This is a genomic window from Cellulomonas pasadenensis (assembly GCF_047229365.1).
Classification (GTDB): domain Bacteria; phylum Actinomycetota; class Actinomycetes; order Actinomycetales; family Cellulomonadaceae; genus Cellulomonas.
Map to the genome: position 1 here is coordinate 1 of NZ_JBFTEP010000012.1, position 46156 is coordinate 46156.

The following is a 46156-nucleotide window of genomic DNA, read 5'->3' on the forward strand; positions in this document are numbered from 1 at the left end:
GGTGGCGGTCGCGGCGGCGGTGGCGGCGGCTACGGCGGTCGTCCCGGCGGTGCGCCCGGTGGCGGCGGCGGCTTCGCCGGCCGTCCCGGTGGCGGCGGTCGTCCCGGCGGCGCCGGTCGCGGCAGCACGCAGGGTGCGTTCGGTCGCGCCGGCGGTCGTCCGGTCCGCGGGCGGAAGTCGAAGCGGGCGAAGCGCCAGGAGTTCGAGGCCATGCAGGCCCCGTCGCTCGGAGGCGTCAGCGTCCCGCGCGGCAACGGCTCCACGGTCATCCGGCTGCGGCACGGCTCGTCGCTGAACGACTTCGCCGACAAGATCGACGCCAACCCGGCGGCGCTCGTCACGGTGCTGTTCCACCTCGGTGAGATGGCCACGGCGACGCAGTCGCTCGACGAGGACACCTTCGGCACGCTCGCCACCGAGCTCGGCTACGTCATCGAGATGGTGTCGGCCGAGGAGGAGGACCGCGAGCTGCTCGGGTCCTTCGACATCGACCTCGACGCCGAGCTCGAGGCCGAGGGCGACGAGGACCTGGCGGCGCGCCCGCCGGTCGTCACCGTCATGGGTCACGTCGACCACGGCAAGACGAAGCTCCTCGACGCCATCCGGTCCACGGACGTCGTCGCGGGCGAGGCCGGCGGCATCACGCAGCACATCGGTGCGTACCAGGTGCGCACGGAGCACGAGGGCCAGGAGCGGGCCATCACGTTCATCGACACCCCGGGTCACGAGGCGTTCACCGCCATGCGTGCCCGTGGTGCGCAGGTGACGGACATCGCGATCCTCGTGGTCGCGGCGGACGACGGCGTGATGCCCCAGACCATCGAGGCGCTCAACCACGCGCAGGCGGCCGGTGTGCCGATCGTCGTGGCGGTCAACAAGGTGGACAAGGAGGGGTCCAACCCCGACAAGATCCGCCAGCAGCTGACCGAGTACAACCTCGTGGCCGAGGAGTACGGCGGCGACACGATGTTCGTCAACGTGTCGGCCAAGCAGCGCATGGGCATCGAGGACCTCCTCGAGGCCGTCCTGCTGACCGCCGACGCGGCGCTCGACCTGCGGGCGAACCCCGACAAGGACGCGCGCGGCGTCGCCATCGAGGCGAACCTCGACAAGGGCCGTGGTGCGGTCGCGACCGTCCTGGTCCAGTCGGGCACGCTGCACGTCGGTGACGCGATCGTCGCCGGCACGGCCCACGGCCGTGTCCGCGCGATGTTCGACGAGCACGGCGAGAACGTCACCGAGGCGGGCCCGGCGCGTCCGGTGCAGGTCCTCGGCCTGGCGTCCGTGCCGAGCGCGGGCGACACGTTCCTCGTGGCGCCCGACGAGCGCACCGCCCGGCAGATCGCCGAGAAGCGCGAGGCCGCCGAGCGTGCCGCCCTCCTGGCCAAGCGCCGCAAGCGCATCAGCCTCGAGGACTTCACGCAGGCGCTCCAGCAGGGCAAGGTCGAGACCCTCAACCTGGTCCTCAAGGGCGACGTGTCGGGTGCCGTCGAGGCGCTCGAGGACGCGCTGCTCAAGATCGACGTCGGCGACGAGGTCGACCTGCGCGTCATCCACCGCGGTGTGGGTGCCATCACGCAGAACGACGTCAACCTCGCCACGGTCGACAACGCGATCATCATCGGCTTCAACGTGAAGTACGCGGAGCGCGTCGAGGACCTGGCCGACCGCGAGGGCGTCGACGTGCGCTTCTACTCGGTCATCTACCAGGCGATCGACGACGTCGAGGCGGCCCTCAAGGGCATGCTCAAGCCGGAGTACGAGGAGGTCCAGCTGGGCTCCGCGGAGATCCGCGAGGTCTTCCGCTCCTCCAAGTTCGGCAACATCGCCGGGTCGATCGTCCGCTCCGGCGAGATCCGACGGAACACGAAGGCGCGCGTCCTGCGCCGCGGCAAGGTCGTGGGCGACAACCTCACGATCGAGTCGCTCAAGCGGTTCAAGGACGACGCCACCGAGGTCCGCGAGGGCTTCGAGTGCGGTATCGGCCTCGGGTCGTTCAACGACCTGCAGGTCGAGGACGTCATCGAGACGTGGGAGATGCGCGAGAAGCCGCGCAGCTGATGCTCCTGGTGCGGGGGCGGGCCGTCCGGCTCGCCCCCGCGCTGCGCCTCCGGGAGGGGGCGGCGGGCCTACCGCGGGCCTGGCGGCCCGTGCCAGGCCCACCACGGCCCGCCGCCCCCTCCCTCCGGCGCACCGCTCATGCTGTGAGGACCCACCCGGCTTCTCGTCGGGAGGGCTAGGGAAAGGAAGTGCCATGGCGGACACGGCTCGGGCGCGGAAGATCGCGGAGCGGATCCAGCAGGTCGTCGCGCGCATGATCGACACCCGGGTCAAGGACCCGCGGCTCGGCTTCGTCACCATCACCGACGTGCGTGTCACCGGTGACCTCCAGCACGCCGACGTGTACTACACCGTCCTCGGCGACGAGGAGGCCCGGACCGGCAGCGCCGCGGCGCTCGAGAGCGCCAAGGGGCTCATCCGGTCCGAGGTGGGCAAGCAGACGGGCATCCGGCTCACGCCGACCCTCGCGTTCCACCTGGACGCGGTGCCCGAGACGGCCGCGCACCTCGAGGCCGCGCTGTCCGAGGCCGCGCGCCGCGACGCCGAGGTGGCGCGTCTCGCCGCCACGGCGCGCCCCGCCGGCGACGCGGACCCGTACCGCCGTCCCGACGAGGACGACGACACCGACGCATGACCGACGCGACCTCGGCGCCGCCGCCGGCGGGTGCAGGACGGGGCGGCGGTCCGCAGCGGCGTGGCCCGCGCGACGACGGGCGCCCACGACGGCCCACCGCCGACGACGGCGTGCTGGTCGTCGACAAGCCCGCCGGCTGGACGAGCCACGACGTCGTCGCGCGCGTCCGGCGGCTCGCGTCGACGCGCAAGGTCGGGCACGCCGGGACCCTCGACCCCATGGCCACGGGCGTCCTCGTGCTCGGCATCGGGCGCGCGACGCGCCTGCTGACGTACGTCACCGGCGCCGACAAGGACTACACGGCGACCGTGCGGCTGGGCGTGCGGACCTCGACCGAGGACGCCGAGGGGGAGACCCTCACGGTGACCGACGCCGCCGCGGTGACGCGCGACGCGGTCGTCGCGGCTGCGGCCGCGCTCACCGGTGACCTGCTGCAGGTGCCCAGCGCCGTGTCCGCCATCAAGGTCGACGGCCGGCGCGCGTACGCGCGCGTCCGGGCCGGCGAGCAGGTCGAGCTCGCGGCGCGGCCCGTGACCGTCGCCCGGTTCGACGTCCTCGACGTCCGCCCGGCGACGGTCCCGGGGGCGGACGGCACCGACGTGCCGGTGCTCGACGTCGACGTGGCCGTCACCTGCTCCTCGGGCACCTACGTCCGGGCCCTGGCGCGCGACCTCGGAGACGCGCTCGGCGTCGGCGGGCACCTCACCGCGCTGCGGCGCACCCGGGTCGGCGGGTACGGCCTCGACGTCGCGCGGAGCCTGGACGTGCTCGCGGCGACCCCGGACGACGTCGCCGTCGACGTCCTGCCGCTGGCGGACGCGGCGCGCGCGGCGTTCCCCGTCCGCGAGCTCACCGAGCCGGAGGCACGCGCGCTGTCGTACGGCCAGGGCGTGCCGGTGGGCGACGCCCCCGACGGCCCCGTGGCGGCCATCGGCCCGGACGGCGTCCTCGTGGCCGTCGTCCGACGCCGCGACGACCGGCTCCGGCCCGACGTCGTGCTCGCACCCGCCGGCTGACGCCGGCGGCGCGCGTCACCCGAAGGCGGCACCGAATCGTTTCGGTCGCCGTGACCGGCCGCTGCGCGCGTCGCACACCTACCGGTTCGCCCGAATCCCGGTCTATCCTCCGTCGACGGCTGACGCCCCCACAGAGGAGTGGGAGCGCTCCTATGGCTAGGGGGAACGACGTGGTTTCTCGCAGCACGACTCGCGCGGCGCGGACGGGCGCGGCGCTGACGGCCGGGACGGCCGCGGTGGCGCTCGCGGTGGTGGGCGCGCTGCCCGCCGCCGGCTCGCTGCTCGGCGACGGGTCCTTCGAGGAGGGTCCGGGCGCCTGGGTGGCGTACGGGCACGAGGGGGAGATCGACACCAGCAGCAGCGCCCTCTGCGTCGACGTGCCCGCCGGCTCCGCGCAGTACGGGGTCGGCGTGGTGCTCAACGGCGTGGCGATCGAGCAGGGGTCGACCTACACGTTCGGGTACACGGCGACCGCGTCCACCGACGTGACGATCCGCGCGCTGATCGGCCAGAACGGTGCCCCGTACGGGACCGTGCTCGACACCAGCCCCGCGCTCACGAGCACGCCGACGCCCGTCGAGGAGGTGTTCACCGCCACCACGAGCTACCCGGCCGCGCCGACGGCCGACGAGCCCGAGGGGCAGATCGCGTTCCAGCTGGGCGGGGTCACCGAGGAGGCGTGGACGTTCTGCCTCGACGACGTGTCGCTGAGCGGTGACGCCGAGCTGCTGCCGCACACGTCGTTCGCCGAGGGGCTGGGCCCCTGGGGCTTCCACGGCACCGGCGAGCCGCGCTTCGCGGACGGCGAGGTCTGCGTCGACCTGCCCGGCGGCCAGTCGAACCCGTGGGACGCCGGCCTGACCTACACGGGTGTGCCGATCGACGAGGACGAGAACTACGTCCTGTCCTTCACGGCGCGCACGACGCCCGCCACGCCGGTCCGCGTCATCGTGGGCGAGGGCGGCGGGGCGTACCGCACGGTGCTGGAGCAGGCGTCCGCGCCGCTCGGCACCGAGGCGACGACGCTCGAGTACCCGTTCACGGCCAACCTGTCGTTCCCCGCCGACGGCGAGGCGCCCGGCCAGGTGGCCTTCCACCTCGGCAAGCAGGGCGCGTACGAGTTCTGCATCTCGGAGGTGTCGTTGACCACGTCCGCCACGCCGCCGCCCCCGTACGAGCCGGACACCGGCCCCCGGGTGCGCGTCAACCAGGTCGGCTACCTCCCGCACGGGCCCAAGCGCGCGACGCTCGTGACCGACGCGGAGGAGGCGCTCCCGTGGCAGCTGCTGGACGCCGCCGGCGCCACGGTCGCCGAGGGGACGACGACGCCGGCGGGCCACGACGCCTCCGCCGACGCCGACGTGCACGTCGTCGACTTCTCCGACGTCGAGGCGACCGGTGAGGGCTTCACCCTCGTCGCCGACGGAGAGACGAGCCGTCCGTTCGCGATCGCGTCCGACCTCTACGCGCAGCTGCGGTACGACGCGCTGAACTACTTCTACCTGGCGCGCTCCGGCACGCCGATCGAGGCCGACATCGTCGGCGAGGAGTACGCGCGCGAGGCCGGGCACGTGGGCGTGCCGCCGAACCAGGGCGACACCGACGTGCCGTGCATCGGCCCGCGCGACTACTACGACGGCTGGACGTGCGACTACACGCTCGACGTGACCGGCGGCTGGTACGACGCCGGCGACCACGGCAAGTACGTCGTCAACGGCGGGATCTCCGTCGCGCAGGTGCTCTCGACCTACGAGCGGACGCTGCACGCGCCCACCGCCCGGGAGGGTGCGCTCGGCGACGCCACGCTGCGCCTCCCCGAGCGGGGCAACGACGTCCCCGACGTCCTCGACGAGGCCCGCTGGGAGCTCGAGTGGATGCTGAAGATGGTCGCGCCGGCCGGCGAGTACGCCGGGATGGTGCACCACAAGATCCACGACGAGGGCTGGACCGGCCTGCCGCTCATGCCGGCCGACGACCCGCAGGTGCGCTCGCTGCACCGGCCGTCGACCGCGGCCACGCTCAACCTCGCGGCCGTGGCGGCGCAGGGCGCCCGCCTGTTCCGCGAGCACGACGCCGCGTTCTCGGACACGCTGCTCACCGCGGCGCGCGACGCCTACGCGGCCGCGCAGGCGCACCCCGACGTGTACGCGCCGGCCGCGGCCGGCTCCGACGGCGGCGGGCCGTACGACGACCGCGACGTGAGCGACGAGTTCTACTGGGCCGCGGCGGAGCTGTTCACCACCACCGGCGAGGACGCGTTCGCGGCGGACGTCGCCGCGAGCCCGCACCACACCGGCGACGTGTTCGGTCCCGGCGGCTTCAGCTGGGGCAGCACCGCGGCGCTCGGCCGGCTCACCCTCGCGACCGTCCCGAACGGTCTCGCGGACCGCGACGCGGTGCGCGCGTCCGTCGTCGCCGGGGCCGACGCCTACCTCGCCGCGCAGGAGGGGCACGCGTTCGGCTCGGTGTACTCGCCGGCCGGCGGCGCCTACGACTGGGGCTCGAACTCGTCGGTGACGAACATCCTCGTCGTCATCGCGACCGCGTACGACCTCACGGGCGACCGGCGCTACCTCGACGGCGTGCTCGAGGGGCTCGACTACCTGTTCGGCCGCAACGCGCTCAACCAGTCCTACGTGACCGGCTGGGGCACGGTGTACTCGCAGAACCAGCACTCGCGCTGGTTCGCGGCGCAGCTCGACCCCGCGCTGCCGCACCCGCCGCCCGGGTCGCTCGCGGGCGGGCCGAACTCGATGACCGCGACGTGGGACCCGACGATGCAGGCGGCGTTCACCGAGGGCTGCGCGCCGGCGCGGTGCTACCTCGACGACATCACGTCGTGGGCGTCCAACGAGATCACGATCAACTGGAACTCGTCGCTGTCGTGGGTCGCCTCCTTCGTCGCGGACCAGGGCCAGGCGGCGCCCGAGGAGGTCGCGCCGACGGTGACGACGCAGCCGACGGGTGCCACCGTCGCGCTCGGCGGCACCGCGACGCTCACCGCCGCGGCGTCCGGCGTCCCGACGCCGACCGTGCAGTGGCAGGTCCGCCGCGGGTCGGCGGCGTGGGCCGACGTGCCCGGTGCGACGTCCGGCACGCTCGAGGTGACGGTCACGGCGGCGCAGGACGGCGCGCGGTACCGCGCGGTGTTCACGAACGCCGCGGGGTCCGCGACGACGCAGGAGGCGAAGATCACGGTCGAGCGCTCGGCGCCCGTCGTGACCCGCCACCCGCAGGCGACGTCCGCACGCCTCGGTGCGTGGGCGACGTTCGACGCGGCCGCCACCGGCTACCCGGCACCGACGGTGCGCTGGCAGTTCCGGTGGTTCTCCGGGCCGTGGCTGCCGGTGCCCCTGGCGCACACGACGACGCTGCGGGTCCCCGTCACGCCGCTGGCGTACGGCACGCAGTACCGCGCCGTGTTCTCCAACGGCGAGGGCAGCGTGGCGACGCGTGCGGCCGCGCTGACGGTGCGCGCGCGGAGCTGACGCGCCGTCGACGGGCCGTCCGCCCGTCCCGCCGGTGCCGCACGGCGCCGGCGGGGCGGGCGGCGGCGCGCCGCCGCCCGCACAGGTGGCAGTCTTGTCCGTCGGGCCCGCCGACCGGCGGGCCGGGACGTCGACCCGGGAGCGTGGGTGCAGGTCTGGACGGAGCTGTCGCAGGTGCCGGCCGGCTGGGGCCGGTCGGTCGTCACGATCGGCAACTTCGACGGCGTGCACCGCGGCCACGTGGCGGTGCTGACGCGGATGGTCGCCGACGCGCGCGTCGCGGACGCGCACGCCGTCGCCGTGACGTTCACGCCGCACCCGCTCGCCGTGCACCGGCCCGACGACGCGCCGCCGCGCCTGCTCGGGGACGCCGACCGGCTGGAGCTGCTCGGCGGCACGGGCCTCGACGCCGTGCTCCTCATCACGTACACCCTCGACTTCGCCCGCCAGTCCCCGGAGGAGTTCGTCCGCCGGTACCTGGTGGACGCGCTGCACGCGTCGACCGTCGTGGTCGGGCGCGACGTGCGGTTCGGCTGGCAGAACGCCGGGGACCTCACGACGATGCGGGCGCTGGGGGAGCGGTACGGCTTCACCGTCGAGGTCATCGACGACGTGACGCCGTCGGTCGCCGCCGACCCCGGCAGCCCCGAGGACCGCGCGGCGGACGCGCTGCGCCGGCGCTGGTCGTCGACGTGGGTGCGCGAGCTGCTCGCCGCGGGCGACGTGGTGCAGGCGGCACGCGTCCTCGGGCGTCCGCACCGGCTGCGGGGGACCGTCGTGCACGGTGACGCCCGCGGGCGCGAGCTCGGCTACCCGACGGCGAACCTCTCGCCCGGCACGGCGGGGATGGTGCCGGCCGACGGCGTCTACGCCGGCTGGCTGCGCCGCACGCGCCGCGCGGACGGCTCGGCGGTGGGCACCGACGACCCGGACCGCGTGCTGCCGGCCGCCGTGTCGATCGGCACGAACCCCACGTTCGACGGCGTGGAGCGGCGGGTCGAGGCGTACGTGCTCGACCGCACCGACCTCGACCTGTACGACGAGGAGGTCGTCCTCGACCTCGTCGAGCGGCTGCGCCCGACGGTGCGGTTCGACGGCGTCGACGCCCTGCTGGTGCAGATGGCGGCGGACGTCGAGGACGTCCGGCGCGTGCTGCACGGCTGACCGGATCCCTGGACCGGTCACCGCGCGGCCCTGACCTGCGGTCGCGGGCGGGCGTGCTGCTAGACTGGTCGACGCCGTACGAACGGCCGCGGAACGAGAGAGCCCGGGTGGACATGCCCCGGCGCACCGCGCAACGAGAATCCTGAGGAGCACCGTGTCGCTCGACGCTGCCACGAAGCAGTCCATCATGGCCGAGTACGCCACCCACGAGGGCGACACCGGCTCGCCCGAGGTCCAGATCGCCGTCCTCACGCAGCGCATCAAGGACCTCACGGAGCACCTGAAGGAGCACAAGCACGACCACCACAGCCGCCGCGGCCTCCTGCTGCTGGTCGGCCGTCGTCGTCGCCTGCTGGGCTACCTGCAGAAGATCGACATCAACCGCTACCGCAGCCTGATCGAGCGGCTCGGCCTGCGTCGCTGACCTGCCTGCACCAGCCCGGACCGCACGGTCCGGGCTGGTCCTGCATCGGGGGTCGCCCACGGGCGGCCCCCGACGCGCAGGACCCGCACCACCGGTAGACGTACCACCCGCACGACGCGGCGCCCCCGGGCGTCGCCGCACCACCAGCACGGAACCACCGCGCCGACCCGCTTCGTCCGGTCCTCGGTAGTGGCCCCCGGGACGCACCACGCGTGCGGGGGCCTCGATCGAAGACCGCCGCGGTCTGGCCGGCGCCTTCGATGACAAAAGGAGGGCACCCGTGGAGGGTCCCGAGATCCAGTTCGCCGAGGCCACGATCGACAACGGTCGCTTCGGCACCCGCACCGTCCGCTTCGAGACCGGCCGCCTCGCCAAGCAGGCCGCCGGCTCCGCCGTCGCCTACCTCGACGACGACACGATGCTCCTGTCGGCCACGACGGCCGGCAAGCACCCGCGCGAGGGCTTCGACTTCTTCCCCCTGACGGTCGACGTCGAGGAGCGGCAGTACGCCGCCGGCAAGATCCCCGGCTCGTTCTTCCGCCGCGAGGGCCGCCCCTCGACCGACGCGATCCTCGCCTGCCGCCTGATCGACCGCCCGCTGCGCCCGCTGTTCGTCAAGGGCCTGCGCAACGAGGTCCAGGTCGTCGTGACGGTGATGTCGATCAACCCGGACGACGCGTACGACGTCCTCGCGATCAACGCCGCCTCCATCAGCACCCAGATCTCCGGCCTGCCGTTCTCCGGCCCGGTCGGTGCCGTGCGCATCGCGCTGATCGACGGCCAGTGGGTCGCGTTCCCGCGCTACACCGAGCGCGAGCGCGCCACGTTCGAGATCGTCGTGGCCGGCCGCGTCGTCGAGGGCGGCGACGTCGCGATCGCGATGATCGAGGCCGAGGCGCCGGAGAAGTCCTGGAACCTCATCAAGCACGAGGGCGGCGTCGCCCCCACCGAGGCCGTCGTGGCCGAGGGCCTGGAGGCGTCCAAGCCGTTCATCAAGGCCCTGGTCACCGCGCAGCAGGAGCTCGCGGCCCAGTCGGCCAAGGAGACCCGCGAGTTCCCGACGTTCCCGGACTACCAGGACGACGTGTTCGCCGCCGTCGAGCAGGCCGCCGCCGAGCGCCTGGCCGCAGCGCTGCAGATCGCGGGCAAGCAGGAGCGCGAGAACCGCCTCGACGAGATCAAGGGCGAGGTCCAGTCGGAGCTCGCCGCCCGGTTCGAGGGGCGCGAGAAGGAGGTGGGCGCCGCCTACCGCTCGCTGCAGAAGGCGCTCATCCGCCAGCGCATCCTCACCGACGGCTTCCGCATCGACGGCCGCGGCCTGCGGGACATCCGCACGCTCTCGGCCGAGGTCGAGGTGCTGCCCCGTGCGCACGGGTCCGCGCTGTTCGAGCGCGGCGAGACGCAGATCCTCGGCGTCACGACGCTGAACATGCTGCGCATGGAGCAGCAGATCGACTCGCTGTCGCCCGAGACGCGCAAGCGGTACATGCACCACTACAACTTCCCGCCGTTCTCCACGGGCGAGACGGGCCGCGTCGGCTCGCCGAAGCGCCGCGAGATCGGCCACGGCGCGCTCGCCGAGCGCGCGATCGTCCCGGTGCTGCCGGCGCGCGAGGAGTTCCCCTACGCGATCCGCCAGGTCTCCGAGGCGCTGGGCTCCAACGGCTCGACGTCCATGGGCTCGGTCTGCGCCGCGACGCTGTCGCTGCTCAACGCCGGCGTCCCGCTCCGCGCACCCGTCGCGGGCATCGCGATGGGTCTCGTCTCCGACACCGTCGAGGGGGAGACGCGCTACGCCGCGCTCACCGACATCCTCGGCGCCGAGGACGCGTTCGGCGACATGGACTTCAAGGTCGCGGGCACGCGCGAGTTCGTCACGGCGATCCAGCTGGACACGAAGCTCGACGGCATCCCGGCGTCCGTCCTGGCCGGCGCGCTGACGCAGGCCAAGGAGGCGCGTCTCGCGATCCTCGACGTCATCGCGGAGGCCATCGACGTCCCGGACGAGATGAGCCCGTTCGCGCCGCGCGTCATCACGGTGAAGGTGCCGGTCGACAAGATCGGCGAGGTCATCGGCCCGAAGGGCAAGATGATCAACCAGATCCAGGAGGAGACCGGCGCCGACATCTCCATCGAGGACGACGGCACGGTCTACATCGGCGCGACGGACGGCCCGTCCGCCGAGGCCGCGCGGGCCGCGATCAACGCGATCGCGAACCCGCACATGCCCGAGGTCGGCGAGCGCTTCGTCGGCACCGTGGTCAAGACGACGACGTTCGGCGCGTTCATCTCGCTCTCGCCCGGCAAGGACGGTCTGCTGCACATCTCGCAGATCCGCAAGCTGGTCGGCGGCAAGCGCGTCGAGAACGTCGAGGACGTCGTCAAGATCGGCCAGAAGGTCCAGGTCGAGATCGGCGAGATCGACCCGCGCGGCAAGCTGTCGCTGCACGCGGTCGTCGACGAGGCCGAGGCCGGCGCCGAGGGCGAGAACGCGGCGGACGAGACCGCCGCCGCCGACGCCTGACGTGCCGCAGGACCTCCCGCTCGTCGCCCCGGCCACGCCGGGGTCCGAGCTCGTCGTCGGGCAGGACGGTGGGGCGCGCGTGCGCCGCACCGTCCTGCCCGGCGGGGTCCGCGTGCTCACCGAGCACATGCCCGGCCTGCGCTCCGCGACGGTCGGGGCGTGGGTCGGCGTCGGTTCGCGGGACGAGACGTCGGGCCACTTCGGCTCGACGCACTTCCTCGAGCACCTGCTGTTCAAGGGCACCGCGCGCCGTACCGCGATGGACATCGCCGAGGCGTTCGACGCCGTCGGCGGCGAGGCCAACGCGGCCACCGGCAAGGAGCACACGTGCTACTACGCGCGGGTGCTCGACGCCGACGTCCCCATGGCGGTCGACGTCATCGCCGACATGGTGACGTCCGCGCGCCTCGACGCCGACGAGCTCGAGACCGAGCGCGGCGTCATCCTCGAAGAGCTCGCGATGAACGACGACGACCCGAGCGACGTCGCGCACGAGCAGTTCGCGACCGCCGTGTTCGGCGACACGCCGCTCGGCCGGCCGATCGGCGGCACGCCGCACACGATCCGGTCGGTCCCGCGCGACGCGGTGTGGGAGCACTACCGCGAGCACTACCGGCCCGAGACGCTCGTGGTCACGGCGGCCGGCGGGGTCGACCACGACGCGCTGTGCGCGCAGGTGCTCGACGCGCTGACGGCGGGCGGCTGGACGCTCGACGACACCGCGGCGCCGACGTCGCGGCGTGCCGCGAGCGACGCGCAGGTGACGGCCGTCCCCACGGAGCTGACGATCCGGCGGCAGACCGAGCAGGCGAACGTCATCGTCGGCGGCCTCTGCCTCACCGCCACGGACCCGCGCCGCTTCGCGCTGTCGGTGCTCAACGCCGCCCTCGGCGGGGGCATGTCGTCGCGCCTCTTCCAGGAGGTGCGCGAGAAGCGCGGGCTGGCGTACTCGACGTACTCGTTCGCGTCCGGGCACGCCGACACGGGCCTGTTCGGGCTGTACGCCGGCTGCACGCCGGCCAAGGTCGACCAGGTCACCGAGCTCATGGTCGCCGAGCTCGAGCGCATGGCCGACGCGCCCATGGGTGCCGCCGAGCTCGCGCGCTCGATCGGGCAGCTGTCCGGCGGGCTCGTCCTCGGCATGGAGGACACCGGGTCCCGCATGAGCCGGCTCGGCAAGGCCGAGCTGGTGCACGGCGAGCTGCTGAGCCTCGACGAGTCGCTCGACCGCGTCCGCGCCGTCACGGCGGCCGAGGTGCAGGAGCTCGCGGCGGAGCTGGCGGCCGCGCCCCGCTCCGTGGTGCGCGTCGGCCCGTTCGGCGACTGAGGCCCACCGCGCACGCCCGGCGGCGGACCCCGTTCCGGGGTGCCGCCGCCGGGCGGCTAGGGTGGCGAGCCGTGAGCGAACCGATCCGCGTGGCCGTGCTGGGTGCGGCCGGCCGCATGGGGTCCACCGTCGTGCGGACCGTCCAGGAGACCGAGGGCCTCGAGCTCGTCGCCCAGCTGGAGGCCGGCGGAAACCTCGCGTCCGTCGTCGCGGCGGGCGCCCAGGTGGCCGTCGACTTCACCGTGCCGGCGGTGACCGAGCAGAACGTGCACACCCTCGTCGCCGCGGGCGTGCACTGCGTCGTCGGCACGACGGGATGGACCGACGAGTCGCTCGGCCGCGTGCGGGAGCGTCTGGCGGGTGCGCCGGGCGTGGGTGTCGCCGTCGTGCCGAACTTCGCCCTGGGGGCGGTCCTTGCGATGGCCTTCGCGCGGCAGGCGGCGCGCTGGTTCGAGTCCGCCGAGGTCGTCGAGCTGCACCACCCCGACAAGGTCGACGCGCCGTCGGGCACCGCGCGGCACACGGCGGAGGGGATCGCCCGGGCGCGCGCCGCCGCGGGGCTGGGCACCGCGCCCGACGCGACCACGCAGGCGCTGGACGGCGCGCGCGGCGCCGACGTCGACGGCGTGCGCGTCCACGCGGTCCGGCTGCGCGGGCTCGTCGCGCACGAGGAGATCCTCTTCGGCAACGTCGGGGAGCAGCTCACCATCCGCCACGACTCGTTCGACCGCGCGAGCTTCATGCCGGGCGTCGTGCTGGCCGTGCGCCGGGTCGTCGACCGCCCCGGACTCACGGTCGGGCTCGAGCCCTTCCTCGACCTCGGCGCATGAGCGACGCCCCGCGGTCGCGGCGCCGGTCCGGCCTCCTCGCGGCGCTCGCCCTGACGGCCCTGCTCGCCGTCTACGTGGGCGTCGTCGCCCTGCGCGCGCTGCAGCTCGTCGGCACGGGCCGCGCCGTCGGCGTGGTCCTCGGCATCGCGCTGCTCGTGGTCCCGCTGCTCGTGGTCGTCCTGATCGGGCGCGAGCTGCTGCTCGCCGTGCGGGTGCAGCGGATGGCCGACGCGCTCGCCGCGGCGGGGCGCCTGCCCGTCGACGACCTGCCGCGCTCGCCGTCCGGCCGCGTCGACCGCGCGGCCGCCCGCGCGGCGTTCGACCCGTACCGCGCGCGCGTCGAGGCCGACCCGGACGACTGGGAGGGCTGGTACCACCTGGGGTTCGCGTACGACGCCGCGGGGGACCGGCGCCGTGCCCGGGCCGCGCTGCGCACGGCCGCCCGGCTGCACCGCGGGCGGCCCGCGGCGACCGACCTGCCCTGACGGGCGCGGCCCTGCCGGGCGCGGCCCTGCCGGGAAGGGCGCGGGCCCGCCCGGACGGGCGCGGTCCCCGCGCCGGCGTGGCCGGTCAGATCGCCGCGTACCAGCGGTGCTCGGCGACCACGTGCGCCTCCTCGTCCGGCCCGGGGCCGGTCGCGAGCCGTCGCGTGAGGCCGTCGGGGCCGAGCCCCGCGCCGGCGAGGAAGCGCACGCGGGCGTCGTCGCCGTCCATGACCCACGTCTGCACCTGGTCGGCGCCGTCGGCGCGCAGCAGGTCGACGACGGCCGCGAGCAGGCGCGAGCCGTGCCCGGCGCGCTGCGCGGACGGGTCGACCTCGAGCGCCAGCACGACACCCGCCGGTGCCTCGCCCGGGTCGGCCGCCGGCACGGGCGCCACCGACGCGAAGCCGACGACCGCCGGGCCGGCGCACGCGACGAGCACGCGGTAGCCGGGACCCGGGGGAGCGGTGATCGCGCGCTCCCACTGGGCGGCGAACGCCGACGGGTCGAGCGCGTCGAGGACGCCGTCGCCGAGGACGTCGGCGTGCGCGGTGCGCCACGCACGCAGCTGGATGCCGGCGACGACGTGCTCGTCCCCGGGGACGGCGGGGCGGACGGAGACGTCGGCGGCGGGGGTCAGCAGCGACACCCCGCGAGACTAACCCGCGGCGGGCCGGCGCCGGCCGCCGCGGGCCGACCGGGGCGTCACGGCATGCCGAGCAGCCGCAGGCCCGCGGCGGTCGCGGCGGCGAGCAGCACCACGACGACGAACGGTGCGCGCAGCGCGAGCGCCACCGCCGCGACGGCAAGGGCGGGGACCCGGGCGTCGAGGACGAGGCGGCCGCCGGCGGTGGCCGTCTGCACCGCGACGAGGGCGGCGAGCAGCGCGACGGTGACCAGCGCGGCGGTCCGGGCGACGCGCGGCTCGGCGAGCCAGTGGCGCGGCAGCAGGTGCCCGGCGAGCTTGAGGGCGAGGCAGGCGGCGCTGGACAGGAGCACGGCGAGCCAGAGCGCGGTCACGGTGCGGGCCTCCCCGGGTCCGGTGCACCGGCAGGGCCGCCGGCGGGCGCGTCGTCGGCGGCGTCGTCGTCAGGTGCGTCCGCGTCGTCGCCCGGCAGCGGCACGGCGGGCAGCGCGGGGCTGAGCACGCCGACGAGGATCGCGACGGCGGCAGCGAGCAGCACCGGGACTCCGGCGGGCACGACCGGCGTCGTCGCGAGCGCGACGAGCACGGCGGCGGCCGCGACGAGCCGCGCGGTGCGTCCCTGCGGGCCGCCGAGCCGCGGCCACACGAGCGCGAGGAAGGCGGCCGCCGCCGCGGCGTCGAGGCCGTAGACCCGCGGGTCGCCGAGGCGGTCGCCGGCGAGGGCGCCGACGAGCGTGAACAGGTTCCACAGCACGAACACGCCGCCGCCGGTCCACCAGAACCCGACGCGCGCGGCGGTGCGGTCGGGCTGCGCCGTCGCGACGGCGGTGGACTCGTCGATGGTCAGCTGCGCGGCGGGCAGCAGGGCGGATGCCGGCAGCGCGAGGAGCGGCGCGAGCTGGGCGCCGTACAGGGCGTTGCGCGCGCCGAGCAGCGCGGCCGACGCGACGGCGGCCCCCACGGCGCCGCCGGCCCCGAGGACGCCGATGAGCGCGAACTGCGACCCGCCGGAGAACAGCAGCAGGCTCAGCGCCATCGTCTGCGCGACGTCGAGGCCCGACGCGACGGACAGCGCCCCGAACGAGACGCCGTACAGCCCGGTGGCCACGGACACCGACACCGCCTGGCGGCGCGCGGCACGCAGGACGTCGGGCGGGCTCACGCCGTCACTCTAGGCAGTCGTCCCGGGCGCCCGCGCCGGCCGTCCCGACGCCGACCGTCCCGATGCCGGCCGTCGCGACGCCGGCCGTCGCGAACGCCGAGCGGCGCCGGGCCGCTACAGCGCGACGTACACGGTCTCGAGGTACTCCTCCATGCCGGCGGCGCCGCCCTCGCGGCCGAGGCCGGACTGCTTCACACCGCCGAAGGGGGCGCTCGCGTCCGACACCATGCCGCGGTTGATGCCGACCATCCCGGCGTCGAGGCCCTCCGCCATGCGCATCGCCCGGCCGACGTCGCGCGTGTAGGCGTAGGCGACGAGGCCGAACGGCGTGTCGTTCGCGAGCCGCACCGCCTCGTCCTCGTCGTCGAACGTGACGACCGGCGCGACGGGGCCGAACGTCTCCTCGGTCACGACCCGCAGCGTGGGGTCGACCGACGTCAGCACCGTGGGGGCGTAGAAGAACCCCGGCCGCCGCACCGGCTCGCCGCCCGTGCGCAGGACGGCGCCGCCGTCGACGGCCTCGGTCACGACCTCGTCCACGCGCCGCACGGCCGACTCCTCGATGAGCGGGCCGACCGTGGTGTCCGGGTCCGCGCCGTGCCCGACGACGAGGCGCTCGAACGCGTCGGTGAGCCGGTCCGCGAACTCGCGCGCGACCGACCCGTGCACGAGGAAGCGGTTCGCGGCGACGCACGTCTGGCCGGAGTTGCGCATCTTCGCCTGCACGGCACCCTCGACGGCGGCGTCCAGGTCGGCGTCCTGGAACACGAGGAACGGCGCGTTGCCGCCGAGCTCCATCGACGTGCGCAGCACGTGCGGGGCGGCGGCGGCGAGCAGCGTGCGCCCGACCTCCGTCGAGCCCGTGAACGACAGCTTGCGCAGCCGCGGGTCACCGAGCAGCGGCTCGGACACCCTCCGCGCCGAGGACGTCGGCACCACGTTGACCGCACCGGTCGGCAGGTCGCGGCCGTCCAGCTCGGTGCGGACGAGCTCGAGCACGTAGGCGGTCGTCAGCGGCGTGAGCCGGGCGGGCTTGACGACGACGGTGCAGCCGGCCGCCAGGGCCGGGGCGACCTTCCGGGCGATCATCGCGATCGGGAAGTTCCACGGGGCGATGAGCAGCGCCGGGCCGACGGGGCGCCGCAGGACGAGCTGGTGGTGCGTGCCGGCAGGCGCGCGGCGCGCGAGGCCCTCGGCCCGCACCGCCTCCTCGGCGTACCAGCGCACGTAGTCGGCGGCGTACGCGACCTCGGCCCTCGACTCGGCGAGCGGCTTGCCGCCCTCGGCGGTGACGAGCGCGGCGATGTCCTCGCTGTGCGCCGTCAGCACCTCGAACACGGCGCGCAGCAGCTCGGAGCGGACGCGCGGCGCCGTCGCGCTCCAGGCGGGGAACGCGTCGTGCGCGGCCGCGAGCGCGTCGAGCGCGTCCTGCTCGTCGCCGTCGGCGACGTCGAACAGCGTCTCGCCCGTCGCCGGGTCGACGACCGGGAACGTGGCGCCCCCGCGCGCGGGGCGCCACTCGCCCCCGACGAGCATCCCGGTGGGCACGTGCGCGGCGACGGACGGCGGCAGCGGCGTGGTCATGGCGCCCAGTCTGGACGCGCGGCGTCGACCCGGCGCGGCGAGCGCACGGGTGCCCGCCGGGGTCGACGGGCGGGCGACGCCCGCGCCGGCCGTGCCCGGGCGGTACCGTGTGCCCATGCCCACCGTCACGTCCGCGACGCACCCGTTCGGGTCCGTGCTGTCGGCCATGGTCACCCCCATGACCGCCGACGGCGCGGTCGACCTCGAGGCGACCGTCGCGCTGGCGAAGCACCTGGTGGACCACGGGCACGACGGCCTGGTGCTCAACGGCACGACCGGTGAGGCGTCGACGACGCACGCGCCCGAGAAGGCGGAGGTCGTCGCCGCGGTCGTCGAGGCCGTCGGGGACCGCGCGTACGTCGTCGCCGGCGCCGGGTCCAACGACACCGCGCACGCCGTCCGGATGGCCGAGCAGGCGGCCGAGGCCGGTGCGCACGGGCTGCTGGTCGTCACGCCGTACTACTCGCGCCCCTCGCAGGAGGGCGTGTTCCGGCACGTGTCCGCCGTCGCCGACGCCACCGACCTGCCCGTCATGCTCTACGACGTCCCCGGTCGCTCCGTCGTGCGGCTCGCCCCGGCGACGGTCGACCGCCTCGCGGCGCACGACCGCGTCGTCGCCATGAAGGACGCGACCGGCGACGTCGTCGCCGCGGCCACGGCGACCCGCCGCACGGGCCTCGCCTGGTACAGCGGCGACGACGGCCTCGTCCTCGGCTTCCTCGCGCACGGCGCCGTCGGCCTCGTCGGTGTCGCGACGCACGTGCTCGGCGACCAGATGGCCGCGCTGTTCGACGCGTGGCGCAGCGGCGACACCGCGCGCGCGCTCGAGATCTTCCTCGCGGTCGAACCCGCGATCACCGCCATCAACGGTGACGGTTTCCAGGCGGTCGCCGCGAAGGCCGCCCTCGTGGAGACGGGCGTGCTGCGCAGCCGCGCGACCCGCCTCCCGCTCGTCCCCTACACCGACGACGAGGCAGCGCGTGTGCGCGCCGGTCTGCAGGCCGCCGGCCTGCTGGACGTCGTCACGGCCTGACCGCGCCGCACGACCGCGGCGCGGGGCCGGCCACGACCCACAGGAGCTCCATGAGTCACCCGCACCCCGACCTGACCCTGCCGCCGCCGCTGCCCGAGGGCGGTCTGCGGATCGTGCCGCTCGGCGGCCTGGGGGAGGTCGGGCGCAACATGGCCGTGCTCGAGCACGCCGGCCGGCTGCTCGTCATCGACTGCGGTGTCCTCTTCCCCGAGGACCACCAGCCCGGCGTCGACCTGATCCTCCCGGACTTCGACTACATCCGGGACCGCCTCGACGACATCGAGGCGATCGTGCTGACGCACGGCCACGAGGACCACATCGGCGCCGTCCCGTACCTGCTGCGGCTGCGCCGGGACATCCCGCTCGTGGGTTCGCAGCTCACGCTCGCGTTCGTGGAGGCGAAGCTCAAGGAGCACCGCATCCAGCCGCTGACGCTCGCGGTGCGCGAGGGCCAGGTCGAGCAGCTCGGCGTCTTCGGGTGCGAGTTCGTCGCGGTCAACCACTCGATCCCGGACGCGCTCGCCGTCGCGGTGCGCACCGCGGCGGGCACGGTGCTGCACACCGGCGACTTCAAGATGGACCAGCTGCCGCTCGACGGCCGCATCACCGACCTGCGCGCGTTCGCGCGGCTCGGCGACGAGGGCGTCGACCTGTTCATGGTCGACTCCACGAACGCCGAGGTGCCGGGCTTCGTCACGCCCGAGCGCGAGATCGGCCCGGTGCTGGACCAGGTGTTCGCCGAGTCCACCGGCCGCGTCGTCGTCGCGTCGTTCGCGTCGCACGTGCACCGCGTGCAGCAGGTGATCGACGCCGCCGTCGCGAACGAGCGGAAGGTGGCGCTCGTCGGTCGCTCCATGGTCCGGAACATGGGCATCGCCGCCGAGCTGGGCTACCTCAAGGTGCCCGACGGCGTGCTCGTCGACCAGAAGCAGATCGAGAAGCTGGCCGACGACCGCGTCGTCCTCATGTGCACCGGGTCGCAGGGCGAGCCGATGGCCGCCCTGTCGCGGATCGCGAACAACGACCACAAGGTCTCGGTCGGCCCCGGCGACACCGTCGTGCTGGCGTCCAGCCTCATCCCCGGCAACGAGAACGCCGTCTTCCGCGTCATCAACGGCCTCATGCGCCTGGGGGCGCGCGTCGTGCACTCCGGCAACGCGAAGGTGCACGTCTCCGGCCACGCGAGCGCCGGCGAGCTCCTGTACTGCTACAACATCCTGCGCCCGCGCAACGTCATGCCCGTCCACGGCGAGGTGCGCCACCTCATCGCGAACGCCGCGCTCGCCGTGAAGACGGGCGTGCCGGCCGACCGCGTCGTGCTCGCGGAGGACGGCGTCGTCGTCGACCTGGTCGACGGCCGGGCCAGCGTCGTGGGCGCGGTGCCGTGCGGGTACGTCTACGTCGACGGCTCGAGCGTCGGCGAGCTCACCGACGCCGAGCTCAAGGACCGCCGGATCCTCGGCGACGAGGGCTTCGTGTCGATCTTCGCGGTCGTGTCCTCGCAGGACGGCAAGGTGCTGGCGGGCCCTCAGGTCCACGCGCGGGGCGTCGCGGAGCAGGACGACGTGTTCGACGAGATCCTCCCGCAGGTCACCGCGGCGCTCGAGGACGCCGTCCGCTCGGGTGCGACGGACACCCACCAGCTGCAGCAGGTCATCCGGCGCGTCGTCGGCCGCTGGGTCTCCGGCAAGCTGCGCCGGCGCCCGATGATCATCCCGGTCGTCGTCGAGGCGTAGCGGCCGACCGGCACGAGCGGCACGCCGCCGGCGAGCGGCGCGGCGGAGGGCGCGGGTCCGTTGACCCGCGCCCTCCGCCGCGTCGCGCGCCGCGGTCGCGGAGGCGCTCGCGGACGGCGGCCTCGACAGGCGCGTGCGGTGGGGTGCCGACGGCGACGAGGCGCCGAGCCTGCGGCGACTGCTCGTCGACGTGCTCGAGGAGTACGCGCGGCACGTGGGCCACGCCGACCTGCTGCGCGAGGCGGTCGACGGCGCGGTCGGCGAGGACCCGCCGGGCGTCGTCGACCCGTACCCGCCGCCGGCCTGACGCCGGCTCAGGCGGGCGCGAGGCCGCGGAACGCCGCGAGCCGCGCGTGCTCGTCGTCGACGGCGCGCCGCGTCGCCGCGTCCCAGGTCCGCCACGGCTCCACCTCCAGCGCGAGGCGGCGTCCGCGTGCGCGGGGACGCCACGTGCCGACGACCTCGCCGTCGCGCAGGACGGCGCCCGGGCGCCCGAGGGTCGGCCACAGCGCGGCGCGGCGCGTGGCGTCCGGGACGAGGAGGTCGCGGTCGCGGGCCTGGAGGAACAGGTCGAACGGGCCGAGCAGGCGGACGACCGGGCCCGCGAGCGGCTCCTCCGCGGCGTCGAGCGCGTCGGCGTCCGCGGCGAGGACGCTGCGCGCGTCGCCGTCGACGTCGACGTCCACCACGTCGTCCGGCCAGCGGGCGCGGACGTCGGCGACAGGGGCGTCCAGGGACGCGGCGACGAGGCGCGGCGTCGCGGGGCCGAGCAGGTGCAGCGTGGTCCGCACCAGGTCGTGCCGACCGCCGGGCGGCGGCGCGTCGGTCCGGGCGACCGCGTCCTCGGGCCACCCGGGGACGCGCCGCAGGACCGGCGGAGACGTGCCGGGCTCGAGCTCCAGGCCGGCGTGCAGCGCGGCCAGCCGGAACGTCTGCTCGTACATGTGGGTCGTCCCGCACGGCCGGCACCAGCGCAGGAAGCAGTCCGGCAGGCGTCCGGTCATCGCGGTGGAGACCTCGCCCTTGGTCAGCGGCTGCGTGACGACGTCGCGCATGCTGCGCGCCGCGGTGGCGAGCGCGTCCCGCGGGTCGAGGCCGGCCGCCCGCAGCGGGCCTGCGGCGTCGAAGACGCGCGCCGCGGCGTCGGCGGAGGACCACGGCCGCAGGGCGCGCTCGACGGCGGGCAGGTCCTCGCGGCGGTAGGCGTGCGGCGCGCCGCGCACGGTCCACGCCAGCGCGAGGGCGTCCGGCCACGCGCCGCGGCGGACGTCGAGCCCACGCAGCGCGAGGGCCCACAGGGCGCCGTCCGGCCCGGTGTCCTGCACACCGGCGTCGAGCACCGCCACGTCGCCGGGGCCGGCCGCCGCGCCCGGCGCCCGGTCGAGCTGCTGCACGCGCACGCGGTGGCGCAGCACGGCGGAGCGGGAGGCACGGCGGGCTCGGGCGGCCATGGGGCGATCGTGCCACCACCCCCCGACGACGCGTCCGTGGCGCCCGGCGAGGTGGTGCCCGCGGGTCGCGCCCGTCCTCAGGCGGGCGGCGGGCCGAGCAGCCCGGGACCCGCTGCCCGCAGCGCGGCGACGTAGCGCGCGTCGCGCTCGTCCGCCGGCCACGGCAGGAGCCCGTCGAGCTCCAGGGTCACCCAGCCGTGCGCGAGGGCCCAGACGTGCGTGGCGCCGCGCACCGCGTCGTCGGGGCCGGCCGCCGCGGGGTAGCCGCCGGCGGCCGCGCCCGACCGGAGCGCGTCCCGGACGGCGTCGTGCAGGACGCGGAAGGTGGGCGCCGCAGTGACCGGTGCGCTGCCGGGGTGGCTCACGCCGACGCCGGCCCGGGCGAACATCACGCGGTACGTGTGCGGCTCGGCGAGGGCGAAGCCGCGGTAGGCGACGCCGAGCGCGAGCAGGTCGCGGTCGGGGTCGCCCGTGCGGCCGGCGACGCGCAGGTGCTCCGCGAACCGGTCCGCCGCGCGGTCGCCGACGGCCCGCAGCAGGGCCTCGCGGCCGCCGAACAGGGCGTACACCGCGCTCGACGAGGTGCCCGCGCGAGTCGCGACGTCGCGCACGGTGAGCGCCGCCGGTCCCGCCTCCGCGACGACGCGCGTGGACTCGGCGAGCAGTCGGTCGCGCAGGGCGTCGTCGTGGACGCGGGGACGGGGCACGGACAGAGCGTACGTCTTGACGCGGAGTTCTGTGACGATGTTCCATAACACCGTTACCAAACTGGAGGCCGCCATGCTCGAGCTCACCGAGGCCGCGCGCACCACCGCCGGTGCCGTCGCCCTCACCGTCGTCGCCGTCGAGTCGGGGGGCTGGTTCCTCGTCCGCGTCGTCACCGGTCGCGTGCCCGCGACCGACTTCCAGCGCGCGTTCTTCCGCGCGGGGCACGCGCACGCGGGCGTCCTCGTGACGCTCGGGCTGGTGTGCCTCCTGCTGGGCGAGGCGACGTCGCTCTCCGGCGGGTGGCGCTGGCTCGCGCAGACGGGCGTGCTCGTGGCCGCCGTCCTGCTGCCCGCCGGCTTCTTCCTCTCCGCCGCCGGGGCCGGCCGGACACGGCCCAACCGGCTCGTCGTGCTCCTGCCGCTCGGCGCGCTCGCGCTCGCGGGCGGGGTCGTCACCCTCGGCGTCGGGCTGCTGCGCGGGTGACACGACGGCCGTCGGCGCGGCCGACGGTGCGGCGGGCCACGAGCCCGGCGGGCGACACGGTGCCCGGCAGCCGGGGGAGCGCGGCCCGGGCGGCTACCGTGAGGACCATGGCGACCCGTACGACCCCGACCCCCGCGCGCTCGACGCGCGCCGGCGGCTCGACGTCGTCGCGGGGCACCACGCGCGGCGGCGCGACGCGACCCGCCGGTCGTGCACCGGCCCCGCCGCGACAGCCCGCCCTCCCGCTGCGCATCGTGCGCGGCATCTGGATGGGCGGTGCGCACCTCGTGGGCGGCACCGCCCGGCGCATCGGCCGCGGCGCGCGCGACCTCGACCCCGCCCACCGCCGCGACGGCGTCGCGTTCACGCTGCTCGCGCTCGCCGTCGTCGTGGCGGCGCGCGAGTGGTGGGACCTGTCCGGCACGGCCGGCGACGTCGTGCACAACGTCGTGGCCGGCACGTTCGGCGTCGTCGGCGTGGTCGTGCCCGTCGTGCTGCTCGGCGTCGCCGTGCGGCTCATGCGTCACCCCGAGCGGGCGCAGGCCAACTCGCGCATCGGCATCGGTCTCACCGCGATCACGGTCGCCGTCTGCTCGATCGTGCACATCGCGCACGGGCGCCCCGGCACCGACGACATGGCGGCGCTCCGCGACGCCGGGGGTGTCGTCGGCTTCGGCGTCGGCACGCCGCTCGCGACGCTGCTCACGCCGGTCGTCGCGGGCCTGCTGCTCGGCATCCTCGCGTTCTTCGGCGTCCTCGTGGTCACGGCGACGCCCGTGCACCAGATCGGTCCGCGGCTGGCCGCGCTGTACCGACGGCTCACCGGCCAGCCCGACGGGCCCGTCGCGCCCGACGAGGACGACGACGCGCCGCTCGTCATCGAGGCGCTGCACAGCGCGCGGCCCGAGCCGGTCGAGAAGCCGCGGCGCAAGCCCCGCCTGCTCACGCGCAAGCCCCGCGCGCAGGAGCCCCCGGACCCCGACGACGACCGCCTCGACGAGTACGTCGGCGACGAGGCGTTCGAGCGCGCGGCCGTCGTCGACCGCACCGTGGGCGCGGCCGCGCCGGACGACCTCGACGACGCCCCCACGGCGCGCATGGACCCGGCGCCCCCGACGGCGCCCACCGCGGCCGTCGCCGCGGTCGGCACGTCCGTCGGCACCGACGTCGGGACCGAGCTCGCGGCCCCGCGCCCCACGGGCGTGCCGCGCGGCGAGCAGCCGATGCTCGAGGGCGACGTCGTCTACGTCCTGCCCACCGAGGACGCGCTCGCCAAGGGCGCGCCGCACAAAGTGCGCTCGGCCGCGAACGACCGGGTCGTCGACTCGCTCACGAACGTGCTCGAGCAGTTCCAGATCGACGCGCAGGTCACCGGCTTCACGCGCGGCCCGACGGTCACGCGGTACGAGGTCGAGCTCGGGCAGGGCGTCAAGGTGGAGCGCGTGACGGCGCTGAGCAAGAACATCGCCTACGCGGTCGCGAGCGCGGACGTGCGCATCCTGTCGCCGATCCCCGGCAAGTCGGCGATCGGCATCGAGATCCCCAACACCGACCGCGAGACGGTCGCGCTCGGCGACGTGCTGCGCTCGAGCGCCGCGAAGCGCACCGAGCACCCGATGGTCATCGGCGTCGGCAAGGACGTCGAGGGCGGGTACGTCGTCGCGAACCTGGCGAAGATGCCGCACCTGCTCGTCGCGGGCGCCACCGGCGCGGGCAAGTCGTCGTTCGTCAACTCGATGATCGTGTCGATCCTCATGCGCTCCACGCCCGACGAGGTCCGGATGATCCTCGTCGACCCGAAGCGCGTCGAGCTGACCCTGTACGAGGGCATCCCGCACCTCATCACGCCCATCATCACGAACCCCAAGAAGGCCGCCGAGGCCCTCGAGTGGGTGGTGAAGGAGATGGAGGCGCGGTACGACGACCTCGCGATGTTCGGGTACAAGCACATCGACGACTTCAACGCCGCGGTCCGCATCGGCAAGGTCAAGCCGCTGCCGGGCTCCGAGCGCAAGATCGCGACGTACCCGTACCTGCTCGTGATCGTCGACGAGCTCGCCGACCTCATGATGGTCGCGCCGCGCGACGTCGAGGCGTCGATCCAGCGCATCACGCAGCTCGCGCGCGCCGCCGGCATCCACCTCGTGCTCGCGACGCAGCGCCCGTCGGTCGACGTCGTCACCGGTCTCATCAAGGCCAACGTGCCATCGCGGCTCGCGTTCGCGACGAGCTCGCTCACCGACTCCCGCGTCGTGCTCGACCAGCCGGGCGCCGAGAAGCTCATCGGCCAGGGTGACGCGCTCTTCCTCCCCATGGGCGCGGCCAAGCCGATGCGTACGCAGGGTGCGTGGGTGTCCGAGTCGGAGATCCACGCGGTCGTCGAGCACGTCAAGGGTCAGCTGAAGCCGGTGTACCGCGAGGACGTCACCGTGCAGGCCGCGAAGAAGCAGGTCGACGACGACATCGGCGACGACCTCGACCTGCTGCTGCAGGCGGCGGAGCTCGTCGTGACGACGCAGTTCGGGTCGACGTCGATGCTGCAGCGCAAGCTGCGCGTCGGGTTCGCCAAGGCCGGCCGGCTCATGGACCTGCTCGAGTCCCGCGAGATCGTCGGGCCCTCCGAGGGCTCGAAGGCGCGCGAGGTGCTCGTGCAGCCGGACGACCTGCCGGGCACGCTCGCGCTGCTGCGCGGCGACCCGGGCGGCGCTGACGACGCGGACCTGCCGGACGACCTCGAGGAGGACGACGCCGGGCACGGTCCCGGCGCCGACTGACCGGGCGTGGGCACCGGGTCCGTGGCGCCCCTCGGCGTCGTGAGCACGGTCATCGCGGCCGTCGCGGTGGCCGCGCTCATCGCCGTCCTCGTCCTGCTGCACCGGGAGCGGACGCAGCGCCGGCGCGCGACCGGGCTGCTGGGCACCGCGCAGGAGCTGCGCCGACGGTACGACGCGCTGCAGACGGTGACGCGCGAGGGCGTGCTCGTGCAGTCGGCCGACGGTCGGGTGCTGGACCTGTCGGACCGCGCGGCCGCCATCCTCGGGGTGGGGCGCGCCGACGCGGTGGGGCGGCGCGTCGCCGAGCTGCCGCTCGCGCTCGTCGACGAGCGCGGACTGGCCGTCAGCCCCGTGTCCGTCCTGGGCCTGCGCGGCGAGGACGCCGAGCCGCTCGTCGTCGGCGTCGTGCGGCCCGGGCACGACGAGCGCCCACGCCTCGTGCGGGTGGCGGCGCAGCTCGTCGCCGAGGGCGGGGGTGCGCCGCCGACGGTCCTCACCACGCTCGTCGACGTCACGGTGCGTCGCGAGGTCGAGGTGGCCCTGTCGCGCAGCGAGACGCAGTTCCGCGTCGCGATGGAGAACGCGCCGATCGGCATGGCGCTCGTCGACCTCGACTGGCGCGTCACCGAGGCCAACGTGGCGCTCGCCGAGCTGCTCGGCACGCACGCGGCCGCCCTGCGCGGGTACCGCGTCGACGAGCTCACGGCGCCGGAGGACCGCGCCGCGCAGCGTCAGCAGCTCGACCGGCTCCTCGGCGGCGAGCAGCACCGGTTCTCGCTCGAGATGCGCTGCCGGCGCGCGGACGGGCAACTGGTGTGGGTGGTGCTCGACGCGGCGCTGGTGCGCGAGCCCGACGGCCGGCCCGACCACGTCGTGGTGCAGGTGCGCGACGCCACGGAGTCGCGCCTGCAGGCCGAGATGCTCACCCACCGGGCCATGCACGACCCGCTCACCGGGCTCGCCAACCGCACGCTGCTGCAGGAGGTGCTGCAGGCGGCGCTCGAGCAGCCCGGCGCCGTCGACCGGACGGCCGTGCTGGCGTGCGACCTCGACGGGTTCAAGGAGATCAACGACCGGTACGGGCACGCGACGGGCGACGAGCTGCTCGTGCACGTCGCGGGCGTGCTGCGGGCCGCGACCGGGACGAGCGGCACGGTGGCCCGGCTCGGCGGCGACGAGTTCGTCGTGGTCGTGCAGGAGCAGGACGCCGCGAAGGCGGTCTTCGAGGTCGCGAACCAGATCCACGCCGGCCTGCGCGAGCCGCTGCGGGTCGGGCGGCGGCGCACGCCGGTCGCCGCGAGCGTGGGCGTCGCGCTCGCCGACGCCGCGCTGGTCGAGGCGGGCGCGCCGACGCTGCTGGCCGCCGCGGACACCGCGCTGTACCGCGCCAAGGCGGCCGGGCGCGGCCGCACCGAGGTGTACGACCCGTCGATGGGCCTGTCGACCGCCACGACCCTGCACCGCGAGCTGGTCCGGGCGGTCGAGGAGGACCAGCTCGTCGTCCACTACCAGCCGATCGTCGACCTGTCCGACGGGCACGTCGTCGGGTACGAGGCGCTCGTGCGCTGGCAGCACCCGTACCGCGGGCTCCTCCTGCCCGGGGCGTTCCTGCCGCACGCGCAGGAGGCCGGGGTGTCGGTGCTGCTGGGGCAGCTCGTCGCGACGCGCGTCGTCGAGCACCTCGCGCGGACCACGGACGACGGCCGGTGGGTGTCCGTCAACGTCTCGGCCGACCAGCTCGGCGACGGCGAGCTCGCCACGCGGCTGCTCGCGGAGCTGTCGCGCCACCGCGTCGCGCCCGGCCGTCTCGTCCTCGAGCTCACCGAGTCGAGCCTCGTCGCGTCGGGCACGCGGATCCGGCACGAGCTCACGCAGCTGTCGGCCGCCGGCGTGCCGATCCTGCTCGACGACTTCGGCACGGGCGTGTCGCCCCTGTCGTACCTGCGCGACCTGCCCGTGGCCGGCGTCAAGCTCGACATGTCCTTCACGTCCGGCATCCCGCACGACCCGACCGCCGGCAAGGTCGTGCGCGCCCTCGGTGCGCTCGCCCGCGAGCTCGCGATGGTGACGATCGCCGAGGGCATCGAGCACGAGGAGCAGGCGACGCACCTGCGCCGCAGCGGCTGGCGGTACGGGCAGGGGTGGCTGTACGGCGCGGCGCAGCCGCCCGTGTGACGCGCCCGCCGTGTCGCCCGGACGCGACCGCGGGAAGCGGCCCCGGGCGGGAGCACCGCGCACGCGGCCCTAGGCTGTGACCCGTGGTCGACGTCGCTGCCTCCGTGTGGACGCCGGCGAACGTCGTCACGATGCTCCGCATCGCCGTCGTGCCGGTGTTCGCCGTGGTCCTCCTGCTCGACGGCGGTCACACCGTCGGCGGGCGTCTCCTCGCCGCCGCGCTGTTCGCCGTCGCCGCGCTGACCGACCGCCTCGACGGCTGGCTCGCACGCCGCTCCGGGCAGGTCACCGACCTCGGCAAGCTGCTCGACCCCATCGCGGACAAGCTGCTCGTCGGGACGGCGCTCGTGCTGCTGTCCTGGCTCGGCGAGCTGTGGTGGGCCGTCACGGCCGTGATCCTCGTGCGGGAGCTCGGCATCACGGTGATGCGCTTCCTCCTGCTGCGCTACGTCGTCCTGCCCGCGTCCCGCGGCGGCAAGCTGAAGACGGTCCTGCAGTCGGTCGCGATCGGCATCTACCTGCTCCCGCTCGACGCGCTCCCGGCCGCCGTCGGCTGGCTCGCCGCCGTCGTGATGGCCGCCGCGGTCGCCGTCACGCTCGTCACCGGGCTCGACTACGTGCGCACCGCCGTGCGCATCCGCCGGGCAGCCGGCGTCCCGCCCGCGGCCGGCCTGTGAGCGACGGACCGGAGCCGTCCCACGCCGCGCGGGAGCTGCTCGCGCTGCTGGCGGCCCGCGGCTGGTCGCTGGCCGTCGCCGAGTCGCTCACCGGTGGGCAGGTCACCGCGACGCTCGTCGACGTGCCTGGTGCGTCGGCGGTCCTGCGCGGCGGGGTCGTCGCGTACGCGACGGACCTGAAGGCGTCGGTGCTCGGCGTCGACGGCGACCTGCTCGCCGCGCGCGGACCCGTCGACGGCGACGTCGCGTGCGCGATGGCGGACGGGGTGCGGGTGCGGCTCGGCGCGGACGTCGGGCTGGCGACGACCGGTGTCGCGGGCCCGGGCCCGCAGGACGGGCACCCGGCGGGGACCGTGCACGTCGCCGTGGCTCGCGCCGCCGGCACGGTCAGCCGCGCGCTGCGCCTGGACGGCGACCGCGCCGCGGTGCGCGCCGGCGCCACGGCCGCCGTGCTCGCCCTGGCGGTCGAGGTGCTCGCCGACGGTGCCGGATCCTGAGGCGCGTGTCCTGAGGCGCGTGTCCTGCGGTGCGGTCCTGCCGCGCGGGTCCTGCGGCGCGACGTCCTGAGAGCCTCCTGAGATCCGCGTCCCGGGCGCCGCGCCGGGAACAACCGTCACCGCCTCGCGCGTTGGGGAGGACGTGATGAGCACTCGACCGCCTGTGCGCGGAGCCGACGCGCTCGTCGGCGGTGCGCGGTACGGTGGTCGTCTTCCGGCCGCGCGCCGACCGGGAGCGGCAGCAAGGGCGGTGGCTGCGACCACCGCCGGCAAGGGGACGGGGACGCCCACGGCGTTCCCGCCCGGTGACCGAGGACGTGACGTGAAGGGGGGAGCCCAGATGGTCGTCCTGCGACGAGAGATCGGCGACGTCCTGCGGGACGCGCGCCAGCGCCAGGGCCGCACCCTGCGTGAGGTCTCCTCGGCCGCCCGTGTCTCGCTCGGGTACCTGAGCGAGGTCGAGCGCGGGCAGAAGGAGGCGTCGTCGGAGCTGCTGAGCAGCATCTGCGACGCGCTCGACGTCCCGCTGTCCCTCGTGCTGCGCGAGGTCAGCGACCGTGTGGCCGTCGCCGAGGGCCTCCTGGTCCCGGACACGGTGCCGGCCGACCTGGCCGCCGCGGTCGACGGGCCGTCGGACGCCGGCTGGGCGCTGTCCCGGTCGGAGCTGGCCCCCGTCGGCTGACGTGGGCGTTCAGGTCTCGGGTCGCCCCGGGGTCCGCACCGCGCGCCCGCGCGCCTGACACCGCGGGCACCAGAACACGGGTCGCTGCATCGGCGGCACCCCCACCTCGTCGCGGCGGACCGGTGTGCCGCAGCGGACGCAGGGTCGCCGGTCGCGGCCGTGGACGGCCTCGACCGGGCGACCCGTCACCACCGAGCGGCGCATGAGCTCGCGGGCCGTGCGCAGGATCCGTGCCGGGTCGTCGACGACGTCGGCCGGCGTGAACGGCCACCACCGCTCGACGAAGAGCGACTCGGCCATGAAGATCGTCCCGATGCCGGCCACGACGCGCTGGTCGAGCAGCAGCTCGCCCACGGGCCGGTCGCCCTGCGCCGCCCAGCGGCGGAGCGCCTCCTCGATGCCGGGCGTCGGCAGGTCGTGCACCGGCAGGCCGGCGACCGGCACGCCCGGCGTGCCGTCGAAGTCCTCGTCGAGGACGTCGGGGCCGAGGTGGCCGACGAGAGTGCGCTCGTCGCGGGTGCGCAGGACGTCGAGCATGCCGATGTGGTGGCCGAGCGCGGTCCACCGCGCGTCCGCGAGCACGGCCCGCACGTACGGCGAGCGACCGGCGGCGCGGGGCTCGCCCGACGGCGCGACCCGCCAGTACCCGTCCATCCGCAGGTGGGTGTGCAGCGTCGTGCCGTCGTCGAACCGGGTGAGCAGGTGCTTGCCGTACGGCCGCGTGCCGAGGACGGTCCGGCCGCGCAGGTCGACCGTCGCCGCGGTCGGCCACCGCAGGTCGGAACGCACGAGCCGCTGCCCGGCGAGCGCCTGGTCGAGGCGCGCGGCGGTCCGGCGCAGGACGTCACCCTCGGGCACGGCGCACCTCCGGGCGGACGGGACCGCGCCTCACGACGCCTGCAGACGCAGGCCGCGCGGGGTGGTGACGAACCCGGCACCGGTGAGCGCCGTGGCCGCCGCGGAGGACAGCACGTCGCCCGAGAGCACCTCCGCGCCGTCGATCCGGCCGACGGTCAGGCGGCCGGCGTGCCGGCGGCGGGCGGCCTCCACGAGCGCGTCCGCGGCCCCGCCGAGCACCGCCGCGTCGTCCGAGAAGGTGAGCAGCGTGCGGCCGCCGCGCTCGAGGTAGAGCACGAGCGCGCCGTCCACGAGGACGACGAGCGCGCCGGCCTTGCGCCCGGGCCGGTGCCGGACGGTGACCTGCTCGGGCGGGTCCGGCCAGGCCAGCGCCGCACCGTACGGGTTCGCCGGGTCGGTCGCCGCGAGGACGACGACCCACGGGCCGGGCCCCTCCGGGCCGGGTGCGGCGTCCTGCGCCGCCGGGTCCCACACGTCGGGACCGGCGGGCGCCGACCACGCGGGGGCGGGCACCTCCTGCCAGGGCAGGAGCGCGCCGAGCTCGCTCGTGGTCTGCTCGCGCCGCAGCGTCGCGCGCTCGCGCGCCCGGTCGACAACCTCGGCGTCGACGCGCAGCCGGTCCACGGCACCGGGCAGCGCGAACTGCGAGCCGCCGAGGCGCTCCACGAAGTAGCCGCGGCGCACCTGCCCCGACTGCTCGAGCGCGGACAGGACGCGGTAGACGTCGGCGAACCGGCCGGAGACCTGCTCCGCCGGCGCGACCGCGCGCGTCAGCACGCCGTGCCGGTCGAGGAGCTGGGCGGCGAGCGCGTGCGCGCGCACCGTGGGGTCGGGCTCCCGCGCGGGCAGCAACGACCAGCGACCGGCACCCGAGCCCTGCACCGCCGTCGCGCCGAGCGCCCGGACGCCCCCGGTGCCCGCCCCGGCGGTCGGCCCCGTCATGCCGAGCCGTGCGCCGGCGCGCAGCCCGAGCCGCGGGCGCAGGGGGCGTCCGCGCGCCGGCGTCGAGCGCGTCCGGTGGGCGGTGCTGCCGGTGCCGAGCCACGCCCGCAGCGGGCCCAGGCCGTCGTTGGTGACGCGGCCCGCCCAGACGAGGTCCCACAGGGCGTCCAGCACGCCGGACGCCGCGGGCGGGCCGTCGTCGTCGTCGGCCGGGAGCCACAGGGCGGTGACGCGCTCGACGAGCGGGCCGAGGAACCACGCACCGCCGCCCTCGAGCGCCGCGAGCACGGCGCGGTGGACCGGGCCGGACGCGGGCGCGTCGGGGTCGTCGAGGTCGGTGACCGGCGCGAGCGTGAGGTCGGCGACCGAGGTCGGGTGCAGCGACACGAGCCCGTCGTGGCCGGCCAGCGCCGCGTGGCCGGCCCAGAGCACCTCACCGGCGGCGGTGAGCTCGTCGAGCATCGCCGGGGCGTAGTCCGGGACGCGCGCGGGCAGGACGTGCGTCTCGAGCGCCGACGCCGGCACGGCGAACCCGGCGAGCTGCTCGACGGCGCGCGCCACCGCGTCGACGCCGCGCAGCCCCGACCCGCCGGCCGCGCGCCGGCCGCTGGGCTGCACGCCCTGCCAGCGCGGCAGGAAGACGCCGACGGCCTGCGGGTCCACCGGCTCGACCTGCGCCCGCAGCGCGGCGAGCGAGCGCCGCCGCAGGGTCCGCAGCACGTCCGCGTCGCAGAACTCGTCGCCCGTGCCGCCGAGCACGTCGGGCCGCAGCCGGCCCTGGACGAGCACGCCCTGCACCTCCAGCCGGCGCAGCGTCTCGGTCACCACCGCGACGCCCAGCCCGAACCGGGCTGCGACGGCCGACGCGGGGAACGGCCCGTGCGTGCGTGCGTGCCGGCGCAGCAGGTCGCCCAGCGGGTCGGGGAGCACCTCGGTGAAGACCTCCGGGACACCGACGGGTAGCGCGACACCGAGCGCGTCCCGCAGCCGGCCCGCGTCCTCGACGGCGGCCCACTGGTCGGCACGGTCGGGCGGCAGGCCGCCCACGCGGACCCGGATCGCGCGCCGGGCCGCTGCGAGCTCGTCGAGCCACCCCGGCACCTCGGCGCGGGCCTCCGCCCGGGTGCGCGCCGCGACCTCGCCGGCGGTGAGCGGGCCGTGCCGGCGCAGCACGTCGGCGACCTGCTCGAGCGTCCCGGCCTGACGGTCGGGGGCCGTGCCGGACAGCTCCGCCTCCGTCCGCTCGACGGCCTCGGGGTCGAGCAGGTCGGCGAGCTGCGACTCGCCGCCCTGACCGAGCAGCTCCGCGAGCAGCGTGGGGTCGAGGGTGAGGGCCGCGGCGCGCCGCTCGGCGAGCGGGGCGTCGCCCTCGTAGAGGAACTGCGCGGTGTAGCCGAACAGCAGGGACTGGGCGAACGGGCTGGGGTGCGGTGTCGTCACCTCGACCACCCGCACGCGACCGGAGCCGACGTCGCGCATGAGCGTCGCGAGCGCGTCGGTGTCGAAGTCGTCCTGGAGGCACTCGCGCACGGCCTCGAGCAGGATCGGGAAGTCGGGGTAGCGCGACGCGACGCCCAGCAGCTGCGCCGAGCGCTGCCGCTGCTGCCACAGCGGCTGCCGGCGGTCGGGGCGGCGCCGCGGCAGCAGCAGCGCGCGGCCGGCGGCCTCGCGGAAGCGCGCCGCGAACATCGCGGACGCGCCGAGCTCGTCCCGCACCGACGCGACGACCTCGTCCGGGTCGAGCAGCAGGTCGTCCAGGCGGACGGCCGGCCCGTCGGGCGCCGCCGGGGCGTCGCCCCACGGGTCGCCGGCGCCGTCCAGCAGGTCGGGCAGGCGCAGCACGATCCCGTCGTCCGCGTGCATGACGGCCGCGTCGACGCCGTAGCGCTCGCGCAGCCGGGCACCGAGCACCAGGGCCCACGGGGCGTGCACGCGCGCGCCGTACGGCGAGTGCAGCACGATGCGCCAGTCGCCGAGCTCGTCGCGGAACCGCTCGACGACCAGCACGGTGTCGCTCGGCACCTGGCCGGTCGCCTCCTGCTGCTCGCGCACGTACGCCAGCAGGTTGTCCGCCGCCCAGGGGTCCAGGCCGGCGCCCTCGACGCGTGCCCGCGCGCCCGCCGGGGGCAGCGCCAGCACCTCGCGCACCCAGGCGCCGACGGCGCGGCCGAGCTCGGCGGGACGGCCCGGCGCGTCGCCCTTCCAGAACGGCAGGCGCCCCGGCACGCCGGGCGCCGGTGTGACGAGCACGCGGTCGGGCGTGATGTCCTCGATGCGCCACGTGCTCGACCCGAGCGTGAACGTGTCGCCGACGCGGGACTCGTAGACCATCTCCTCGTCGAGCTCGCCGACGCGCTTGCCGCCGCGCAGGCGGCCGCCCGTGCGCTCGGCGTCCGCGGGCACGTCGGACGCGCCGCCGTCGCCCGCGAGGAAGACGCCGAAGAGGCCGCGGTCCGGGATCGTGCCGCCGCTCGTGACCGCGAGGCGCAGCGCGCCGGGGCGGCCGCTGAGCACGTCCCGGACCCGGTCCCAGACGACGCGCGGGCGCAGCTCGGCGAACTCCTCCGACGGGTACCGGCCGGCCAGCATGTCGAGGACGGCCCGCAGCGTCGCCTCGCCGAGGGTGGCGAAGGGCGCCGCGCGGCGCACGACCCGGGCGAGGTCGTCGACCGTCCAGTCCTCCACCGCGACCATCGCGACCACCTGCTGGGCGAGCACGTCGAGCGGGTTCGTCGGCACGTGCAGCGCCTCGAGCTCGCCCGCCCGCATGCGCAGCGCGGTCACCGCCGCGGGCACGAGCTCGCCCCGGTACGTGGGGAACACGACCCCGTGGGACACCGCGCCGACCTGGTGGCCGGCGCGCCCGACGCGCTGGAGCCCGCTCGCCACGGACGGCGGCGCGCCGACCTGCACGACCAGGTCGAGGGCGCCCATGTCGATGCCGAGCTCGAGGGAGCTCGTCGCGACGACCGCCGGCAGCCGCCCGGCCTTCAGCTCCGACTCCGTGCGCGTGCGCTCCGCCCGGCTCATCGACCCGTGGTGCGCGCGCGCGACGATCGCGGCGGCGTCGCGCGTGTCGACGCCCACCGCGGTGCCGCTCTGCGCCGGTGCGGCCGCCGGCTGCAGCGCCCCGGGGTCGGGCAGCTCCACGCCCTGCCGCTCGGTCCACACCTCGTTGATGCGCGCGGTGAGCCGTTCGGCGCCGCGGCGGGAGTTGGTGAACACGAGCGTCGAGCGGTGCGCCGCGACCAGGTCGACGACCCGCTCCTCGACGTGCGGCCAGATCGACGCGCGCGGCGTGCCGTCGGCCCGCCCGCTGAGGTCCCCGTCGCCGAACCCGCCGTCGTCCGCCGGGGCCGACGCGCCGGGCGCCGGGCCGCTGCCCCGCGCGGCCGACGCGAGGTCGCCGAGGTCGGGCACCGGCACGACGACGTCGACCTCGATGACCTTCTGGGACGGCGGCTGCACGACCGTCACGCGGCGGCCCCCGTCGGCGGGGGTCCGGGCGCCGCCCAGGAACGACGCGACCGCGTCGACGGGGCGCACGGTGGCGGACAGCCCGACCCGTTGCGCCGGCCCGGGCCCGCCCTCGCGCTCGAGCAGCGCGTCGAGCCGCTCCAGGGACAGGGCGAGGTGCGCGCCGCGCTTGGTGCCCACGACGGCGTGGATCTCGTCGAGCACGACCGTCCGCACGCCCGCCAGGCCGGCCCGCGCGGCCGACGTCAGCACGAGGTACAGCGACTCGGGCGTCGTGATGAGGATGTCGGGCGGCGTCGTGGCGAAGGCGCGGCGCTCGGCCGGTGGCGTGTCGCCCGTGCGGATGCCCACGGTGACGTCGGGGAGGTCGCGGCCGCGCCGCGTCGCCGCCTGCCGGATGCCGACGAGCGGCGAGCGCAGGTTGCGCTCGACGTCGGTGGCGAGGGCCTTGAGCGGCGAGACGTAGAGCACGCGGCAGCGCTGCACCGGGTCCTCCGGCGGGTCGCCCGTGAGCAGGCCGTCGAGCGCCCAGAGGAAGGCCGCGAGCGTCTTGCCGGAGCCGGTGGGCGCGACGACGAGCGCGTGGTCGCCGCCGGCGACGGCCTCCCACGCGCCCGCCTGCGCGGCGGTCGGCGCCGCGAACGCGCCGGTGAACCAGTCGCGCGTGGGGGCGGAGAAGCGGTCGAGCACCACCGGGCCATTGTGGTGGCAGGGTCCGACAACCGCGCGGGGCGCGTCCGGCGCCGCCGACCGCCGTGCCGCCCGGTGCCGCGCCGTGCCGCCCGGTGCCGCCGACGGCCGCGGGCGGTGGCAGGCTGGTGGGGTGAGGTACCGCGAGCTGACCGACCTGGTCGACGACGTCCTGGGGCCCGTGCAGGGGCGCCTGATGATGGACGAGCTCGTCCTCGACGCGCTCGGCAACCGCACGGGTGCGCGGGCGCTCGCCGAGGGCGTCGAGCCCCGGGCGGTGTGGCACGCGCTGTGCGACGCGCTCGACGTGCCCGAGTCCCGGCGGTGGGGGAGCGACCCGCACCGGCAGGCACCGCCGCGCCGGCGCTGACGGCCCGCGGCGAGGGCCCGGCGCGCACGAGGTCGGCGCCGACCGGGCCGGTGCGGCGGCGCGCCGCGTGTCGCGACGCCTGGTCGAACACCTGTTCGGCTATGGTGGTCGCAGGTGACGACGACCGAGCCGTCCCCAGCCCCGCGCGGCACCACCGCCGTCCACGGGTCACGGGGCGTCCGGCCGGGATGTCGGTGGTCGGGCATACCGTCGCCTGCGACACAAGGACCAGTCCCCGCAGGTGCAGCGCGACGCTGCTCGAACACGACGAGGTAGACATGCCCGCTCCGGACCGCGCCAAGGCCCTCGAGGCCGCTCTCGGCCAGATCGACCGCCAGTTCGGCAAGGGATCGGTGATGCGCCTCGGTGACGACGGCCGCGCACCGGTCGAGGTCATCCCCACCGGCTCCGTCGCCCTCGACGTGGCCCTGGGCATCGGCGGCCTCCCGCGGGGCCGCATCATCGAGGTGTACGGGCCGGAGTCCTCCGGCAAGACGACGGTCGCGCTGCACGCGGTCGCCAACGCGCAGAAGGCGGGCGGCATCGCGGCGTTCATCGACGCCGAGCACGCGCTCGACCCGGAGTACGCCAAGAAGCTCGGCGTCGACACCGACGCGCTCCTCGTCGCCCAGCCGGACAACGGCGAGCAGGCGCTCGAGATCATGGACACGCTGATCCGCTCCGGCGCGATCGACATCATCGTCATCGACTCGGTCGCGGCGCTCGTGCCGAAGGCCGAGATCGAGGGCGAGATGGGTGACTCGCACGTCGGTCTGCAGGCCCGTCTGATGTCGCAGGCGCTGCGCAAGATCACCGGTGCCCTCAACGCGTCGGGCACCACGGCGATCTTCATCAACCAGCTGCGCGAGAAGATCGGCGTGTTCTTCGGCAGCCCGGAGACCACCACCGGTGGCAAGGCCCTGAAGTTCTACGCCTCGGTGCGCATGGACATCCGCCGCATCGAGACCCTCAAGGAGGGGACCGACGCGGTCGGCAACCGCACGCGCGTCAAGGTCGTGAAGAACAAGATGGCGCCGCCGTTCAAGCAGGCGGAGTTCGACATCCTCTACGGCGTGGGGATCTCCCGCGAGGGGTCGCTGATCGACCTCGGCGTCGAGCACGGGTTCATCCGCAAGTCGGGTGCGTGGTTCACGTACGAGGGCGACCAGCTCGGCCAGGGCAAGGAGAACGCGCGTCGGTTCCTGCGCGACAACCCCGACCTGGCGGAGGAGATCGACAAGAAGATCAAGGAGAAGCTCGGTATCGGGGCGCGCGTCGACGCACCGGCCGAGGTCGACTTCTGAGCCCGCGGACGGGCGACGGGGTTGGCCGGTCCGCGGCGGCACGACGCCGCGGCCGGCCCGCCCCCGAGCCGCCCGAGGACGGTGCCGCGGCCGCCGACGCCGAGCCCGACCCCGAGTCGGTGGCGCGCGCGATCGTCCTGCGGCAGCTGAGCGCGGCGCCGCGCAGCCGCGCCCAGCTCGAGGACGCGCTCGCGCGACGCGACGTGCCGGAGGAGGTCGCGGTCCGCGTCCTCGACCGCTTCACCGAGGTGGGGCTGATCGACGACGAGGAGTACGCGCGGATGCTCGTCCGCTCGCGGCACCGCGAGCGAGGCCTCTCCCGCCGCGCGCTCGGCACGGAGCTGCGCCGCAAGGGCATCGACGACGAGACGGCCGCCGCCGCGCTCGAGGAGGTCGACGGCGACGACGAGGAGCAGGCCGCGCGCGAGCTCGTCGCCAAGAAGCTGCGCGCCACGGCGTCCCTCGCGACGGAGGTGCGCGTGCGCCGCACGTACGCGGCGCTCGCGCGCAAGGGATACCCGCCCGGGCTCGTCGCCGGGCTGGTGCGCGAGGCGCTCGCCGTGGAGGGCGCCGCCGACGACGCCCCCCGCTGGTCCGACGCGGAGGGCTGACCGAGGCGACGCCGCAGGTCGCGTGCGGGCATCCCGCCGACGTGCGCGAGGGTGGACGAGCCGCGCCCACGGCACGGCGCGTCGGCGCACGGGCCGGTCTGCGCGACAATGGGGGCCCCGTCGGCGCTCGGCCGGCCGGTCCGGGAGGACACGTGGAGCAGGCAGCGATCGTCATCGTCGTGGGGCTGCTCGGTGCCTGCCTCGTCGCCCTCGTGCTCGTCATGCTGGCCCGCCGGGAGGCCGACGCCCAGCGCCGGCAGGCCGGCGAGGACGTGGCCCGCATCAAGGACGAGGCGCGCGCGCTGCTCGCCGATGCCGAGCGCCGCCAGCAGCGCATCGCCGACCGGGAGCGCGAGCTGGCGGGGGAGCGGTCCGAGCTCGTCGACCTCGAGCGCCGCACCCGCGCGCAGGCCGACGCCCTCGCCGAGGCGCAGCGCGCCGGCGCCCGCGCCGTCGACAAGGCCGAGCGCACGGCCGCACGCACCCTCGCGGACGCGGAGCGCGCGGCGAACGCGCGGCTCGTCGCCGCGCGCGAGGAGGCCCGGCAGGAGCTCGAGGCCACCAGCGGGCTCACCCAGGAGGAGGCGCGCGCCGAGCTGACGCGCCGCATCGCCGAGCAGGCCGCCAACGACGCCGCCGCCCAGGTCCGTCGCGTCGAGGCCACCGCACGCCGCACCGCCGACGCCCGCGCCCGCCGCATCGTGACCGCGGCCGTGCACCGCCTCGCCGTGCCGACCAGCGCGCAGCACGTCGTGACGATCCTGCCGCTGCCGTCCGACGAGATGAAGGGCCGGATCATCGGCAAGGAGGGGCGCAACATCCGCCACTTCGAGGCCCTCACCGGCGTGAACGTGCTCGTCGACGAGACACCCGACTCCGTGGTGCTGTCCTCGTTCGACGCCGAGCGGCGCGAGGTCGCGCAGGTCGCCCTCGAGACGCTCATGGCCGACGGCCGCATCCACCCGCAGCGGATCGAGGCGGCGTACGCCGAGGCGCTCGCCGGCGCCGACGAGCGCCACGACGCGGCCGGCCACGACGCCGCGGAGCGCGCCGGCGTGGACGGCCTGCACCCCGACGTCGTGCGGACCATGGGGCGGCTGCGGCTGCGCACGTCCTACGGGCAGAACGTCCTCGAGCACCTCGTGGAGAGCGCGCAGGTGGCGGCCGCGATGGCGGCGGAGATCGGCGCCGACGTCGACGTCGCCCGCCGTGGCGCCTTCCTGCACGACCTGGGCAAGGCGCTCACCGCCGAGGTCCCCGGCACGCACGCCGCCGTCGGTGCCGACCTCGCGCGGCGCTGTGGCGAGTCGGACGCGGTCGTCAACGCCATCGCCGCGCACCACGACGAGGTGCCGCCCGCGACCGTCGAGGCGGTGCTCGTGCAGGCCGCCGACGCGATCTCCGCGTCCCGCCCGGCGGCCCGCCGCCAGGACGTCGACCAGTACGTCGAGCGCATGGGCAGCCTCGAGGCGCTCGTCGCCGAGCACGACGGCGTCCGCCGCGCGCTGGCGATGGCCGCCGGCCGGGAGGTACGCGTCGTCGTGGAGCCGGACGAGGTGACGGACCGCGACCTGCCGCAGCTCGCGACGGCGATCGCCCGGCACATCGAGTCCGACCTCACCTACCCGGGCGAGATCAAGGTGACCGTCGTCCGCGAGCTCCGCGCGAGCGCGACGGCCGGCTGACGCCGCCGCGCACGCGCGGGCACCGCGTCAGGGGGTGATGCGTCCGGTCGTCGCCCCGGTGGCGCCGTCACCGACGGTCGCGGCGATCTCCGGCGGCGCCGCCGTGCGCCGCGACCGCCCCTGCAGGCGCATCGCGAGGCGCGACAGCGTGATGTTCACCAGCAGGTAGACGCCGGCGCCCACCGTGAACAGGGCGACGAGCGAGGCGTTGCCGAAGAAGTAGGTGTTGTTCTGGATCGTCTTCAGCAGCTCCTCGTAGCCGACGATGAAGCCGAGCGACGAGTCCTTGAGCAGCACCACGAGCTGGGCGACGAGGCTCGGCAGCATGGTGCGCAGCGCCTGCGGCAGCAGCACGAGGCGCAGCGTCTGCGCGCGGCTGAGGCCGACGGCGAGGCCGGCCTCGGTCTGCCCCTTCGGCAGGGCCGCGAGCCCCGCGCGGACGATCTCCGCGATGATCGCCATGTTGTAGACGACCAGCCCGAACACCACGGCGCTGAACGCGTCCCAACCGAACGCGAGCAGGGCGAACAGCATGACGAGCAGCACGGGCAGGCCTCGGAACAGCTCGATCACCGCGGTGGCGACCCAGCGCAGCCACGCGACGCGGGTGGTGCGCCACACCGCGAGCAGCAGCCCGAGGAGCAGCGCGAGCGGCGCCGCGAGCGCGGCGGCGCGCAGCGTCGCGCCGAGGCCGGTGACGAGGAGGCTGCGCCACACGTCGGCGGCGGACTGGCCCATGGGCGGGTCGTGCAGCACGGCCCACCGCTCGGGGGCGAAGACGCCGCGGCCGGCGGCGTACCAGGCGCCGAGGCCCAGGACCACGAGGACCAGGAGGCCGGCGACGACCGACCCGATGCGTTCGCGCCGCCGGGCGGCCGGGCCGGGGACGTCGTACAGGACGGAGCTCATCGGGCGAACGCCACCCTCCGCTCGAGGGCGCCGGCCAGCTGGCCGGCGGGGATGGTGATGACCAGGTAGAACAGCGCGACGCCGACCAGCACCATGATCGAGTCCGCGGGGTTGCCTTGCGCCAGGCGGCGGCCGGTCGCCATGAGCTCCACCACCGCGAAGCCCGCCGCGACCGACGTGTTCTTCGCGAGCGCGATGATCACGTTGATGAGCGGCGGGATCACCGACCGCACGGCCTGGGGGAGCACCACCGACGTGAGCGTCTGCCCGAAGGTGAGCCCGATCGCGCGCGCCGCCTCGGCCTGGCCGACGCCGACGGAGTTGATGCCGGAGCGGACGGCCTCGGCCACGAACGCCGACGTGTACAGCGTCAGCGCGAGCACCGCGGCGGCGTAGCCGAACAGCCGGAACGGCGTGAACTGCGGCAGCACGTACACGGTGAAGAAGAAGACGAGCGTCAGCGGCGTGTTCCGCAGGAGCTCGGTGTAGACGGCGCCGAACGCGCGCAGCGAGCCGAGCGGCGAGACGCGCAGCATCGCGACGAGGGCGCCGACGACGAGGGCACCGGCGCCCGCCACGAGCGTCAGCTGCAGGCTGAGGCGGAAACCGGCGAGGTACGCCGGCATGTTGTCGGCGATGACCGAGGGGTCCACGCACGTCCTCCGGGAGCAGGGTCGGTGGGGCACGTCACGGCCGGGGCGCCACGACGGGCGCCCCGGCCGCGGGTGTCAGTAGCGGTCGACGGCCGGGGGCTCCGGCGTCGGCAGGACCGTGCCGGCCGTCTCCGTCCAGGCCTGCTCCCAGCTGCCGTCCTCGAAGCTCTCCTCGAGGACGTCGTTGATCCACATGCGGAAGTCGGTGTCGTCGAGCGCCAGGCCGATGCCGTAGGGCTCCTCGGTGAAGGGCTCGCCGCGGACCTCGAGGTCCGGGTTCTGCGCCGCGAAGCCGGCGAGGATCACGTTGTCGGTGCTGATCGCGTCGACCTGGCCGTTGCGCAGCGGCTCGATGCAGTCGGAGTACGCCTGCAGGGCCTGCACCTCGGCCTCGGGGTAGTTCTCGATGAGGTTCGCCTCGGGCGTGGAGCCCGAGACCGTGCAGACGCGCTTGCCGGCGAGGTCGTCGGGGCCCTGGATGTCCTCGTTCTCGGTGAGCGTGAGGATCGACTGCCCGGCCTCGTAGTACGGGCCCGCGAACGACACGACCTCCTTGCGGGTGTCGTTGATCGTGTAGGTCGCGATGACGATGTCCACCTGGCCCGACTGGATGAACGGCTCGCGGTTGGCCGACACCGTCTCGACCCACTCGATGTCGTCCTCGGCGATGCCCAGCTTGCCGGCGATGATCTTGCCGATCTCGACGTCGAAGCCGGTCGGCGTGCCGTCCGGCCCGCGCAGCCCGAACAGCGGCTGGTCGAACTTCGTGCCGATGGTGATGGAGCCCTCCTCGGCGAGCGCCGCCATCGTGGAGCCCTCCGGGAAGTCGGCCGGCGCCTCGCTGGCGGTGCCGCCGCCGGTGGTCTCCTCCGCCTCGACGGCGTCGTCCCCGCCGCCGGAGCAGGCGGCGAGGGCGAGCGTGGACACGGACAGCAGGGCGATGAGCCCGGTGCGAGCGGATCGCATGTGCATCTCCTTCGGTCGCGGCGGCGCGGGTGGCGCCGCCGGAGGGACGGTCCGGCGTGTCGTGCCGTGGTGCGGGCGGCGCGGCCGGTCGGCCACGCCGGCCCGGCGTCAGTGGGTGAGGATCTTCGACAGGAAGTCGCGCGCCCGCTCGCTGCGGGGCGCGGTGAAGAACGTCTCCGGGTCCGCCTCCTCGACGACCTGGCCGGCGTCCATGAAGACGACGCGCTGCGCCGCGCGCCGTGCGAAGCCCATCTCGTGGGTGACGACGACCATCGTCATGCCGTCGCGCGCGAGGCCGACCATGACGTCGAGGACCTCGTTGATCATCTCCGGGTCGAGCGCGGAGGTCGGCTCGTCGAACAGGAGCGCCTTCGGGCGCATCGCGAGCGCGCGGGCGATGGCGACGCGCTGCTGCTGGCCGCCGGACAGCTGCGCCGGGTACTTGTCGGCCTGGTTGGCGACGCCGACGCGCTCGAGCAGCTCCATCGCCGTCGTGCGCGCCTCGGCGGGCTTCACCTTCTTCGCCTTGACCTGGCCCAGCGTGACGTTCTCCAGCACCGTCTTGTGCGCGAAGAGGTTGAACGACTGGAAGACCATCCCCACGTCGGCCCGCAGCCGCGCGAGCGCGCGCCCCTCGGCCGGGATCGGCTCGCCGTCGATGGTGATGGTGCCCGCGTCGATCGTCTCGAGGCGGTTGATGGTCCGGCAGAGCGTCGACTTGCCGCTCCCGGACGGGCCGATGACGACGACGACCTCGCCGCGGTGCACGGTCAGGTCGATGTCGCGCAGCACGTGGAGGCTGCCGAAGTGCTTGTTCACGCCGGACAGGACGATGAGCGGGTCACCGGTCGGGCGGGTCGTCGGGGCGGTGGGCTCGGCGGTCGTGCTGTCGGCCATCCCCCGAACCTACGGGTGCTGTGTTGCGTCCGCCACGGTCGCACGTCACGAACCGGTAACGCCCTGGTCATGTGTCCGACCGTGCCGCGACGCCCCGGGGCGGGGCGGCACCGGGCCGGCGACGCGCCGACGTACCCTGGTGGGCGATGTCCACGACCCTGCCCGCCCCCGTCGTCGCCCCGGCCCCCGCCGCTGCCGACCTCGCGGCCGCGACCCCGCCGCAGCCGGCGCGCACCTACCTGGTGAAGACGCTCGGCTGCCAGATGAACGTCCACGACTCGGAGCACATGGCCGGCATGCTCGAGGAGGCCGGCTACGTGCCGGCGCCCGCGGCCGACGCCGCGGCGGAGGACGTCGACGTCATCGTCATCAACACGTGCGCGGTGCGCGAGAACGCCGCCGACAAGCTGTACGGCAACCTCGGCCGGCTCGCGGGCCAGAAGCGGTCGCGGCCCGGCATGCAGATCGCCGTGGGCGGCTGCCTCGCGCAGAAGGACCGCGCCGGCATCGTCGAGCGCGCGCCGTGGGTCGACGTCGTGTTCGGGACGCACAACCTCGACGTGCTGCCGACCCTGCTGGAGCGCGCGCGGCACAACGCGCGCGCCGAGGTCGAGATCGCCGAGTCGCTGCAGGTCTTCCCCTCGACGCTGCCCACGCGCCGCGAGTCGGTCTACGCCGGGTGGGTGTCCATCAGCGTGGGCTGCAACAACACGTGCACCTTCTGCATCGTCCCGCACCTGCGCGGCAAGGAGCGCGACCGCCGGCCCGGCGAGGTGCTCGCCGAGGTGGAGGCGCTCGTCGGCCAGGGCGCGATCGAGGTGACGCTGCTCGGGCAGAACGTGAACTCCTACGGCGTGGAGTTCGGCGACCGGCAGGCGTTCGCGAAGCTGCTGCGCGCGGCCGGCGCCGTCCCCGGGCTGGAGCGGCTGCGGTTCACGTCCCCGCACCCCGCCGCGTTCACGGACGACGTCGTCCACGCGATGGCGGAGACGCCGACGGTCATGCCGCAGCTGCACATGCCCCTGCAGTCCGGCTCCGACCGCGTCCTGCGCGCGATGCGCCGCTCGTACCGGTCCGAGCGGTTCCTCGGCATCCTCGACCGCGTGCGCGCCCTGATCCCGGACGCCGCGATCACGACCGACATCATCGTGGGGTTCCCCGGCGAGACCGAGGAGGACTTCGCCGAGACGCTGCGCGTGGTGGAGGCGTCCCGGTTCTCGTCCGCGTTCACGTTCCAGTACTCGCCGCGCCCGGGCACGCCCGCGGCCGACCTGCCCGACCAGCTGCCGAAGGCTGTCGTCCAGGAGCGGTACGAGCGCCTGGTCGCGCTGCAGGAGCGCATCTCCTGGGAGGAGAACCAGGCGCAGGTCGGGCGGACCGTCGACGTGCTCGTCGCCGAGGGGGAGGGCCGCAAGGACGGCGCCACCGCGCGCCTGTCGGGACGCGCTGCCGACAACCGGCTCGTCCACCTGTCGCTGCCCGCCGACCTGCCCGCCGACGCCGCGCCGCGCCCCGGCGACCTCGTCACCGTGGACGTCACGCACGCCGCGCCGCACCACCTCGTCGCGGACTCCGCGCTGACCGGCGGCTCGTTCGCCGTGCGGCGCACCCGTGCCGGCGACGCGTGGGAGCGCCGGGCGTCGGGCGCGGAGGAGCACACGCACGGCGGTGCGGGCGGCGGCTGCGGCACGGGTGCCGCGCCGACCGGGCCGGTCGTCCTCGGGCTGCCGTCGGTCGGGCTGCCCGTCCGCTGACGGCCCGCGCTCGGCGCAGGTACGCGGCACGGGCACGCCGCGCCCACCGGGCGGTCGGTGCCGCCGCGCCCCGCGGTCAGTTGTCGGGGATGTCCGGCGGCGTGCCGCCCTCGCCGGGCACGACCGGCTCGAGCGCCGCGAACAGCTGCACGCCGGTGCCGAGCCCGCACGCCAGCAGCTGCGCGAGCTGCACGTCCGTGACCCCCGGCTCGAGGTCCGCGGAGACCTCGGCGTAGACGGCGAGCACGCCGTCCTCCTCGCGCACGTACGCCTTCGGCCAGATCCGCTCGCGGTTCCAGTCGTTGATGGCGAGCGCGAGGGCACGCCGCTGCTCGAGCGGGAGCGTGCGGTGCCAGCGCCCGCGCACCTGCAGGATCTCCTGCTGCTCGCCGAGCAGCAGGAACCAGAACCGGCTGCCGTCCCACGTCCCCGTGAGGTCGCCGTCCTCGTCCACGACGAACCGGTAGCCGCGCGCCAGGAGGTAGTCGGCGACGCGGTCGCGCGTGAGGAGGCGGGGCAGCTCGCCGTCCGACGGCTCCCGCTTGGTCGGCTTCGGCAGCCCGCCGAGCACCCGCAGCAGCCACCCGGGCCCGCTCACGGGGCGACCCCCGCCGGGTCCGGGTACCGCTCGTCGAGCGCGTCGAAGAGCATGCTGCCGGTGGACAGCCCGCAGAACAGGATCTGGCTGAGCTGCGCGTCGGTCGCGCCGTGCTCGAGGTCGGTGGCGACCTCCGCCACCACGTGCACGCGCCCGTTGTCACGCACGCGGACGTACGCCTTCGGCCAGATGCGCTCGGCGTTCCACTCGTTGCACAGGTCGAGCACCTCCTCGAGGCGTTCGATCGCCAGCTCGCGGTGCCACTGCCCGCGCACCTGGAGGATCTCCGCCTGCTCGCCGAACAGGAAGAAGTAGAAGAGCCGTCCCCGCCACAGCCCGCCGAGGTCGCCGTCGTTGTCCACGAAGTAGCTGAAGTGGTTCTCCGTCATCCACGCCGCGATACGGGCGGGCGAGACGGCCGCCGGCGTGGTGACGCCGGTCTCGGCGGTGCCCAGCTCGCGGGCCAGCAGCGCCGCGACGCGGGCGTGCAGCTCGCCGTCGTCGTCCACCGGGGCCACGGACACCTCGGCACGCGTCCTCGGCCGTCCGCGCCCCCACCAGCGGCGTGCGCGATCCCCGAACGACACCATGCGCACGACCCTACCCGGCGGCACCGACGGTGCGACCGGCGCCGCCCGGACGGGCACCGGTCCCGCCGGCGCGGCCTCCCGACGCCGGCCGCCGTCGACGACCACGCGTGCGTCCGCGCGCCCCGGTGCGGCTACCGTCGTCGCGTGCTCGTCGCCGCCGCGTTCGTCCCCGACACCGTGCTGCTCCTGCCCGGGGCGGCGGGCGGGGCGGGCGGCCCACTCCGCCGACAGCGTGGTCAGGTCGAGGACGACGTCCTGCCGCGGGCCGGCGACCCAGCCCGCCTGCGCGGTCTC

The 46156-nt window shown here is 75.5% G+C and carries 38 protein-coding genes; 24 read left to right on the forward strand and 14 right to left on the reverse strand.

Annotated elements, in window-relative coordinates; genetic code table 11:
- The 10 genes from infB to AB6N23_RS03260 all read left to right on the forward strand — a co-directional run.
- The coding region (gene infB, locus AB6N23_RS03215; protein WP_412864659.1) for a translation initiation factor IF-2 at positions 1-2061 on the forward strand (2061 nt) is incomplete at its 5' end.
- Positions 2062-2254: 193 nt separating this feature from the next.
- Positions 2255-2695 (forward strand): 30S ribosome-binding factor RbfA, encoded by a 441-nt coding sequence (gene rbfA, locus AB6N23_RS03220; protein ID WP_378208007.1) that lies wholly within the window; start codon positions 2255-2257, stop codon positions 2693-2695.
- Complete coding sequence (gene truB, locus AB6N23_RS03225) at positions 2692-3711, forward strand: tRNA pseudouridine(55) synthase TruB (RefSeq protein WP_412864660.1); 1020 nt, start codon at positions 2692-2694, stop codon at positions 3709-3711. Before rbfA ends, truB begins: the two co-directional genes overlap by 4 nt.
- Positions 3712-3881: 170 nt before the next feature.
- Positions 3882-7199 carry a glycoside hydrolase family 9 protein gene (locus AB6N23_RS03230; protein WP_412864661.1) on the forward strand — a complete coding sequence of 1106 codons (3318 nt, stop codon included), beginning with the start codon at positions 3882-3884 and terminating at the stop codon, positions 7197-7199.
- A gap of 147 nt (positions 7200-7346) precedes the next feature.
- On the forward strand, positions 7347-8363 hold the full coding sequence (locus tag AB6N23_RS03235) for a bifunctional riboflavin kinase/FAD synthetase (RefSeq protein WP_412864662.1): 1017 nt from the start codon (positions 7347-7349) through the stop codon (positions 8361-8363).
- Between the two features lie 154 nt (positions 8364-8517).
- On the forward strand, positions 8518-8787 hold the full coding sequence (gene rpsO / locus AB6N23_RS03240) for a 30S ribosomal protein S15 (protein WP_378209072.1): 270 nt from the start codon (positions 8518-8520) through the stop codon (positions 8785-8787).
- A 280-nt stretch (positions 8788-9067) separates the two neighbouring features.
- Positions 9068-11311, forward strand: a complete 2244-nt coding sequence (locus AB6N23_RS03245; protein WP_412864663.1) for a polyribonucleotide nucleotidyltransferase — start codon at positions 9068-9070, stop codon at positions 11309-11311.
- Between the two features lies 1 nt (position 11312).
- On the forward strand, positions 11313-12638 hold the full coding sequence (locus tag AB6N23_RS03250; protein WP_412864664.1) for a M16 family metallopeptidase: 1326 nt from the start codon (positions 11313-11315) through the stop codon (positions 12636-12638).
- 71 nt (positions 12639-12709) lie between these two features.
- Positions 12710-13468: a 4-hydroxy-tetrahydrodipicolinate reductase gene (gene dapB, locus AB6N23_RS03255; RefSeq protein ID WP_412864665.1), complete on the forward strand. Its 759-nt coding sequence runs from the start codon at positions 12710-12712 to the stop codon at positions 13466-13468.
- Positions 13465-13953, forward strand: coding sequence for a hypothetical protein (locus tag AB6N23_RS03260; RefSeq protein ID WP_412864666.1), 489 nt, complete (start codon positions 13465-13467; stop codon positions 13951-13953). The genes dapB and AB6N23_RS03260 overlap by 4 nt, the downstream gene beginning before the upstream one ends.
- A gap of 85 nt (positions 13954-14038) precedes the next feature.
- Here the strand turns inward: AB6N23_RS03260 and AB6N23_RS03265 are convergent, their stop codons facing one another.
- The 4 genes from AB6N23_RS03265 to AB6N23_RS03280 form a co-directional block, all read right to left on the reverse strand.
- A complete protein-coding gene (locus AB6N23_RS03265) occupies positions 14039-14599 on the reverse strand; it encodes a GNAT family N-acetyltransferase (protein ID WP_412864667.1) in 561 nt (186 codons plus the stop codon).
- 56 nt (positions 14600-14655) lie between these two features.
- A complete protein-coding gene (locus tag AB6N23_RS03270; RefSeq protein WP_412864668.1) occupies positions 14656-14970 on the reverse strand; it encodes an AzlD domain-containing protein in 315 nt (104 codons plus the stop codon).
- Positions 14967-15758, reverse strand: coding sequence for an AzlC family ABC transporter permease (locus AB6N23_RS03275; RefSeq protein ID WP_412864669.1), 792 nt, complete (start codon positions 15756-15758; stop codon positions 14967-14969). Before AB6N23_RS03275 ends, AB6N23_RS03270 begins: the two co-directional genes overlap by 4 nt.
- Positions 15759-15872: 114 nt before the next feature.
- On the reverse strand, positions 15873-17342 hold the full coding sequence (locus AB6N23_RS03280; protein WP_412864670.1) for an NAD-dependent succinate-semialdehyde dehydrogenase: 1470 nt from the start codon (positions 17340-17342) through the stop codon (positions 15873-15875).
- A gap of 115 nt (positions 17343-17457) precedes the next feature.
- Between AB6N23_RS03280 and dapA the strand changes: the two genes are divergently transcribed.
- The 3 genes from dapA to AB6N23_RS03295 all read left to right on the forward strand — a co-directional run bounded on the left by dapA (position 17458) and on the right by AB6N23_RS03295 (position 20418).
- Positions 17458-18375 carry a 4-hydroxy-tetrahydrodipicolinate synthase gene (dapA, locus tag AB6N23_RS03285; RefSeq protein WP_412864671.1) on the forward strand — a complete coding sequence of 306 codons (918 nt, stop codon included), beginning with the start codon at positions 17458-17460 and terminating at the stop codon, positions 18373-18375.
- 50 nt (positions 18376-18425) lie between these two features.
- Complete coding sequence (locus AB6N23_RS03290; RefSeq protein WP_412864672.1) at positions 18426-20111, forward strand: ribonuclease J; 1686 nt, start codon at positions 18426-18428, stop codon at positions 20109-20111.
- 133 nt (positions 20112-20244) lie between these two features.
- Positions 20245-20418 (forward strand): mycothiol transferase, encoded by a 174-nt coding sequence (locus AB6N23_RS03295; RefSeq protein WP_412864673.1) that lies wholly within the window; start codon positions 20245-20247, stop codon positions 20416-20418.
- A 7-nt stretch (positions 20419-20425) separates the two neighbouring features.
- Here the strand turns inward: AB6N23_RS03295 and AB6N23_RS03300 are convergent, their stop codons facing one another.
- A complete protein-coding gene (locus AB6N23_RS03300; RefSeq protein ID WP_412864674.1) occupies positions 20426-21562 on the reverse strand; it encodes a DNA glycosylase AlkZ-like family protein in 1137 nt (378 codons plus the stop codon).
- A gap of 77 nt (positions 21563-21639) precedes the next feature.
- Positions 21640-22269, reverse strand: coding sequence for a TetR/AcrR family transcriptional regulator (locus AB6N23_RS03305; protein WP_412864675.1), 630 nt, complete (start codon positions 22267-22269; stop codon positions 21640-21642).
- A gap of 37 nt (positions 22270-22306) precedes the next feature.
- On the opposite strand from AB6N23_RS03305, the gene AB6N23_RS03310 reads away from it, so the two are divergent.
- The 6 genes from AB6N23_RS03310 (at position 22307) to AB6N23_RS03335 (ending at position 29558) form a co-directional block, all read left to right on the forward strand.
- The gene (locus tag AB6N23_RS03310) at positions 22307-22753 is read left to right on the forward strand and encodes a hypothetical protein (protein WP_412864688.1); all 447 of its coding nucleotides are present in this window, start codon (positions 22307-22309) and stop codon (positions 22751-22753) included.
- Between the two features lie 107 nt (positions 22754-22860).
- Positions 22861-25527: a DNA translocase FtsK gene (locus tag AB6N23_RS03315; protein ID WP_412864676.1), complete on the forward strand. Its 2667-nt coding sequence runs from the start codon at positions 22861-22863 to the stop codon at positions 25525-25527.
- A gap of 39 nt (positions 25528-25566) precedes the next feature.
- Positions 25567-27702, forward strand: a complete 2136-nt coding sequence (locus AB6N23_RS03320) for a putative bifunctional diguanylate cyclase/phosphodiesterase (protein WP_412864677.1) — start codon at positions 25567-25569, stop codon at positions 27700-27702.
- A gap of 83 nt (positions 27703-27785) precedes the next feature.
- On the forward strand, positions 27786-28379 hold the full coding sequence (gene pgsA, locus AB6N23_RS03325; RefSeq protein WP_412864678.1) for a CDP-diacylglycerol--glycerol-3-phosphate 3-phosphatidyltransferase: 594 nt from the start codon (positions 27786-27788) through the stop codon (positions 28377-28379).
- A complete protein-coding gene (locus AB6N23_RS03330) occupies positions 28376-28876 on the forward strand; it encodes a CinA family protein (RefSeq protein ID WP_412864679.1) in 501 nt (166 codons plus the stop codon). The genes pgsA and AB6N23_RS03330 overlap by 4 nt, the downstream gene beginning before the upstream one ends.
- 340 nt (positions 28877-29216) lie before the next feature.
- Positions 29217-29558, forward strand: a complete 342-nt coding sequence (locus tag AB6N23_RS03335) for a helix-turn-helix domain-containing protein (RefSeq protein WP_135972540.1) — start codon at positions 29217-29219, stop codon at positions 29556-29558.
- A 9-nt stretch (positions 29559-29567) separates the two neighbouring features.
- Here the strand turns inward: AB6N23_RS03335 and AB6N23_RS03340 are convergent, their stop codons facing one another.
- Both AB6N23_RS03340 and AB6N23_RS03345 read right to left on the reverse strand, forming a co-directional pair.
- Complete coding sequence (locus tag AB6N23_RS03340; RefSeq protein WP_412864680.1) at positions 29568-30416, reverse strand: DNA-formamidopyrimidine glycosylase family protein; 849 nt, start codon at positions 30414-30416, stop codon at positions 29568-29570.
- A 30-nt stretch (positions 30417-30446) separates the two neighbouring features.
- On the reverse strand, positions 30447-35528 hold the full coding sequence (locus tag AB6N23_RS03345; RefSeq protein ID WP_412864681.1) for an Lhr family helicase: 5082 nt from the start codon (positions 35526-35528) through the stop codon (positions 30447-30449).
- Positions 35529-35658: 130 nt separating this feature from the next.
- On the opposite strand from AB6N23_RS03345, the gene AB6N23_RS03350 reads away from it, so the two are divergent.
- From AB6N23_RS03350 to rny, 4 genes are all read left to right on the forward strand, one after another.
- Positions 35659-35895, forward strand: coding sequence for a DUF3046 domain-containing protein (locus AB6N23_RS03350; RefSeq protein ID WP_378206471.1), 237 nt, complete (start codon positions 35659-35661; stop codon positions 35893-35895).
- Between the two features lie 278 nt (positions 35896-36173).
- Positions 36174-37199 carry a recombinase RecA gene (gene recA, locus AB6N23_RS03355; RefSeq protein WP_378206475.1) on the forward strand — a complete coding sequence of 342 codons (1026 nt, stop codon included), beginning with the start codon at positions 36174-36176 and terminating at the stop codon, positions 37197-37199.
- A gap of 119 nt (positions 37200-37318) precedes the next feature.
- A complete protein-coding gene (locus tag AB6N23_RS03360) occupies positions 37319-37810 on the forward strand; it encodes a regulatory protein RecX (protein ID WP_412864682.1) in 492 nt (163 codons plus the stop codon).
- 152 nt (positions 37811-37962) lie between these two features.
- Entirely contained in the window at positions 37963-39495 is a 1533-nt protein-coding gene (rny, locus tag AB6N23_RS03365; protein WP_412864683.1) for a ribonuclease Y, read from the forward strand.
- Between the two features lie 27 nt (positions 39496-39522).
- Here rny and AB6N23_RS03370 read toward each other — a convergent pair whose 3' ends face one another.
- The 4 genes from AB6N23_RS03370 to AB6N23_RS03385 all read right to left on the reverse strand — a co-directional run bounded on the left by AB6N23_RS03370 (position 39523) and on the right by AB6N23_RS03385 (position 42920).
- Complete coding sequence (locus AB6N23_RS03370) at positions 39523-40404, reverse strand: amino acid ABC transporter permease (RefSeq protein ID WP_412864684.1); 882 nt, start codon at positions 40402-40404, stop codon at positions 39523-39525.
- Positions 40401-41030, reverse strand: coding sequence for an amino acid ABC transporter permease (locus AB6N23_RS03375; protein ID WP_412864689.1), 630 nt, complete (start codon positions 41028-41030; stop codon positions 40401-40403). The genes AB6N23_RS03370 and AB6N23_RS03375 overlap by 4 nt, the downstream gene beginning before the upstream one ends.
- A 102-nt stretch (positions 41031-41132) precedes the next feature.
- On the reverse strand, positions 41133-42023 hold the full coding sequence (locus tag AB6N23_RS03380; RefSeq protein WP_412864685.1) for a glutamate ABC transporter substrate-binding protein: 891 nt from the start codon (positions 42021-42023) through the stop codon (positions 41133-41135).
- Between the two features lie 108 nt (positions 42024-42131).
- Positions 42132-42920, reverse strand: a complete 789-nt coding sequence (locus tag AB6N23_RS03385; protein WP_378205456.1) for an amino acid ABC transporter ATP-binding protein — start codon at positions 42918-42920, stop codon at positions 42132-42134.
- 146 nt (positions 42921-43066) lie between these two features.
- On the opposite strand from AB6N23_RS03385, the gene miaB reads away from it, so the two are divergent.
- Positions 43067-44674 carry a tRNA (N6-isopentenyl adenosine(37)-C2)-methylthiotransferase MiaB gene (miaB, locus tag AB6N23_RS03390; protein WP_412864686.1) on the forward strand — a complete coding sequence of 536 codons (1608 nt, stop codon included), beginning with the start codon at positions 43067-43069 and terminating at the stop codon, positions 44672-44674.
- Between the two features lie 76 nt (positions 44675-44750).
- Here the strand turns inward: miaB and AB6N23_RS03395 are convergent, their stop codons facing one another.
- Both AB6N23_RS03395 and AB6N23_RS03400 read right to left on the reverse strand, forming a co-directional pair.
- Positions 44751-45272, reverse strand: coding sequence for a type III secretion system chaperone family protein (locus tag AB6N23_RS03395; RefSeq protein WP_412864687.1), 522 nt, complete (start codon positions 45270-45272; stop codon positions 44751-44753).
- Entirely contained in the window at positions 45269-45781 is a 513-nt protein-coding gene (locus AB6N23_RS03400; RefSeq protein ID WP_412864690.1) for a type III secretion system chaperone family protein, read from the reverse strand. Before AB6N23_RS03400 ends, AB6N23_RS03395 begins: the two co-directional genes overlap by 4 nt.
- Positions 45782-46156: the final 375 nt, after the last annotated feature.

Bases quoted from the DNA above. Each gene is read 5' to 3' on its own strand.
- truB (WP_412864660.1), top strand. From the start codon at position 2,692: ATGACCGACGCGACCTCGGCGCCGCCGCCGGCGGGTGCAGGACGGGGC.
- dapA (WP_412864671.1), top strand. From the start codon at position 17,458: ATGCCCACCGTCACGTCCGCGACGCACCCGTTCGGGTCCGTGCTGTCG.
- AB6N23_RS03310 (WP_412864688.1), top strand. From the start codon at position 22,307: ATGTTCCATAACACCGTTACCAAACTGGAGGCCGCCATGCTCGAGCTC.
- AB6N23_RS03260 (WP_412864666.1), top strand. From the start codon at position 13,465: ATGAGCGACGCCCCGCGGTCGCGGCGCCGGTCCGGCCTCCTCGCGGCG.
- miaB (WP_412864686.1), top strand. From the start codon at position 43,067: ATGTCCACGACCCTGCCCGCCCCCGTCGTCGCCCCGGCCCCCGCCGCT.
- recA (WP_378206475.1), top strand. From the start codon at position 36,174: ATGCCCGCTCCGGACCGCGCCAAGGCCCTCGAGGCCGCTCTCGGCCAG.
- AB6N23_RS03280 (WP_412864670.1), bottom strand. From the start codon at position 17,342: ATGACCACGCCGCTGCCGCCGTCCGTCGCCGCGCACGTGCCCACCGGG.
- AB6N23_RS03335 (WP_135972540.1), top strand. From the start codon at position 29,217: ATGGTCGTCCTGCGACGAGAGATCGGCGACGTCCTGCGGGACGCGCGC.
- AB6N23_RS03385 (WP_378205456.1), bottom strand. From the start codon at position 42,920: ATGGCCGACAGCACGACCGCCGAGCCCACCGCCCCGACGACCCGCCCG.
- AB6N23_RS03370 (WP_412864684.1), bottom strand. From the start codon at position 40,404: ATGAGCTCCGTCCTGTACGACGTCCCCGGCCCGGCCGCCCGGCGGCGC.
- AB6N23_RS03375 (WP_412864689.1), bottom strand. From the start codon at position 41,030: ATGCCGGCGTACCTCGCCGGTTTCCGCCTCAGCCTGCAGCTGACGCTC.
- AB6N23_RS03315 (WP_412864676.1), top strand. From the start codon at position 22,861: ATGGCGACCCGTACGACCCCGACCCCCGCGCGCTCGACGCGCGCCGGC.
- AB6N23_RS03300 (WP_412864674.1), bottom strand. From the start codon at position 21,562: ATGGCCGCCCGAGCCCGCCGTGCCTCCCGCTCCGCCGTGCTGCGCCAC.
- AB6N23_RS03290 (WP_412864672.1), top strand. From the start codon at position 18,426: ATGAGTCACCCGCACCCCGACCTGACCCTGCCGCCGCCGCTGCCCGAG.
- AB6N23_RS03380 (WP_412864685.1), bottom strand. From the start codon at position 42,023: ATGCGATCCGCTCGCACCGGGCTCATCGCCCTGCTGTCCGTGTCCACG.
- rbfA (WP_378208007.1), top strand. From the start codon at position 2,255: ATGGCGGACACGGCTCGGGCGCGGAAGATCGCGGAGCGGATCCAGCAG.